The organism is Abditibacteriota bacterium (assembly GCA_017552965.1).
GTDB lineage: Bacteria > Armatimonadota > UBA5829 > UBA5829 > UBA5829 > RGIG7931.
Genome location: JAFZNQ010000099.1, coordinates 1 through 57,671, shown reverse-complemented (window position 1 = coordinate 57,671; position 57,671 = coordinate 1). Strand labels below are relative to the sequence as shown.

The 57,671-nt window shown below is 57.1% G+C and carries 52 protein-coding genes and 1 pseudogene (1 of these 53 running past the window's edge); 11 read left to right on the top strand and 42 right to left on the bottom strand.

Annotation, left to right across the window (positions count from 1 at the left end; all coding sequences use genetic code 11):
- From IK083_08255 to IK083_08220, 8 genes are all read right to left on the bottom strand, one after another.
- Positions 1–931, bottom strand: partial view of a beta-glucuronidase gene (locus tag IK083_08255; protein ID MBR4749545.1) — the 5' portion only. The gene continues 857 nt to the left of window position 1, outside the view; 931 of the gene's 1,788 nt are visible here — the first part of the coding sequence; its start codon is at positions 929–931; its stop codon lies off the left edge, out of view.
- Positions 931–1,671 (bottom strand): ABC transporter ATP-binding protein, encoded by a 741-nt coding sequence (locus IK083_08250; GenBank protein MBR4749544.1) that lies wholly within the window; start codon positions 1,669–1,671, stop codon positions 931–933. Before IK083_08250 ends, IK083_08255 begins: the two co-directional genes overlap by 1 nt.
- A gap of 78 nt (positions 1,672–1,749) precedes the next feature.
- On the bottom strand, positions 1,750–2,370 hold the full coding sequence (locus IK083_08245; GenBank protein MBR4749543.1) for an FtsX-like permease family protein: 621 nt from the start codon (positions 2,368–2,370) through the stop codon (positions 1,750–1,752).
- 673 nt (positions 2,371–3,043) lie between these two features.
- Complete coding sequence (locus tag IK083_08240) at positions 3,044–3,427, bottom strand: PqqD family protein (protein MBR4749542.1); 384 nt, start codon at positions 3,425–3,427, stop codon at positions 3,044–3,046.
- Positions 3,420–4,334 carry a hypothetical protein gene (locus IK083_08235; protein MBR4749541.1) on the bottom strand — a complete coding sequence of 305 codons (915 nt, stop codon included), beginning with the start codon at positions 4,332–4,334 and terminating at the stop codon, positions 3,420–3,422. The genes IK083_08240 and IK083_08235 overlap by 8 nt, the downstream gene beginning before the upstream one ends.
- A 3-nt stretch (positions 4,335–4,337) precedes the next feature.
- Positions 4,338–6,344, bottom strand: a complete 2,007-nt coding sequence (locus IK083_08230; protein MBR4749540.1) for a peptide transporter — start codon at positions 6,342–6,344, stop codon at positions 4,338–4,340.
- Positions 6,345–6,362: 18 nt separating this feature from the next.
- Positions 6,363–11,324 carry a M28 family peptidase gene (locus IK083_08225; GenBank protein ID MBR4749539.1) on the bottom strand — a complete coding sequence of 1,654 codons (4,962 nt, stop codon included), beginning with the start codon at positions 11,322–11,324 and terminating at the stop codon, positions 6,363–6,365.
- Positions 11,325–11,597: 273 nt separating this feature from the next.
- Positions 11,598–12,341, bottom strand: a complete 744-nt coding sequence (locus tag IK083_08220; protein MBR4749538.1) for a hypothetical protein — start codon at positions 12,339–12,341, stop codon at positions 11,598–11,600.
- Between the two features lie 303 nt (positions 12,342–12,644).
- Between IK083_08220 and IK083_08215 the strand changes: the two genes are divergently transcribed.
- The 6 genes from IK083_08215 (at position 12,645) to lptC (ending at position 20,044) form a co-directional block, all read left to right on the top strand.
- Positions 12,645–14,549: a hypothetical protein gene (locus tag IK083_08215; protein ID MBR4749537.1), complete on the top strand. Its 1,905-nt coding sequence runs from the start codon at positions 12,645–12,647 to the stop codon at positions 14,547–14,549.
- A 73-nt stretch (positions 14,550–14,622) separates the two neighbouring features.
- Positions 14,623–15,945 carry an argininosuccinate lyase gene (gene argH / locus IK083_08210; protein ID MBR4749536.1) on the top strand — a complete coding sequence of 441 codons (1,323 nt, stop codon included), beginning with the start codon at positions 14,623–14,625 and terminating at the stop codon, positions 15,943–15,945.
- Between the two features lie 12 nt (positions 15,946–15,957).
- On the top strand, positions 15,958–17,823 hold the full coding sequence (locus IK083_08205; GenBank protein ID MBR4749535.1) for a hypothetical protein: 1,866 nt from the start codon (positions 15,958–15,960) through the stop codon (positions 17,821–17,823).
- 1 nt (position 17,824) lies between these two features.
- Positions 17,825–18,814: a polysaccharide pyruvyl transferase CsaB gene (gene csaB / locus IK083_08200; protein MBR4749534.1), complete on the top strand. Its 990-nt coding sequence runs from the start codon at positions 17,825–17,827 to the stop codon at positions 18,812–18,814.
- Positions 18,811–19,332, top strand: coding sequence for a hypothetical protein (locus IK083_08195; protein ID MBR4749533.1), 522 nt, complete (start codon positions 18,811–18,813; stop codon positions 19,330–19,332). Before csaB ends, IK083_08195 begins: the two co-directional genes overlap by 4 nt.
- A gap of 1 nt (position 19,333) precedes the next feature.
- A complete protein-coding gene (gene lptC / locus IK083_08190; protein ID MBR4749532.1) occupies positions 19,334–20,044 on the top strand; it encodes an LPS export ABC transporter periplasmic protein LptC in 711 nt (236 codons plus the stop codon).
- A 51-nt stretch (positions 20,045–20,095) separates the two neighbouring features.
- Here the strand turns inward: lptC and IK083_08185 are convergent, their stop codons facing one another.
- The 8 genes from IK083_08185 to IK083_08150 all read right to left on the bottom strand — a co-directional run bounded on the left by IK083_08185 (position 20,096) and on the right by IK083_08150 (position 24,489).
- Complete coding sequence (locus IK083_08185; protein ID MBR4749531.1) at positions 20,096–20,239, bottom strand: hypothetical protein; 144 nt, start codon at positions 20,237–20,239, stop codon at positions 20,096–20,098.
- Between the two features lie 121 nt (positions 20,240–20,360).
- Entirely contained in the window at positions 20,361–20,624 is a 264-nt protein-coding gene (locus tag IK083_08180) for a 30S ribosomal protein S18 (protein MBR4749530.1), read from the bottom strand.
- A gap of 17 nt (positions 20,625–20,641) precedes the next feature.
- Positions 20,642–21,106, bottom strand: a complete 465-nt coding sequence (locus IK083_08175; GenBank protein MBR4749529.1) for a single-stranded DNA-binding protein — start codon at positions 21,104–21,106, stop codon at positions 20,642–20,644.
- A 15-nt stretch (positions 21,107–21,121) separates the two neighbouring features.
- Positions 21,122–21,667 carry a 30S ribosomal protein S6 gene (rpsF, locus tag IK083_08170; GenBank protein ID MBR4749528.1) on the bottom strand — a complete coding sequence of 182 codons (546 nt, stop codon included), beginning with the start codon at positions 21,665–21,667 and terminating at the stop codon, positions 21,122–21,124.
- A 147-nt stretch (positions 21,668–21,814) separates the two neighbouring features.
- The gene (locus IK083_08165; protein MBR4749527.1) at positions 21,815–22,039 is read right to left on the bottom strand and encodes a hypothetical protein; all 225 of its coding nucleotides are present in this window, start codon (positions 22,037–22,039) and stop codon (positions 21,815–21,817) included.
- A 79-nt stretch (positions 22,040–22,118) separates the two neighbouring features.
- Entirely contained in the window at positions 22,119–23,066 is a 948-nt protein-coding gene (locus IK083_08160) for a G5 domain-containing protein (GenBank protein ID MBR4749526.1), read from the bottom strand.
- On the bottom strand, positions 23,063–23,455 hold the full coding sequence (locus tag IK083_08155) for a DUF1844 domain-containing protein (protein ID MBR4749525.1): 393 nt from the start codon (positions 23,453–23,455) through the stop codon (positions 23,063–23,065). The genes IK083_08160 and IK083_08155 overlap by 4 nt, the downstream gene beginning before the upstream one ends.
- A gap of 2 nt (positions 23,456–23,457) precedes the next feature.
- A complete protein-coding gene (locus IK083_08150) occupies positions 23,458–24,489 on the bottom strand; it encodes a hypothetical protein (GenBank protein MBR4749524.1) in 1,032 nt (343 codons plus the stop codon).
- A gap of 157 nt (positions 24,490–24,646) precedes the next feature.
- Here IK083_08150 and IK083_08145 point away from each other — a divergent pair, with 157 nt between their 5' ends.
- Together IK083_08145 and IK083_08140 are read left to right on the top strand one after the other, a co-directional pair.
- A complete protein-coding gene (locus IK083_08145; protein ID MBR4749523.1) occupies positions 24,647–25,477 on the top strand; it encodes an Mrp/NBP35 family ATP-binding protein in 831 nt (276 codons plus the stop codon).
- Complete coding sequence (locus tag IK083_08140) at positions 25,474–25,923, top strand: C_GCAxxG_C_C family protein (GenBank protein MBR4749522.1); 450 nt, start codon at positions 25,474–25,476, stop codon at positions 25,921–25,923. Before IK083_08145 ends, IK083_08140 begins: the two co-directional genes overlap by 4 nt.
- Before the next feature lie 174 nt (positions 25,924–26,097).
- On the opposite strand, the gene IK083_08135 is transcribed toward IK083_08140, so the two are convergent.
- From IK083_08135 to IK083_08080, 12 genes are all read right to left on the bottom strand, one after another.
- On the bottom strand, positions 26,098–28,800 hold the full coding sequence (locus IK083_08135; GenBank protein ID MBR4749521.1) for a hypothetical protein: 2,703 nt from the start codon (positions 28,798–28,800) through the stop codon (positions 26,098–26,100).
- A gap of 76 nt (positions 28,801–28,876) precedes the next feature.
- A complete protein-coding gene (gene hypE, locus IK083_08130) occupies positions 28,877–29,863 on the bottom strand; it encodes a hydrogenase expression/formation protein HypE (protein MBR4749520.1) in 987 nt (328 codons plus the stop codon).
- Complete coding sequence (gene hypD, locus IK083_08125; GenBank protein ID MBR4749519.1) at positions 29,860–30,882, bottom strand: hydrogenase formation protein HypD; 1,023 nt, start codon at positions 30,880–30,882, stop codon at positions 29,860–29,862. Before hypD ends, hypE begins: the two co-directional genes overlap by 4 nt.
- The gene (locus IK083_08120; protein ID MBR4749518.1) at positions 30,875–31,099 is read right to left on the bottom strand and encodes a HypC/HybG/HupF family hydrogenase formation chaperone; all 225 of its coding nucleotides are present in this window, start codon (positions 31,097–31,099) and stop codon (positions 30,875–30,877) included. The genes hypD and IK083_08120 overlap by 8 nt, the downstream gene beginning before the upstream one ends.
- 3 nt (positions 31,100–31,102) lie before the next feature.
- A complete protein-coding gene (hypF, locus tag IK083_08115; GenBank protein MBR4749517.1) occupies positions 31,103–33,307 on the bottom strand; it encodes a carbamoyltransferase HypF in 2,205 nt (734 codons plus the stop codon).
- On the bottom strand, positions 33,289–33,945 hold the full coding sequence (gene hypB / locus IK083_08110) for a hydrogenase nickel incorporation protein HypB (GenBank protein ID MBR4749516.1): 657 nt from the start codon (positions 33,943–33,945) through the stop codon (positions 33,289–33,291). The genes hypF and hypB overlap by 19 nt, the downstream gene beginning before the upstream one ends.
- Positions 33,929–34,279, bottom strand: a complete 351-nt coding sequence (locus tag IK083_08105) for a hydrogenase maturation nickel metallochaperone HypA (protein ID MBR4749515.1) — start codon at positions 34,277–34,279, stop codon at positions 33,929–33,931. Before IK083_08105 ends, hypB begins: the two co-directional genes overlap by 17 nt.
- A 5-nt stretch (positions 34,280–34,284) precedes the next feature.
- Complete coding sequence (locus IK083_08100) at positions 34,285–34,659, bottom strand: YtxH domain-containing protein (protein MBR4749514.1); 375 nt, start codon at positions 34,657–34,659, stop codon at positions 34,285–34,287.
- Complete coding sequence (locus IK083_08095; protein ID MBR4749513.1) at positions 34,652–35,062, bottom strand: hypothetical protein; 411 nt, start codon at positions 35,060–35,062, stop codon at positions 34,652–34,654. The genes IK083_08100 and IK083_08095 overlap by 8 nt, the downstream gene beginning before the upstream one ends.
- A 39-nt stretch (positions 35,063–35,101) precedes the next feature.
- Positions 35,102–35,809 carry an esterase family protein gene (locus tag IK083_08090; protein ID MBR4749512.1) on the bottom strand — a complete coding sequence of 236 codons (708 nt, stop codon included), beginning with the start codon at positions 35,807–35,809 and terminating at the stop codon, positions 35,102–35,104.
- A 20-nt stretch (positions 35,810–35,829) separates the two neighbouring features.
- Complete coding sequence (locus IK083_08085; GenBank protein ID MBR4749511.1) at positions 35,830–36,594, bottom strand: HAD family hydrolase; 765 nt, start codon at positions 36,592–36,594, stop codon at positions 35,830–35,832.
- Positions 36,595–36,668: 74 nt separating this feature from the next.
- A complete protein-coding gene (locus tag IK083_08080; protein MBR4749510.1) occupies positions 36,669–36,971 on the bottom strand; it encodes a hypothetical protein in 303 nt (100 codons plus the stop codon).
- A 152-nt stretch (positions 36,972–37,123) separates the two neighbouring features.
- Here IK083_08080 and IK083_08075 point away from each other — a divergent pair, with 152 nt between their 5' ends.
- Complete coding sequence (locus IK083_08075; protein MBR4749509.1) at positions 37,124–37,864, top strand: hypothetical protein; 741 nt, start codon at positions 37,124–37,126, stop codon at positions 37,862–37,864.
- 61 nt (positions 37,865–37,925) lie between these two features.
- Entirely contained in the window at positions 37,926–38,921 is a 996-nt protein-coding gene (locus tag IK083_08070; GenBank protein MBR4749508.1) for a thioredoxin fold domain-containing protein, read from the top strand.
- Positions 38,922–38,982: 61 nt separating this feature from the next.
- On the opposite strand, the gene IK083_08065 is transcribed toward IK083_08070, so the two are convergent.
- From IK083_08065 to IK083_08000, 14 genes and pseudogenes are all read right to left on the bottom strand, one after another.
- A complete protein-coding gene (locus IK083_08065) occupies positions 38,983–40,179 on the bottom strand; it encodes an MFS transporter (GenBank protein MBR4749507.1) in 1,197 nt (398 codons plus the stop codon).
- Between the two features lie 36 nt (positions 40,180–40,215).
- Positions 40,216–41,199 carry a hypothetical protein gene (locus IK083_08060; GenBank protein ID MBR4749506.1) on the bottom strand — a complete coding sequence of 328 codons (984 nt, stop codon included), beginning with the start codon at positions 41,197–41,199 and terminating at the stop codon, positions 40,216–40,218.
- Entirely contained in the window at positions 41,196–42,071 is an 876-nt protein-coding gene (gene truB, locus IK083_08055) for a tRNA pseudouridine(55) synthase TruB (protein MBR4749505.1), read from the bottom strand. Before truB ends, IK083_08060 begins: the two co-directional genes overlap by 4 nt.
- The gene (locus tag IK083_08050; GenBank protein MBR4749504.1) at positions 42,050–43,027 is read right to left on the bottom strand and encodes a bifunctional oligoribonuclease/PAP phosphatase NrnA; all 978 of its coding nucleotides are present in this window, start codon (positions 43,025–43,027) and stop codon (positions 42,050–42,052) included. Before IK083_08050 ends, truB begins: the two co-directional genes overlap by 22 nt.
- The gene (gene rbfA, locus IK083_08045; protein MBR4749503.1) at positions 43,017–43,397 is read right to left on the bottom strand and encodes a 30S ribosome-binding factor RbfA; all 381 of its coding nucleotides are present in this window, start codon (positions 43,395–43,397) and stop codon (positions 43,017–43,019) included. Before rbfA ends, IK083_08050 begins: the two co-directional genes overlap by 11 nt.
- Positions 43,398–43,402: 5 nt before the next feature.
- Complete coding sequence (gene infB / locus IK083_08040; GenBank protein ID MBR4749502.1) at positions 43,403–45,334, bottom strand: translation initiation factor IF-2; 1,932 nt, start codon at positions 45,332–45,334, stop codon at positions 43,403–43,405.
- 106 nt (positions 45,335–45,440) lie between these two features.
- Positions 45,441–45,701 (bottom strand): YlxR family protein, encoded by a 261-nt coding sequence (locus IK083_08035; protein MBR4749501.1) that lies wholly within the window; start codon positions 45,699–45,701, stop codon positions 45,441–45,443.
- The gene (gene nusA, locus IK083_08030) at positions 45,698–46,777 is read right to left on the bottom strand and encodes a transcription termination/antitermination protein NusA (GenBank protein MBR4749500.1); all 1,080 of its coding nucleotides are present in this window, start codon (positions 46,775–46,777) and stop codon (positions 45,698–45,700) included. The genes IK083_08035 and nusA overlap by 4 nt, the downstream gene beginning before the upstream one ends.
- Before the next feature lie 170 nt (positions 46,778–46,947).
- Positions 46,948–49,425: a dehydrogenase gene (locus IK083_08025; protein ID MBR4749499.1), complete on the bottom strand. Its 2,478-nt coding sequence runs from the start codon at positions 49,423–49,425 to the stop codon at positions 46,948–46,950.
- A gap of 66 nt (positions 49,426–49,491) precedes the next feature.
- Entirely contained in the window at positions 49,492–50,856 is a 1,365-nt protein-coding gene (gene lpdA / locus IK083_08020) for a dihydrolipoyl dehydrogenase (protein ID MBR4749498.1), read from the bottom strand.
- A 16-nt stretch (positions 50,857–50,872) separates the two neighbouring features.
- Positions 50,873–52,198 carry a 2-oxo acid dehydrogenase subunit E2 gene (locus IK083_08015; GenBank protein ID MBR4749497.1) on the bottom strand — a complete coding sequence of 442 codons (1,326 nt, stop codon included), beginning with the start codon at positions 52,196–52,198 and terminating at the stop codon, positions 50,873–50,875.
- A gap of 87 nt (positions 52,199–52,285) precedes the next feature.
- Positions 52,286–52,585 (bottom strand): annotated as a pseudogene (locus IK083_08010) (lipoyl domain-containing protein).
- A 28-nt stretch (positions 52,586–52,613) separates the two neighbouring features.
- Entirely contained in the window at positions 52,614–53,642 is a 1,029-nt protein-coding gene (locus tag IK083_08005; GenBank protein ID MBR4749496.1) for an SDR family NAD(P)-dependent oxidoreductase, read from the bottom strand.
- A gap of 42 nt (positions 53,643–53,684) precedes the next feature.
- On the bottom strand, positions 53,685–54,944 hold the full coding sequence (locus IK083_08000; protein ID MBR4749495.1) for a zinc-binding dehydrogenase: 1,260 nt from the start codon (positions 54,942–54,944) through the stop codon (positions 53,685–53,687).
- Positions 54,945–55,180: 236 nt separating this feature from the next.
- Here IK083_08000 and IK083_07995 point away from each other — a divergent pair, with 236 nt between their 5' ends.
- Complete coding sequence (locus IK083_07995) at positions 55,181–57,523, top strand: hypothetical protein (protein MBR4749494.1); 2,343 nt, start codon at positions 55,181–55,183, stop codon at positions 57,521–57,523.
- Positions 57,524–57,671: the final 148 nt, after the last annotated feature.

Sequence of the window (57,671 nt, the reverse complement as noted above, 5' to 3'; positions counted from 1 at the left end):
TCTCCCGATTGTTCAGGAAGAACCTGTTGCCCTCTATGTGTATCTTTCTGAAGCCGAAATAGCTCTTCACCGAGTCGATCACATTGCCGTCGGCGTCCAGCAGCGCAAAAGCCGTGTCATACAAAAAAGGAGCTTCCGGGCACCACAGCGCCGGGTCCTCCATAGGCACGGTCACCGGCGAACCCGAAGCCGGGTATCTGCCGCAAAAGATCTCGCTGCCGTCCCGGGAGACGGAGACCTCGAAGAGCATGCCTCTTTCGGCGTCCCTGAACACGGGAGAAAAGGTCACCTGAGAGTTGTCAACGTCAGTGTCGGTCCTGACCCTTTCGATGTAGGCAGAGCCCCTGGCCTCCAGCCACACGGTCTGCCATATGCCGGTGGTCCTGGTGTAGATACAGCCGTAGGAAGCGTATCTGGTGCTCTGCTTGCCCATGGGCTGATAGCCGCCCCTGGAGTCGTCCCTGGCGCAGACGGTCACGGTGTTCCGCTTTTTGAGCAAATGGGTGATCTCAAAGCCAAAGGATGCGGCTCCGCCCACGTGGGTCCCGGCCAAAGCTCCGTTGATATACACCGAGCATTCGTAGTCCACGGCGCCGAAATTGATGAATATCCGTTTGCCCTGCCATTCCTCCGGCACGGTAAAGGTGCGGGAATACCATATGGCGGGGATAAAGTCCTTGTATTCCACTCCCGAGAGAGCGCTCTCGGGACAAAACGGCACGTTGATGGTGCCCTTCATGGCGGAGGTGTCCCGGGCCCAGCCCTGCTCTTCGCCGGAAAGCCCGAAGTCGAAGGCGTACTTCCATTTGCCGTTCAGATTCAGCCAGGTGTCTCTTTCAAACTGAGGTTTTGGGTGCTCTTTTCTTAGCATCTGTGTCTCCCGTAATAAAAAGGGGCTGCCACCAGCGGCGGCGCCCCTGATACAATGCATTATTCGTGCTGCATCTCGCCGACTTTGATGTCGATATCCGATCTGTTTTCGATCTTTTCCACGGCGCCGTCGCGTATCCAGACGATACGGTCGGAGATGTTGAGCATCTTCAGGTCGTGGGTAGCGGATATGATGGTGACTCCCTGCTCCTTGTTCATGGTCTTCAGGAGGTCGATGATCTCGGTACCTGTCTTGAGGTCCAGGTTGCCGGTAGGCTCGTCGGCCAGGATGATGGAAGGATTGTTGGCCAGGCTGCGGGCGATGGCAACTCTTTGCTGCTGACCGCCGGAAAGCTCCGTGGGTCTGTGGTGCAGTCTGTGGCCGAGGCCCACCTTGTTCAGGAGCTCGATGGCTCTCTCGATGCCTTCGTCCCTGGACATACCCGAAAAGATGGTGGGCAGGGTCACGTTTTCGAGAGCGGTCATCACGGGCAGCAGATTGAAGCTCTGGAATATGTAGCCGATGGTGCGGCATCTCAGATAAGCCAGCTCCTGAGCGTCGAGCTGAGCCATATCCACGTCATTGATGAACACGGTCCCGGTAGTAGGCTTGTCAAGGCCTCCCACCATGTTGAAAAACGTGGATTTGCCGGAGCCGGAAGGGCCCATGATCGAAATGTATTCGCCGGCGTATATATCCAGATCGATACCCTTAAGGGCCTGGAGCACGGTGTCTCCGGTGACGAATTCCTTGGTAACCCCGCGGGTCCTTACAACATAATCTCTTTGATTATCAGACATTTAAAAACCTCCACACGATTTGCCTGACAGTACAATCCTGTATATGAACAACGGATAGCTATCTACAACTTGATAATACTATATTTCACTTCTGAGGGCGATGGCGGCAGGCATGGTAGCTGCCTTTCTGGCCGGCGGAATGGATGCAAAGAAGGTCAGCACCAGACCGGCGGCTATAGCAAGCCCGAATATCTTGAGCACGTCTATGGGATTCATGGCAAAGACATAGTTCCAGCCTTTGTCGGCAGCGTTGGAGCATACGGAAATGATGAAGCCCAGCACAAAGCCTATGAAGGAGGCGGCTATACCCATGACGGCAGACTCGAGCACGAATATGGTCACGATAAAGCTGTCCAGAGCGCCAAGGCATTTCATGGTGCCTATCTCCTTAAAGCGCTCCGTGACGCTCATGAGCATACTGTTGGTGATACCCACGGCGCAGACCAGCAGCGACATGATGGCGAGCCAGATGTTTCTGTAGGTGGCGGTGATATCGGAGATCACTATGTAGTCGCCGGTCTCCACCAGCTTGTTGCCGTTGTAATTCCTCTTGTCTCTCTGGTCAACGTTCACAGAGTCGCGCTTGTTCTTGCCGCCCACCTCCAGGAGCTTGACTATCTTGATGTCGCGCTTGTCGGCGGTAGCCTCGTCCAGGCCGGAGGCTTCTTCGATGATGCCTTCCACGGTCTTGGCGTTCATCTCGCAGAACTCGGTGAGCTTTGCCTTGTCGATGTCTTTGTATATGGAGTATTTTACTCTCTGCCGTTCCCAAAACTTGATCTTAAGAGGCGTATTCTGGATCTCGGCGGCAAGCTGACTGGCCTTGAAGGATTTGGAGCCTTTTGGCAGGAGTATCTTGATTATTCCCTCGGGCACGCCGTTCTTCTGAGCGGTGCGCTTGTTGATGCTCACGTCCACCTCGGAGGTGTCATAAAACTTCTTGTCTATCTTCTCCAGGCCCTTCAACTCCTCGGTACGCATGTTGATCATATCCTTGGAATGATCGTACATGTATCTGCCGTTGTAGAGCTTGGTCAGGTCTATGTATCCCGATTCGTTGGTACAGTCCTTGATGACCTTTTCGGGAATGAGGCCGCTGTTTTGGACCATTTCCAGAGGAACGTCCTTGTAGGCTCCGTAAAAGCCGTTCTTGTTGATCTGGCCGTCGATCCTGACGTAGCCGTCCTCTATCCTGATGGGCTTGGGCCAATCCATGAGGGAATTGATAAACACCATAGTCAAAAATGCTATGCCCAGGGTCACGCCCGCAGCGGTGATCATAGACCGCCAGAAGCGCGTCTTCATGCCGCTCATGGTAATATCAAAGGCAGTCTTCAGGGGAAGCTTCGTCTGTCTTTGAATGGTAGGTTTGTCACTTGCCACTTTTTTTGTTGCCTCCGGAATATGTTAATATTATCAGTTTCTTTTTGGACAAGGTCTGCAAAAACAGAGTCGTCGAGGTCTCCGACTGTCTCCTCTGCAGCTTGAATTTGCTGGCTATACGGCTGATGATGGCATTGATATTGTTTTTGCCGTCGCAGGCCAGCCATACGTCTGACGCCACTTCGTCGTCCAGCACCACGGTCCTGGTGTCGGGGATGTGGCGTATGAGCTTTTTCAAAAGCCTGGTATAAAAGTCCTGCCTGATGGGCACGCACAGCTCGATGAGCCCGTCTTCCCGGGTGGTCCAGGTGATATTCGGATTGCGCTCCGGCACCACCTTCAGGACCTCTTTTTTGTCTAATCTTTTACTCAAGGGCCGCCTCTGTCATACTGTCGCGCACCGTGTCCAGGAGCGCGGTTTCTTTGTTCTGCATGCAGCGGATCGTAAATACTGTGTTGCGATCCCTGTCATGCCACACGAGACCTCTGACATAGCGCGGCGTCCTCCAGAATGCCAGGGTCCGCATCAACAGCCCCAGGAGTCCCGAGGGCCTGCCTTCCACGGACAGGGCTTCCCATTCGCCCACGGAGCAGGGCTGATACCTCAGCCTGTAGGCCTTCAGGTCGGGAGCCACGTCCACCCTGTACCACTCCTCCAGACTGTGCTGCTTCAGCAGGCTCGCAGCCAGATTGCGCGCTTCCACCACCACAGTCTCCATGCCTTTGGTGAACACCAGAGAGATGTAGGCGGACATGAGCACGGGCTTTTTGTATCTGTAGCCGGGAGGCAGTCTGAAGTCCAGGCCGTACAGGCTGTAGCGGACCAGACCGTCCTCCGTGTGGTCTCTCACCGAATCAAAGATATGATTGATAGTCTGACTCTTGACCTCTGATCTGGAAAAGTAGAGGTGCAGCAGGACTACCCTGCCGCAGTCGGGACATACCCTGATCCTGCCTCTGCCGTGTTTGTCGCCCATATTCCAGGCAAAATCCACGGCGCCGTCCCTCTCGGGCTTCACGTCTCTTTCGAAATTGAGACGCTTGTTCTTTTTGACAAGAGGCTTTTTGATCTTGTCTATGAAATCATGGACTATCTTCGTCAGATCGCCGTGCTTTTTTCCCGAGGGAGACCACTTCATCTCCAGCACCGACTCGATGGGACTGTCCACTCTCAGGTAGCCGCCCTTACGCTCGGAATAAAAGCCCACCACGCTCCATTTGGACGGGATCTCTACCGTGACTCCGTCCCAGCCGGTGACGACAAACTTTTCCTCTGCCATGCGTTAGTAAGGCAGATAGTTTACCGTCTTTGCGATCATAGCGAGAGCGATACCTGCCATACCGGCAAGACCCACTCCGCAGCCGAAGCCGGCTGCCAGGATGGGAGCGTAAGAGCTCCACTGCACCAGACCGAAGCGCTTGGCAAAGTAGAACTTGCCGAAGAGAGCGCCTATGAACTGAGGCACTATGCCTACGGGGCTGGCTCCGATACCTCCCACAAATCCGTAGAAGAACAGCAGAGGCACCTTGAAGAAGGAGCTGACGCCCCACAGAGCCAGAGTACCGATGCCGGACCACACGATGATGGCAGGCTTCAGGGCTCTCAGGAGCCAGTTGTCCGCCATAGAGCCGGAGTTGGCCGTCCACCATATGGAAGTCATGGTCGCCTGGACAGGCCAGATCCTCTGAGCGTAGGGATACTGGCTGGAAGGGATAGCGCCGGACTTCCAGAAGAAGCTCCAGAAGCAGAAGCTGGAAATCAGCAGTATGATGAGCATGGCGATCTCAGCCTTGATGATGCTCCTGAAGGAAGTGCCTGTCAGCTCCACCTCTCTGAACTTCTGGGCGTGTCCGCCCAGGTCGATCATGGGGATACCGGCAAACCAGATGTCCGCTCCCTTGTAGCCGGAGCAGATGATGGTAGCTTCACGCAGATACGGGAGACCGACGCCCATACCCGTCAGACCGATCATACGGCCGGAGACGTAGGTGATCACCGGAGTATAGATGAGTCCGTAGAAGAGCAGGATCCACACAGGGAAGTCGGGCACCAGCCACTTGGTGATGGATATCTGGACCAGCACGCCGAAGAGCCACGCAAAGAAGGACACCCACAGGTTCCAGTCTCCGCGTCCTGCAGGGAGAGTCCTCTTCATGGTAGGACGCTGCAGGTCCTTTCTCATCTTCATGGCGGTAAAGAACACGGTCACCAAACCTATGACGCCGATACCCAGAGCAGTACCGATACCCACGGACATCCAGAAGTCGATGTTGGTGGCGAGCTCTGTCTGCAGATACGGAGTTCCTTCGGTCCAGCTGGGCAGAAGGCCGTGATTGTATAATACGGGGTTGATAAATATCTTACATATGATACAGCTGACGAATTGGCCGAATAAGATGTTGAAGGGAATGACGAACCCTACCAGAATGTTGGATATATCGCCGCTGATAGCCATCCACGCCGCGGGAAGGAAGGTCTCGGTGGACTGGGTCAGATCGATAAACGGAATAGGTATTATCTGCACCGGCTTGGGCAGCATGACGCCTGTGACCACGGGGACCGTGACGTATATGGCTCCGAAGAACAGACCGATCACGGATCCGATGGAAAACACCTTCCATCTCCAGGACTCTTCCTTGGTGCCGGATTCCGCCAGAGCGGTGGAACCTGCAGCCGCGATGGGAGCCATGGGGAAAGGCAGTCTTTCCACGTCACTGGTCATCCTGAAGCAGAGATAACCGCCGCCGATCCATATCATTCTGCCCACTACTTCGTTGACCACTATGAGCATGATAGGTATAGCCCAGGCCTGAGACAGGAAGGTACGGGCCACCAGACAGGGGTCGTTTGCCTTGGGGGCGACCCAGGTAGGTATGAGCTCTGCCAGCTCGCCCACCTGAGGGCTCTGGACCAGATACTGGTTCCATATGAGACCGGCAAAGGGTCCGCCCGAGAGGCCCAGGTGCAGGAGACCGGAGCCAGCCAGACCGCCGGTGATATAAAAGAGCACGTAGAGCTCCTGCTTCTTCAAGGGCTGGAAGGATCTTCTCGCTATTTCCGAGAAGAGCACTATGGTGACCCACTGGGCGGCAGAGCCCAGGCCCTGTCCCGCGACAAGGCCCAGATACATGGCGCCGGGCATCATGATCAGACCTACAAACAACGCACCAATCAGGGTACGAAGAGTAAAGCCGTCTTCAAATTTTTCCTGAGATTCTTCATCCTTTGACATGGACTCCAATTGGAGACGCGCGTCATTGATCTCGTCAACTTTTTTCAATTCAGCCATTTATAACCCCTTCAAATATTAAGCGCCGTTCAACGATCCGGCAGACGTAACCACCTTTTCGGCTTCAGCCATGTACTTTTCTCTGTCCTCTGCCTTGATAGTCCTCCAGATGAGGAACTGCTTGCGGCAGGCATGGAGAAAACGCCTGTTGACTCTGATCCAGTTGCTGGCGTCGCCGCTGACGCGGTCAAACTCAATCCGCACCTCATAGGTACCCTCCAGCTCCGTGGGCACTATCTTGATCAGGGTATCCTGACTTACGCCCAGGTCAAAGGGAGCGATCCAGGAGCGGAACTTGATGCAATAGACCATCTCGCCGTTTTCTTCATAATTACTCAGCTGAACGTTCTTGGTAACGAAGTCGCCCAGGGAATACTCTTCGTGAGAATTGATCCATTCTCCGATAAAGTAGGTGATACCCATGGTCTGCTTGCCGGTAATGGCAAAGGGCAGCTTGACCACCCAGTGATCTCCCTCGGGCTCTTCGAGCTTCCAGATCCTGTCCACGGCGGGAGTCGCCACCCGGGAGGCCATTCTGGAAGGATATATGGTAGAAAGTATCACCACGCCGCTGACGACCAGTGTGGCTATTACGGCCGACATGGACGAGAAGTTCAGATATAGGCCGGGCATGATGTTGGTCACCATGATGATCTTGGACAATATCTGACCTATGACGTAGCCCGATACGGCGCCCAGGATGGCGTATACCAGCGACTCCGCCATAAACAGCATGGCGATATGCTGAGGCGACAGACCGATGGACGAATAGATGCCTATCTCCTTGGTCCTTTCATACACGGAGCTCATCATGGTGTTGAGCACGATGAGAGCGGCTATGATGATAGGGATGATCAGGCTCGTCATACCCTGAGAGGACTTGCCCGACAGGGAGGAAAATCTGTATATGCGGCCGTCGATACCTGCGTACAGGTTCAGGTTGATCCTCTTCATGAGGGAGGCCAGGCTGTCTTCCACGTCGCCGGACCCCAGCTTCACCGCGATGCTCTTGATCTCGCCGCCCAGCACTATGCTGGTCTCGTAGGGGATATAGAACACTGCCGAAGGATCTATGTGGGTAAATTCCACAAAGCCCGCGTCCTCTTCGGCCTCGCCGCCGCCCTGAGACACCTTGGTGGCGCCCATGAGCAGCAGGTCGGCAGGAGTGATGATCTCGTTATCCAGATCCCTGTGGGCCTTGATGGCTGCGGGGTTGACCACGCCCACCACCTTGTATACACTGCCGGCGAACTCTATCTTCTTGTCCTTGTAGTTGTCCTTGGTGATCTCCAGAGATTCTGCTATGGTGTCGGGGATGATCAGGCTGTGGGGATCCACGTTGCCCGTGTAGACGCCGTTTTCATAGCCGAACCAGTCGCCGTATTTCAGTATCTTGCTGTTGCTGTTGTATATGCCCATGATACCGGCTTCGTCCGGCGACAGACCTACCAGCGCTCTGGCAGAATAGAGCTTGTCGCCGTTGATAAGAGGCTGCAGGTTGAATTCCATGGGGCTGATGCCGTAGAACCAAGCTCTCGGAGCTACCAGGTTGCCGACCTTCTTGTCACGCTTGTATTCGTCATACAGGACCTTGTAGGACACTTCCTGCAGGCTCTGCCAGTTGGGCATGCGCACCAGAATACCGTTGTAGATCTTGATACCGGGCTTGGCCTTGACAGGTATCTTGTTCATCCTGATGACGCTGGTCACGGAGGTGAAGGACAGCACTATGAAGGTGAGCAGGATCAGGGTCACGCAGGTCAGCACCGTTCTGGTCTTTCTCCTTCTCATGTTGGAGACGCCCAGGGAGAATGCGGCGCCGGCCACGGCCACCTTGCCGCCTTCGGAGCCCTTGGACCCCATGGATGCGGCTGCCAGCTCCTTGAGCTGCTCTTCAAACTTGCCTATGACTATAAATATCACCACGCCCGACAGAGACAGCATGATAAATGCGATGAGCACTATCAGGGGGTTGCCCGCGATGTCAAACGCGGGATGCACGAATCTGAATATAAAGAATATGGCTATGAATATGCCGAAAAAGCCTACAAGCTGCCATTTGATCTCCGGAAAAGCGAAGAAGAGCCTTTCGCAGAAATAGGCAAACGGGATCAGCAGGAACAGGTAGAATATCACGCCGTTCACCACGTCCTGGCTGGTGGCCGCTATATCGGGATATGCTCTCGACGCGAAGCCCCAGGCGGTCCTGGAGTAGGAGTCGAATATGCTGTAGCGGTCCGTATTCTTGGCATGCTCGGCGGCCAGAAGGTTCTCGCCGGCCATATCGTTGAGCTCCTGAAGAGCCTGATTCTTGATACCCTTGCTGGACAGAGAGTCCAGTCTGAACTTGTTGAGGGCGTACATATCCTTGGCCGCTCTGTAGGCGGTCTCGTCCAGTACTCCGCCCCTGGAAAAGTCATAGCCTTCTCCCTCGGGCTTTTCGTCGCTGGAGTTGACCAGGAGGAGCCTGTTGGCCCTGGGGCCGGCGTTCATGATGATCTTGATGGGCACCTTGGCCAGACCCTTTTTGGACTCGGGAGTCTCTTCGGCGAAGATGACCGCTGTATCCTCCACCAGAGGGCTGTCGGGGTTGGACACGTCTCTGTAGTACTGCTTGGGGTTGCCGTCGGTGATACCGTCATACACGGAGATACCGGTCAGAGACCTGAGTCCCTGGGTGTCCAGCAGCTCATACACGGAAGTGGCCGTACAGTCAAATACGATGATAGGCACTTCCTTGTAGGCAGTGGTGATCTTGAAGGTCTTGGGATAATATTCGCCGTAGTTGCCTATATCCGGCGCGGAGATGATATCGCCGTTTTCCCTGCTGGTCCTGAAGGCGGATATGAATACCTGCTTGTTGAAATAGGTCATGGTGGTATTCACTACGCCGGGCAGAGTATAGTGGGCAGTCTTTTTGTTCTCGCCTTCGCCCACCACCTCGGTGCGCTCTATGTAGGCGGCCCGGACGCCGGTCAGGGATTTGTACCAGCTCTTGAGGACCACCAGACTGTCCTCAACTTCCAGGTTGGGGACGAAGCTCTTTTTGGGGTCGTATTTGACCACGTCGCCGGACAGGGTGGAAAAGCCGCCTCTGATGGTCAGCCTGGAAAACTCCTGAGGCTTGCTGACGCCCAGACGGGATATCTTTTCCTGGCGGATGTATATAGTGTCGCCCTTGTTGAAGCCGTTGGGAAGAGGCTTTTTCAGCTTGAACTCACAGTTCGAGTTGACCTTGGGCAGGTATCTGGTCTCGGAATGTCTGAAGAAGTTCTCACCCTTGCCGCTCTTCTTGACGAAGACGCCGATGAGATACCCCATATCCTTCTCGTCCTTGTATTTGACGGTGTTCCGGTCCACCACCTCGGCCTCGATGACCTCTTCCGCGGACACCACGGCAGGATCCCGGAACCAGTGGTCGGTGATACACATGATCATCTCCATCTGAGTCTTGATGTTGCCATAGTTGACTCTGTCGGGAGTGTCAAAGGGGGTGTCCACCAGGCGGCGGTTGTCGTTGACCGTGGCAAAGGTCAGACCTCTCTGGCTGGCGCCGGTGATGACCTCCTGGTCAAAGGCAAAACGGCTGGGGATCAGACCGCGCCAGGTCTTGCCGCCGACAGGGTTGATAGCGTCGGCGTAATGCTCGGAGAAGTTGGTCTTGTAATCGTAGATATTGGCCAGCCTTTCGGCAGTCTCACGGGCGGTGGTGCCTATAGGCGAAACGAATTTCTGGATGTCTTCCTTGTTGTCATAAAAATAGGCTTTGTAAAAGAGGCCCACGCCCGGAGTCTGGCTGTTGAGGTCCAGGCCGGCCCACATGTAGAACTTGGGAGGATCGTTCAGCTCGCCCTTCTTGAGGCCGATCTTGTGCAGCGCCCTTTCGGCCATGGAGGGCCTGACGTAGGAGTCGATCTGCTGATGGATAAAGTTCCTCATGCCGGAGAGGGTCTCGAAGTGACCGGACAGAGCCACGAACATGATGCTTCTTTTGGGAGCGAATTCGGGCTGTGAGAAGATCCTGACCATTTCGAGCATGGCGGCGATGCCGGTGGAGCTCTCGGCAGAAGGGGCGATGCCGGGCACGACGGATATGCCGTCGTAATAGGCGTTGATGACTACCCACTCGTCTTTCAGCTCGGGGTCGGTGCCGGGGATGACTCCCACGATATTCTTGCCTTCCACCTTGTCCCAAGACATATCGCAATAGATCCTGGCCTTGTCATTGCCCTGGGCCATGAGCTGATCCACTCTCTCTGCGCTTTCCTTGGGCAGCCAGAAACGAGGGATGTTGATGGGGATGTTGCTGAACTTGGCTTCGGCTTCACCGCGGGATATCTGCCCGTCGGGCTCCCGGAACAATATGGCTTTGGAGCCGAGTCTGGAAGCGTTCAGCCAGTTGGTGCCTATGTTGAAGTTGAGTACCGTGGCGGAATCCTTGACCTTCTTCCCGTCAAAGCTGACAGCCAGGCTGTTGCCGCCGTCTATAAGATGGACGTCGATGCCGTTTTTGTCAACCTGTGATGTGCGGGCAAGATTGGGCCAAAGGGCATAGATCTTGATGGTCTCATCACCTACAACGAGCTTGGATTCGTGTTCTATGGGGACGGTGACCTTGAAAGGATGCACCTCGACTTCGTCGGACGTAAAGCCCTTGAGCCCCGCGTCCTTGAAGGCCTTGATGATATAGTCGGCAGCCATATCGCAGCCGGGATAGCCGGTGACTCTCGAGGATGAAAAGCCGGACATGTCCGTCACGGTCTTCTGCAGATTGTCTGTGCTGACTGCGCCGATGAGGTCCGCGTACCTTTGGGTCAGCCATTCCGGAGTCGGTCTTACCGACACGGCATTGGGGTCAAACTCAAGTTTTTTCTTGGCCAAGCTTGAATCGGTCCACGGATATACGAACAGGAAAAAGAGGGCTACCAGAAAGATGATAGCATAAACGATGTTGATGATAAAGCCTTTGTTTATTTTCATGCCACGATCCAAAAATCATTTATAATTGTTATTTATATTATAGCATATTCCCGAGGCACATTTCAATTTCACTGAACTTTTTTCGGGAGTTTACGCTTTTTTTTACGGGCTCTCCGAAGGCGCGGCCAGCCCTCGGACGCCCTGCCGCACAAGGGCCGGCCACAGGGGACCGGACCCGGGGAACAGGGCTGATATATAGTATGTATTATAAATACCGCGCCGAAGGGCGCTCTCTCACCGAAGCCCCCGAAGACCCGTTTCCGGGGGCCGGCGCTATCTTTTGACGTCCGGATAATAAGTCTCATACAGCCCGGCAATGAGCCGTTTGCACTCCTCGCAGGCTAAGTCGAGGGTCTCCCTCAAGCGCTTTCCCCTGCGCCGTTCAAAGAAGCTGCGCACAAATTCCCGGTCCCGCCCGGACAGCCCCGCGGGGTCCTCCGGGGACGCCTGCTCCAAAAAGGCGCGCGCCCTGCAATAGAGCTCCCTTTCGAAATCTGCCGGCGCCGCGGGGAGCCCTTCCCTTTCCATGTCGCCTGCCAGCTGCCGCAGCATCCCTGTCAGAACGGCTCCCGCATGGCTTGTGTTGGGCCCTGCTTCATATATGGCGAGGCACAGGGCCGGCGGCTTCGGCGCCTTTCTCACGCGCTCCTCTTCGTCTGCATGGCCCCGGGACCCGGTCTTTTTCTTTGGCGCAGCCCTTTTCTTTCTCGGCTCGGCAGCCCCTTCCTTATCTTGGGCTCTCTTTTTCTCGGCAGCCAGCTGCCTTCTGTTTTCCCTGATGGCCCGCTGGGTAAACTCTGCCACCTCCGGGATGGAGTACCAGTCATAGGGCAAGGCCCGCTCCTTCAGGACCTCCAGCCAGCGGGACGGGCGCTCCGTGTACAGGATCTCATACATCCTGATAGCCGTCACGGCCATGATCCCGTCTGTGCTCCCCTTCGCCATCTCGTTCAGGCCCTTGTCGTCGGTCCCGGAAGCCGCCTGGTATTCGTACCAGTGGTATATCTCGTCTGTCAACACGGCGGGGCACCTCCTTTTGGCATATGCCGGGCTCCTTTGGCCCGGCCTTTTCATGTCAGGCGTTTTCCGCAAGTCCTGCGCCTGCCGTATCCATTATATCCTCCCCCGCCCGCAAAGTCCAGCGAGGGGAGCAGGCCTTTTTTACTGTATTATATATATATCTATTTATGTTTCGGGGCTCCGTTTGGTATAATATATATGAGTGCGGGAGGCGTCAGACCATGCGCGGCATACGGGGCGCAGGTCTCTCTTTCCTGCCGAAGAGCGGGTCCGGCGGGGCCCCTTACGTGTCATAATACTATGAAAAAAGCGGTCACCCTGCGCGCGGCAGTTTTGTCGTTCCTGCTGATACCGATCCATATCTGGTGGATACACAGGACAGAGGCAGTGCTCTACTCTGCCAGTCCCACGGCCTTGTCCGTCTTTTTTACGTCCGTATTCATATTGCTGGTGCTTATAGGCGTCAACGGGATAGTCGGACGCTTCCGGCCGGACAGAGTCCTGCGCCGGGGAGAGCTCGCGGTCATATATATAGCCCTCAACGTATCCGGCGCGGTGATAGGCCATGACTATCTGCACGTGTTTCTCTCCAACATGTGCCATCCTCTCCGATACGCCACTGCCGAAAACAACTGGTACAACCTGTTCATCAACAGGATACCCGACTGGTCCATAGTCAAGGACAAGGCCGCCGCCGACGCTTTTTACACCGGCGGAGAGAGCTTTTTTCAGTGGAAATATCTGAGACACTGGCTGAAGCCCCTGTGCCTGTGGGGCGTCTTTATGATCATCATGTTCTACACCATGCTGTGTATGAACGCCATTCTCAGACACAGGTGGACCGAGAGCGAAAAGCTGTCCTTTCCCCTGGTCAATATACCTGCGGAGATGACCCGGGAGGACGGAGGCTTTTTTACCAACAAAGCCATGTATCTCGGCGCCGCCATAGGCATACTGTTTACGGTGGTCCAGGGGCTGAACGGACTGTTTCCATCCTTCCCGGTGGTGAACTTCAAGAATCTGGATCTTTTGCAGTATTGCACCCAGCCGCCCTGGAACGCCATAGGCTGGACGCCCATACGCCTGTATCCTCTGGCCATAGGCATTTTCTTTATGGTCCCGGCGGATCTGTCTTTTTCGTACTGGTTTTTCTATATACTGACCAAGCTGCAGCTCATATTCGGAGCAGCGACAGGCATCTCGGGCATGCAGAGGTTTCCCTTTATCCCGGAGCAGTGCTTCGGCTTCATACTGGGTATATTCGTCATAGCCCTGTATGCCGGCCGCAGCGAATTCAGAGAAATATTCGCATCCCTGTATTCCGGCAGCAGGGACGCCGGCAAGGACGAGCCCATGGATCACAGGCACGCCGTCTGGGGCATGCTGCTGGGGCTTTGCGCCATGATGCTGTATGCCAGAGCCATCGGCTGCTCCGGCCTTGTGGCCGTCGCCGCCATAGCGGGATATTTCGTGATCAGCATAGCGGTCACCAGGACCAGAGCGGAGCTGGGGGCGCCCTGTCACGAGATCAATCATTCCAGCATCACCTATATACTGCTGGAAAATGCGGGCTCCGCCACCCTGGGCGCCGCAAACGTCATAGGCTTGCAGCAATTCTATTTTTTCAATCGTTGCTACAGGACCAATATGATGCCGGTCCAGATGGAAAGCCTGAAGCTGGCGGACACTGCCGGCGTCAACAAACGGCCCATAGCCCTGCTGCTGATACTGTTTGCCGCCTTTTCCATAGTCTGCGGCTTCGCAGTGGCTCTCAACAACTATTACAGGCTGGGCGCCGCTTCCAACATGAACAGCATCACCATCCTGCTGGGCAGCGAGACCTACGCCATCATGGAGAGCTCGCTGAAAAACGGCACCATACCCGACCCAAGCGGCATATGCGCCATCGCCGGCGGGTTTGTGAGCTGCATCCTGCTCAGCATAGCCAAGCTCCGGATACCGGGGTTCCCCCTGAATCCGGTGGCTTACGCCATGATGAGCTCGGTCCAGACCAATTCGCTGTGGGTCTCGGCCTTTGCCGCCTGGCTGTGCAAGGTGGTCATCCTCAAATACGGAGGGCTTCGGGTATTTACCAGGGCTCTGCCGTTTTTCCTGGGGCTTATTATCGGCGACGCTCTGGCTGGTACATTTTGGAGTATAATCAGTATGGTGTACGGAATGCCCGTATATTCCGTGTTCCCATAATAAGGAGATAACATTGCAGGAACAAAACACAAAACTCTGGGCCGGACGCTTTGCCAAAAAGACGGCCAGGCTGATGGAAAGCTTTTCCGAATCCATATCCTATGACCGCCGGCTCGCCGAGGCAGACATCACAGGCAGCATAGCCCACGCCCGCATGCTGGGCAAATGCGGCATCATATCCGCCTCCGACGCCGACAGCATCATAGAGGGTCTCAAGTCCCTGCTGGAGGACTACCGGAACGACAAGCTGACGTTTGACGAGAGCGCCGAAGATATACATATGAATATAGAGCAGCTTCTGAAGCAGCGCATAGGCGAAGCCGCCGGCAGACTGCACACAGCCAGGAGCCGCAACGACCAGATAGCCACTGACATACGCCTCTTTCTGAAACAGGCCGCCGGCGAGACCCTGGACAACATCAGGGCGCTCCAGAGCGAGATCATACGCCTGGCCGAGGAAAACATGGACGTCATCATGCCGGGCTTTACCCACACCCAGCACGCTCAGCCCGTCCTCCTGAGCCACGAGCTCATGGCCTATTTCTGGATGCTCCAGCGAGACAGAGGGCGCTTCGGCGACTGCGTGAAACGCTTTGACTTGCTGCCTCTGGGCTCCGGGGCTCTGGCCGGGACCACCTTCCCCATCGACCGGGAGATGGTAGCCCGGGAGCTGGGCTTTGCGGGCATCACGGAGAACAGCATAGACTCCGTCAGCGACAGGGATTTCATAGCCGAGTTCCTGTCCTGCGCAGCCATACTCATGACCCACCTGTCCAGATTTGCCGAAGAGATAATATACTGGAACTCCACCGAGTTCGGCTGGATAGCTCTGGACGACGAGGTGACCACGGGCTCCTCCATCATGCCTCAGAAGAAGAATCCGGACGCCGCGGAGCTGGTCCGGGGCAAGACCGCCAGAGTCTATGGCTCCCTCATCAGCCTGCTGACCCTCCAGAAGGGCCTCATCCTCTCCTACAACAGAGACCTGCAGGAAGACAAGGAGCCCCTGTTTGACGCCATAGACACCATCAACATGTGTCTCAGGATATTTGCGTTGATGCTGCAGGGAGCAGCCTTCAACGCAGACAGGATGTCTGCCGCCGCCGCTACCGGCTATTCCACCGCCACGGACCTGGCGGATTATCTGGTCCGCAAGGGCCTGCCCTTCAGAGAAGCCCATGCCCAGACCGGCAGGCTGGTGGCCTATTGCGCCGACCGGGGAAAAGAGCTCACGGACCTGACCTTCGAAGAGATATCCTCCCACATGCCCCTGGCCGAGCGGGACATCCTGGAGTGTCTGTCCGCCATGGCCTCCATAAACGCCAGAAAGGCTCCCGGCGGCACCGCCCCCTCTTCGGTGAGGGCTCAGATAGCAGCCGGCAAAGGATCGTTGTAAGGAGATAGATATATGCTAAGGTATTCCGCGGCCGTTTTTGTCCTGATGGCAGCCCTTTTGGCTGCATGCATCATCACCACGCAGAAGATCAGCGCCGAATCCCACAACAGGGCGGTCGAGATATGCATGGACTACAACGAGGTCAAGGCTATTGCCGCCGTCACAGACAACTCCGTGGAGGAGGTCCTGAAGCGGATGAAAAAGTCCGGCGTCACCACCGTAGCCATCGAGATGGACACCATTGCGTCCGCGGCGGCCAAGGGCCACGTGATACAGAGGACCCCGGGTGAATACGAGCTGTCCGGCTATTCCAATCTGACCTTTATCCCCCGCCTTTTTGATCTGGTGTTCGGAGACAGGATCAGCATAGTGCTCTACGGCTCCACCATCCTGCTCAGATTTGACAACACAGTCATCAACAAGGACCTCATAGAACGGCTGCCTATCGGCTTTTATGACCGGGAGCTGGAGGACGCCAAGAGTGCCAATATGCTGATCTGCGGCAGGATACCCGCCTACGACGGAGCCGACGAAGCCTCCATCGCCTGCATATTGGATTATCTGCAGCTGCTGGAGATAGACCGGATCATATTCAACGGCGACACCATCCTGGGCTACAGGAGCTGTCTCGAGTATCTGGGCCGGGAAATGGACCGGCGCAATATATACTTTGGCAGGATAGAGTTTGCCCGTCAAAAGGGAGAAACCACTCTGGCCGAGGAAAACCTGAAGCACCTCATCGGGGTCCATTCCATCTCTCAGGCGGAAATGGCCTCCATGGCTCAGGACACCGCCATCGAACGCTACGTAAAGGCTGCCCGGGAACGAAACGTCCGGCTGCTCTACGTGAGGCCCTTTGACAAGACCGGCGCCGACCCCTTGAAGGAGTGCTGTCTCTACACGCGCTCTCTTGCGGAGAGGCTTGCCCGGGCAGGCTGCGCAGTGAAGCCCGTTCACCCCACCCTGCAGCTGCAGGAGAACCGGCTGCTGAAGGCCATAGCAGCCGCCGGCGCCGCCATGGCCATCCTGGTCCTGGTGTGCCTGATCTTCAACATCAGCCCCACTCTGCAGCTGGTCTGCGCTGTCCCGGCCATAGGACTCTTTTCCTTTATGGGATGGCAGGGCGGCATGTGTATCAAGATAGTCACGCTGCTCCTGGGCATCACGGTCCCCGTGCTGGCCACAGCCTGCGCAGTCAAAAACATCTCGGACGGGAGCCTCAAAAAGGGCAACCTTCTGACGGCCGGGGCTGCGGTGCTCATCGCCTTTGGCGTGACCCTGGGGGGAGCCATCCTCAATCTCGCTCTGCTGTCGGACACCTCCTACGTGATGCGCAATCAGGTGTACGCAGGCGTGAAGCTGGTCCACTTTGCTCCCCTTCTCATAGTATCTCTGCTGTGCGTCACGGGAGCCCTCTATCGTAAAATGTCCCTCCGGGATATGACGGAGGCTCTCAAAAGCTGCATGTCAAAGCCCGCCAACATAGGTCTCATCATCATCGGAGCCTGTCTGCTGGCGGTGGTGGCCCTGATGCTGGCCCGCAGCGGCAATGACGCAGGCATCGGCGTTTCCGCAGCGGAGCTGAAGCTGAGAAGCATCCTGGACAGGATAGTGTACGTCCGTCCCAGGAGCAAAGAGTTTTTGATAGGCTACCCTTCCCTGCTGCTGGGCTTTTTCCTGCTGTTCCGCAACAACAGAGCCTGGGGCGGCTTCTTTGCGGTCATCGGGACCATAGCGCTCATCAGCCTGTTCAATACTTTTTGTCACATACACACCCCGGTGATCATCAGCCTTATCAGAGCGGCCAACGGACTGTGGTGCGGCCTCCTGGCGGGCGCCGTCGTCTATATCGCAGCCCGCAAGCCTCTGCGCAAATAATATGAAAAAGCTCCTTATATCCGGCTTTTACGGCTACGGCAACGGCGGAGACGAGGCGGTCCTGTCCGGCATCATAGCCTCCCTGCGGGAAGCGGGTCTCCACCGGATCACCGTTCTGTCCGCCGACAGAGCCTACACCGAAGCTTTGCACGGGGTGCCGGCGGCCCCCCGGATGTCTCCCGCCACCCTGAAGGCCATTGCCGACTGCGACGTCTTCATCAGCGGAGGAGGCTCTCTCTTCCAGAACGCCACCAGCAGCCGCTCGCTGTATTATTATCTCGCCCTGCTGCTCGCAGCCATGCTGCTGGGCAAAAAGACCGTGGTCTTCGCCCAGGGCATAGGACCTCTGTCGGGCCAACAACACATATCCAGGACCATGAGCCTTTTGCGGAAGGTGAGCCTGGTGTCCGTGAGAGACGCAGACTCCGCCTCTTTTCTCGCCAAATACGGCATTGACGCCCGGGTGGTACCTGACCCCGCCTTTCTCTGCTCCTCCAAAGACCCGGAGCAGGTCCTTGCGGCAGCGGGGATCACAGGCGATTATTTTACGGTGTGCCCCAGGCCCTGGAAGGACAACTCCTATCTGGAGCCTCTGACTGCCGCCATAGAGCAATACGCCCGGAGCACCGGACTTCAGCCCCTGTGTCTGCCCATGTTCTTCGCAGAAGACAGGCTGATAGCAGGCGTCGCCTCTGTGGACGGGCCTCTGGACTTCGCCATGATGCGGGGCGTCATAGCCCGGTCTCGTGTGATCGTAGGCGTCAGGCTCCACTCTCTCATACTGGCAGCCGCGGAACAGGTGCCCTTTGTGGCCATATCCTATGACCCCAAAATCGACGCCTTTTCCCGGGCCTGCGGTCAGGAGCCGCTGGAGATAGACAGCCTGACCCGGGAGGCCCTCCTCGCCCGGCTGGCGGAGCCCGGCCTCTCCCCTGCTCCGCCGGACAAGGATTCGCTCATGTCCTTTGCGGACTCAATTGCCCGGCTATGAAGAAGCTCTTTGCCGTATTGTCCGTCCCTGCCTGCATCCTGCTGGCGGTCCTCAGCTGGTACAGCTTCACCAGGGCCAACGCCCCGGAGCTCATACCCGCCGGCAGAGACATCAGGGCCGAAAACGCCCGGTGCATCCTGTATCATAAGGGCAAGCCGGCCGTAGAGTTCCATACGGCGGTGGCTTTTATGTCCGAAAGGAACGGGACCGTCAGGACCCAAAAGGCGGAGGGCAGCTTTGCCCTGCAGGACGTCCGTTTTTCCTGCGGCGGCATCAGATACAACGCCAATGAGCGGGGCGTGACTGCGGCAGGGCCGGTGACCATCACGGCAGGAGACGCCCGGATCACCGCCAAGACCTGCAGATACCTGATGGACAACGACATCATCACCGCCCCCGGCGGCCTTGTGATCAGCACCCGGGACGCCACGGCTAAGGCTTCCGGCGGCAAGGTGGATATCCGGGAGGGCCGCATCAGGCTCACCGATACGGAAATGACTATACATACGGGGAAATAATATGAAAAAAACAGCAGCTCTCATCATCATCCTTGTGGTCCTTTTCGGAGGGATACTCTATTCGGAGACCGACAAAAAGGAGATCAGGGTATTTGCGGATATGACGGACATACCCTACGGCAACAAGGACAAGAACGTGGCTCTCAAGGGCAACGTCAGGATACTCCACGACGACGTCACCATAAAGAGCGACTACGTGGAATACAATTCCTCCGCCAAAACGGCGGTCTCTCCCGGCCGGGTGACCCTGTCCTCCCCGGAAGCCGACATCATATCCGACAAGGGCTCGGGCAACTTCAGGACCAGGATCGTGACCGCAGAGAGCAACGTATCCGCCAGGATACACAGGCGCTTCACCGAGAAGATCTCCGACCCGGAAAAAAGAGCGGACGTGGAAAAGGAGATCACCGAGGACATCATAGTCAAGGCGGACGGCGGCCAATACAACTACAAGGACAAGCTGCTGACTTGCAGGGGCAATATCACCATCACCGAAAAGGACAGAGTCATCCTGGCAGACAGCCTCACATACAACGTCAGGGACGAAGTGTTTACCCTGGAGGGCAACGTAAAGGGCACCGACTCCGAAGGTCAGACCTTTGCTTCGCCGGGCCCGGTCACCGTCTCGGTGAAGGACGGCAACGAATACATCAAGGCTCCGAATGCAGGCATCAGCTTTTTCGTGGACGACGAAGAGGACGGGGAAGAATAAAAAAAATGCTTGGCTGTAACAGCTCAAGCACTCATAAAATTGGATGTTGTTTTATTTGGCCTTGCCAATTCTGAACATCTTGGTCCCGCAGTCAGGGCACTTACCGGTCACGGCAGGCTTGCCGTTCTTCATGGTAACTTCCTTGGGGTTCTTGATCTCTTTCTTGGCCTTGCACTTTACGCAATATGCTTCCATATCATGTCTCCTGTAGTTCTGCCACTCAAGTGGCTTATATCATAATTATACATTATGTCAAGATGAAAAGTAAATAGGTTTTTTTGAAAAAATTAAGGTTTTTCAAAAAATTCCTGATTTTTTAGTCGGCAACAAAGGGCAGCAGAGCGATCTCTCTCGCCTTTTTGATGGCGGCGCTGAGCATTCTCTGGTGAGAAGCGCAGGTACCGGTCACTCTCTTGGGGAGTATCTTGCCGCTGTCGGTGGTGTATCTCTTCAGCTTGCCGACGTTCTTATAATCTATATATTCTACCTTGTCCACACAGAACTGGCAGACTTTTCTTCTGGGTCTCCACTTCCCATTGCCCTTGGCAACGGGACGTACGGGTTTCTGAAAACCGGGCATATTATCTGACTCCTTGTCTAATCTTCCGCAAACGGATCGTAATCGGGATTCTTCTTGTCTATGGTGTTATCGTTCGAAAAAGGGGCGTAGCCTGAGCTGTCCTGGCTGTCGGCAAAGGGATCGGGAGGAGCGACCTGCTGAGCAGCGCCCTGTCCGTCTCTGGGTCTGGGACTGAGGTTGGTGACGTCATCTATCACTACCTCAAAGGCCTTTCTGGAGTTCCCGTCCTGAGTGGTGAAGGACCTGACGGAAATACTGCCTCTTACGACCAGCATATTGCCCTTTTTCACGTAATTGGCAATATACTCCGCGTTGTTGCGCCAGGCGACGCAGTCGATAAAGTCGGTGTCCTGTCCTTCGCTGTTGCGTTGTCTGTAGGGTCTGTCCACAGCAAGGGTAAAGCTGACGAGAGACACGTCGGACTGGGTCTTTCTGAGCTGGGGATCGGCAACTATCCTGCCGGTAAGCACTACGTTATTCATCCTGCCGCCCTCTTTTTATTCTTCGGCAGCCGCTTCTTCCGCGGGCTCTGTTGCTGCTTCGGGAGCTTCCTCTGCGGGCTCCTGAGCTGCTTCGGGAGCATCCTCTGCCTCTGCAGGGGCTTCCTCGGACTCGGCTTCCACAGACTCTTCGACAGCCTGCATCTCTTCATCGGAAGGGATCACGGGCTCGGCATCGGGTACGATGCTGTCGGCTTCCTTTTCTTCTTCGGGAGCGTTGCCGGGGGCCTTGATCTCGGAGGTATCCACGTATCTCTTGTCGATAAGAGTGATCATACCTCTGATAACATCATCATTGATGCGGAAAGCGCGGGTCACCAGCGCCGGAACGGTGCTTTCGGCTTCAAAATACATCAGACAATAAATACCGTCTTTCTGACGGTTGATCTCGTAGGCAAGGGGTCTCTTGTCCCATATACCCTTGGACAGAACCGTTCCGCCGTTCTGTTCTACTATCCCGGCGATCATGTCGATGAACTCATTGACTTCATCTTCGATGAACTCGGGATTGAGGATATATATAGCCTCATAGGTTCGAATCATGACTTTTCACCTCCCTGTGGTCTGATTTGGCTTTGGTTTTACAAAGCAGGAAAGTCAAAACATTCTATATAATTATATCACATTCCGCGGCCCATTGCAAGAGCGCGCAAAAAAAGGCGGCCATAGGCCGCCCAAATAGCATGTTTTTTAGTTTCCTGCAGGAGGAGGCGTGGGCAATGTGGGTGCCGCCGTAGGACCATCGGTATTGGCTGCAGGAGGAACGTAATTGCCGTCTGTAGGCATAGGCAGAGCAGGGATCTCGGGCGCAGGACCACCGCTGTTTCTTCCGAGCAGCAGATAGACTCCAGCCACTATCACGACCACTACCACTATTACAGCGATAACTACGGGCATAGGTAAATCTTTTTTCATATCAAGCTCCTTGGCTAAGTAATTACTCACTTATATTATAGACCTTATTTTTTTTTGTGTCAACACTTTTTTGTTTTTTTTAGGGAATTGCGGCTTTGATCCCCACGGCGATCTGACGATTCACGGGCATAGTCAGATATTCCTCGCTGACTATTTCCCTGGAGACCAGCCTCCCGTTGTGATAACACAATGCGTATCTGGTCTTTTTCTTTCCGGGCTTTCCCGGATTCAGCACCCGGGTCTTGCCGTAGGGCAGCACTTCGCTGGACACCTTCACCGTCTTGGGCTTGACGCTCTCCGTGACGGTCTGCTCCTGCCGGACCTCCACGGTGAGGCACACGGGTGCCTCCCCGGCGGATATGTTCAGCACGTCGCCCGGCTTCAGCCGGTTCAGATTGTAGCCGGGGTTGGCCGCTGCCAGCTGCTTCAGCTTCATGCCGTGTCTCACTGCGATGGCAGAGGCGGTATCGCCCTTTTTGACCTTGTACTGCTTGCCCCCCGCCGGCTTTTTGTTGAGAAACACACCGTCAAAGGCCTCCTCTGCCGAATCGTAGATGATCGCCGGGTCTATGACGGTGCTGTCTATCAGCACCTTTTCCCTGAATTCCGGCTCTTCGTATTCGCCGGAGGAAGGAGCAAACCTTTCCTTGGCATACACCAAAAAGCGTCCCGCTTCATCCCTGGACAAAAAGCCGCACACCACGGCTCCGTCCGCTATGACGGCATAACACTCGGCTCCGGGGGTAAGGCGCTTTGAGAGCACAGCCTTTGCTTCCTCCGGGGCTTTTTCCGGAGCTTTCCTGCCCCTCTTCAGGAGCACCTTTTCCACGATGGACACCTGCTTGCCGTATTTGGCGGCATAACCCACGGTGATATCGTTCAGCACGCTTTCAGCAGAGGCCCGGTCCGACAGACAGACGCAGGGCTCGCCGTTCACGTATATGGTGCAGTGCTGTCTGTATCTGACCCAAAAGACTGTGCCGGCTGCCAGCAGCAGCACCAGCGCTATGACAACGGATCTTTTCACTTGCTCTGGGACTTGTTCACATAGTTGATCTGCAGCTGCGCGATCAGATTGTCCACCATTTTCTGCTCATCGGGAGAGACAGTGTCCTTCAGCTTGCCTGAAATAAACTCCATGGTGTCTATGGCGATCCTGGCAGACTCCAGATCCATGTGCTCTTCTTTTTTGCCGAAGGGCAGCTTCAGCCCCAGGTTCTCCCAGGCCTTCTCGCCCAGTATGCCGAACATCACGCCCAGCACCTGCCTGGTCTCCATGCCGGCAAATATCATGGCCAGCAGCTCCTCCGGAGAGGGCATCTTTTCCTGCCCCGCTGTCCTGTCGCCGGACTGTTCTTCGGTCCGGGCCCCGGTCTCTTCGCCGGTCCCCTCGGTCATTTCTTTTTCGTCGTTCATCATTACTCCTTTCCCGAAGTGTATTTTATGGCTTCGTCAATGACGTAAAAATAGTTTTGTACAGGCATATAATCCGTGAGGGAATTGCCCGTACCGCAGGTCCAGAAGCCGTCATACCAGCATTCGTCTATGTTTTTGCGGGTGTAGCTTCGGATCTCCTCCTCGCTGCCTCTGCATATAAAGTCCACGTCCAATCCTCCGAGAGGCGTCACCCTGTCGCCGTAGCGCTTCTTGAAGTCGCTCACAGGCAGGATGGTGTCCTCAAAGGAATGCTTCGCGTCTATGCCCACGTCGTCTATAAGGTCGTCATACACCTCCTGCAGATTGCCGCAGGAATGAAGCACGAAAGCCTTGTTCCTTTTGTGAGCCTCCATGACCATCTTTTTGTAGGTGGGAAAGACCCAGCGTCTCAGCTGCTCGGGCCGGAGGAAGGTGGAGCTTTTGAAGCCCAGGTCGTCCCCCTGCCTCAGAGCGCCCACAAAAGGCATATCCGCCAGACGGGACACGGCCGCGGGATACAGCTCGCCGAATTTGCCGAACATGGCGTCCACCAGCTCCGGCTGGTCCACAATAGCGTAGGAAAGGCCGATGGTCCCCATCAGGGTGGACACCCATTCGTAGGGTCCGGCGCACACCCCGCAGGTGAGCTTGGCGCCTTCGGGCAGATACGCGGCGTATTTTTCGTATTCTTCAAAGGGCAGGCATTTGTCCGGCTCCGGCCAGGGATACCTCTCAAAATCCTCCATGCTGCGGATGCACACCAGCGCCTCGCTGCCCTCGGACAGGGCGTTGTGACCTTCGGGACGGGGGCAGTTGAAGGATATCTCCAGAGGCACCGTGTCAAAGCCGCAGCCGAGCCAAAAATCCACGTAGGCCTTGTAGCCGTTGGACATATCTATCCCCATGAGCCTTTGAGCCTCTGCCATGAACCCCGGGGAAGCCAGATGCTCATAAAAGCATATATGGTCCGGTCTCCCGGTCCGCTTCAAAGTCTTTTCAAATTCTTCGAAACAGGGCGTTCTTTCTATCTTCATCGCCGGTACCTCGCATATATATAATATAGTGGAGCCGCAGGGGCTCTCTATTTTCATTATAAACGAGCCGGCCCGTTTTTTCAATAGACGGCCCGGGTTTGACAGAGACGGCAAATAATAGTATCATAAGAAATAGCACTCAAAAGGAGATCATCTCATGGCATGCAATCACAACTGTGACACCTGTTCCGAAAAATGCGGCAAACAGGACTTCATAAAGCAGCCCCACGCAAAATCAAAGGTCCGCCGGATCATCGGCGTAGCCAGCGGCAAGGGAGGAGTAGGCAAATCCCTGGTCTGCAGCCTGCTGGCCCTGCAGGCGGCCGCCAGCGGCAAGAGAGTGGCCATAATGGATGCGGACATCACAGGCCCCTCAATCCCGAGAATGTTCGGCCTGACCGAGAAGGCCATGGGCAGCGAGGACGGCATCCTGCCCGTGTATTCCCGCATCAGGAATATACAGATCATGAGCCTCAACCTGCTGCTCCCGGACGACAGCCAGCCCGTAGTATGGCGGGGTCCGGTCATCGGCGGCGCCGTGACTCAGTTCTGGACCGACGTCATCTGGGACGACGTGGACTTTATGTTCATAGACATGCCTCCCGGCACGGGAGACGTGCCTCTCACAGTGTTTCAGTCCATACCCATAGACGGGATAGTCGTAGTCTCCTCTCCTCAGGAGCTGGTGGGCATGATAGTGGAAAAAGCCGTGAAGATGGCGGATATGATGCAGATACCGGTGCTGGGACTGGTGGAAAACATGAGCTACGTCCGCTGCCCCGATTGCGGCAAAGAGATCAGCGTCTTCGGAGAGAGCCGCATAGAAGAAGCGGCCGCCCGGCGGGGCATTCCGGTGCTGGCCAGGCTCCCCATAGATCCGGAGATAGCCTCCCTGTGCGACAAGGGACTGGTGGAAGAGGTATCCGGCGAGTATCTGGACACTGCAGGCTATATGCTGCAGCAGGTATGGGAAGGCCGGGCCAAATGACCAGAGGCCAAAAAGCGGCCGCTCTGTTCAGGGAGGGCTACAACTGCAGCCAGTGTATCACCGGCGCCTTTGCCGACCTTCTGGGACCTGAATCCGAGGCGGCTCTCAAAGCCTCCGCCCCCTTTGGCGGCGGTATGGGACGCCTGAGAGAAGTGTGCGGCGCCATGAGCGGCATGCTGATAGTGCTGGGATTGGTGGAGAACGCCCGGGACGTGTCGGACAGAGAGACCAAAAAGGCCCTTTACGAAAAGGTGCAGCTGCTGGCGGAACGCTTCAGAGAGGCAAACGGCTCCATCATCTGCCAGGACCTTCTGGCGCTGCGGACAGGCAAACAAAGCCCGGAGCCGGAAGAAAGGACCCCGGAGTATTACCGGGGCCGCCCCTGCCCCGGCATAATCGAAAGCGCAGCGGATATCCTGGAAGCCTTTCTTGCGGAAAGAGCATAACAACGCGGCGGCCCCCACAGAGCGGCCGCCGCATTTTTTGCGCCCGCGTATCAGGCTTGTCCGGGACGCGGTCCTGTGACCACAGCGGCTGTGTTTTCCCGCATCATGCCGTCCCTGTAAAAAAAGCCGGAAGGAAGACCTTCCGGCATCAGCGCCGCCCTCCGGCGGGGCTCTTTACCAATATTTGCACATGGGCTCCGTGACTTCCGCCTTGCCCTCTGCAGCTTCTATCTTCAAGTATACCTTGTCCGAATCATATACCCCGTACAGTGTGCACCTTTCCAGAAATGCGGTGTCCGGATATTTGGCCAAAGGGTTGACGTATTCTTTCTTGTCCAGACAGGTCACCCGCATATACACGCTGTCCTTGCCCAAATAGGGATCCAGATCCACCAGCCTCAGCCATCCGCCGGCCACGTTTTCCTTGCCGGAGGCATAATAGTTGGAGTCGGCGGCCCTGTCCCAGCTTACGCCGTCCCGGGACAGCTCTATCACGTAGTTGTTGCCGCATATCAATTCTGCAAAGGCAGAGACCAGCCCCGCCACAGGCAGTCTGTACACCATCTCGCCGCCGGGGGATACGAATCTATAGCGGTTGTCTGTCCGGGTCCCCTTTTCTCTCACAGGCTTTTTGTCACCGTAAAATCTGTCTGTCTTCAGATACATGTCCCTGCTCCCCACAAAGGCCGAGAGGTCCACGGCAGTCTTGTAGCCGTCGGTGTTCCGGGTGTCGTCCAGGGTCAGCCACTTTTTGCCGTCCGGGGAAGCGGACACGATGTAGGCCTCCCCCTTCACGTCTGCTGAGAAGCACATGCCGTTGCGGGCGTTCTTGGCGTCCAGCTCATAGACGCCCTTTTTGTCCGGCTCCGGCTCCAGAGAATAGACGGGCTTTTCCTTCGGCAGGCCCTCCGGCAGGAACTCATAGCCGGCGCTGCCGGGGCGGAAGAAGGGATTTTCCACCAGCTGCTCGTTCTTCAGGGTCAGATCGCCCTTGTCATCATAGCTGGCAAAGCTGCCTACGGGGACGCACACCTTGCCGGTGTAGGGCATGGGGATCCCTGCCAGACAGTAGCCCACGAATTCGGGGTTGGCGTCGTCCTGAGCCCAGGGGCCCGCTCCCGCGTCGTTCCACAGGTCCTTAACGAGGGGCTTGTCGTTATTTTCGTTGGCCGGCACGGCCAGATGCATATAGGTCTCGCACATATCCCGCCAGCCGGCGGCGCCCCAGGCTCCCATGGGCATGGCGCCGAAATAGGTGTTGAAGTCCCCCGGGCTTTTCTTGATCTGTCCGTTGACGTACATGCCTGTCTCGTCCACCGTCACCTGCTCCAGGGACTTCTGCCACTTGTCATAGTATTCTTCCCTGCCCGTGGCCGTCCAGGCCATAAAGAGGGCCCGGACGCAGTTCCAGTGGTCCCAGGTGCCGTTCCAGCCCCCGTATTCCGGATGGTAGCCGTAGACCCACAGCTTCTCCATGGCCGTCTCCAGATAGGCGGTGTATTTGGCCTCCATCTCCGGGTCCTTTTTCTCTTTGGCGGCCATGATCATCCAGGCGCAGGCCCGCACCGGGAAAAAGGCTCTCACGAAATGCTTGTCCGGGAAGCCCTTCATGACGGAGTCCACCGCCCTTTCGGCATGGGGCAGCAGGGTGTAGGCGTAGGGGTCCTTCCATCTGAGCATCATATAAGCGGCGGCCGCAAGGCCGGTGTAATCGGCGTTGTTGTTCTCGGGCAGAGGTATATCCTGGGGCAGATAAGCGCCGGTCTTCAGGAAGGAGTCCGCGTTGCGGAACAGCCAGCCCATTTCGTCGGGATCCATCCACTTGCTATAGCTTATCCAGCTCTTTTTGCCGGGGGCGTTGGTGAGCCTGATCTGTCCATAGCCGTCCTCTGCCAGCAGCTCCAGCTTCTCCGCCTTTCCTTCCCAGATTATGACCACCGCCTGACCGTAGCCCCTGTTGGCCCAGCCGGGAGTCTTGGTCAGGATGATATAGTTGAAGTCAGGCTTGTCGATGACCACGTCTCCGTCCTTGTCGGAGGCATACACGGTCTTTCTGTCCGGCAGATGGACCCGGGCAGGTCCGGTGACAGAGGAAAAGATCTTCATACCCCCCTTCCCTTTGCCGAACAGGGTGACCACCTTGTCAAAGGCGCTCGTGTTCCAGTTTATCTCCATAGGCATATATTCGTCGGACATCCAGGACGTAAAGCCGGCCTTCACGGTCCCTGCGGGAGCCTTGTAATCCCGTCTCCACACGTATCGGGTCTCGTTCCAGTATTCCGAGGACCTGGCTCTGCCCATGGAGCCGTTCCTGTCTTCGGGGTCCGACCAGGTAAAGTCGCCTATGGGATACGTGGCGCCGCCCTTTATTGCCTCAAAGCCTATGGACACTCCCGGCTCCATGGAATCTCCCAGATAGCACAGGCTGGCCCAGCCGTCTCCTTCCGTGTCCAGCAGCAGGTTGGTCTTTCCGCCGTAGCGGACCCGGAAGCCGTAGAGGCCCGTAGTCCCGCGAACGTGAGTGGCCACTATGCCCTTGGCTATGCGTCTGGCCAGCTCCAGCCGCACCACCGGTGAATGGTCGGCCTCCAGAGCCAGTCCCTCCAGAAATCTGGCTGCGTCGTCGGGAAACTGCAGATGCCAGGCGTCGGCAGCGTTGGAGTTGAAGTTGAGATGGCTATAGGAGGTGATATTGCTCCGCCCGTCCAGCAGGTTTTCCATATAGTTGATGCCTATGGAGTTCTGCTTCAGCAGGTCATAGGGCAGGTTGGTCTGACGCAGAGTATCCTTGTCACCCAAAAGCTCGGTGCCCTGATAGGCGGCAAAGGCCCTGCCGCAAAGGAAGGCAGCGAGCATCAGTATGAATATATATTTCATAGCGGCTCCTTAACAGGTGTATTCAATATTACTATAACACAAAGCCCGGCCAAGCGGACGCTTTCTCCGTATTTTTTCAGCAGATCCGGGGCACCTGCTCCATGGAGGGCATGGGCAGCAGCCTGGCAGCCACCTCTGTCTTCAGGACCACCCGGGGCATGGGGCTCCTGTCCGTCACAGCGCCTATGACCGCCGCATTTTCTCCTCCCGGGTGGCTGCGCAGCCATTCCAATGCGGCGCCGGCGGACCCGGGACTGACAAATATGAGCATCTTGCCCTCGTTGGCCAGACAAGTGACGTCCAGCCCCATAGCTCCGCAAAAGGCCTTCACCCGGGGGCTTACCGGCAGAGAGGGGCCGTCTATCTCTATGCCGCAGCCGCTTTGCAGAGCCATCTCGTTGAGGGCGGCGGCTATGCCTCCTCTGGTGGGATCCCGCATAGCCTTTATGCCGGGCACGGCGTCGGCAAAGGGCGCAAGGAGCGGCGCAAGTCCTGCGCAGTCCGAAGCGATGGGCTCAGCGCCCAGACGGTGGCGGCATATCATGAGAGCGCATTCGTGCTCTCCCAGACAGCCGGTGACTATGACCGCGTCTCCGGGCTCTATGCGCCGGGGGGAAAAGGCTTCCCTCCCGAGAGTCCCGATGCAGGCGGTATTGATAAACATCTTGTCGCACTGTCCCCGGGGGACCACCTTGGTGTCTCCCGACACCACCGTCACTCCGTTTCTGTCCGCCTCCCTGCGCAGATCCTTCAGCGCGGATATCAGGGTCTCCGTGGGGAGGCCTTCTTCTATGATGAGGCCGCAGGTCAGGTATTTGGGCCGGGCGCCGGTGGTCAGCACGTCGTTGACGCTCCCGGCTGCGGCCAGAGTCCCGATGCTCCCCCCCGGGAAAAACAAGGGGGATATCACGTAGGAATCAGTGCTGACGGCAGCGCGGCCCGGGTCTATCACGGCGGCGTCATAGCCGTTGACGCCCTTGCCCAGTATGGGAAACAGCACCTCCTCCGCCAGCTGCTGGGACACTCTGCCGCCTGCTCCCGCAGACAGTGTGATCTCGGTCATACAGGTCTCCTTTCACCATAATCGTAATAGGCCGCGCAGGTCCCTTCCGAGGATATCATGCAGGGCCCCTTGGGCTCCTCCGGCCGGCACCGGATGCCGAAGAGAGGGCACTCTTCGGGAGTGATCCTGCCGCATATCACGTCTCCGCAGCGGCATCCTGCCGTTTCTGCCGACCCGCCTCCGGCCATACGGTATATCCGGGCCGCATCATAGTCTGCATATTTGTCCCTGAGCCTGAGTCCCGCTCCGGGTATGGGCCCCAGCCCCCTCACCACGGCGGCGCAGGGCTCAAACACCTCTTCCACCGCAGCCATGGCCCGGGGACTGCCTTCCCTTTTTACGTATGAATAGCCGTTGTAAAAGCTCTCGCTGCCCAGGAGCAGGACGTACAGAGCGCCCAGTATCTGCTCCGGGTCAAAGCCTGCCACGCAGCCCTTCACCCTGTACTTACGGCAAAACTCTTCATAAAAGCCGGTGCCGCTCACGGCGCACACGTGGCCCGGCAGCAAATATCCGTCGATGCCGGCGTCTCCTGCGGCCAGATGCTCCAGTATGGGAGGCATGCGCTTGTTGCAGACCAGCAGGGAAAAATTGGTGAGGCCCAGAGCCTTTGCCTTCAGCACGGACAGGGCGCAGACCGGATTGGTGGTTTCAAAGCCCACGCTCAGAAAGACTATCCTTTCATCGGGATGACAGGCAGCCTCCTCCACGGCCGCAAGAGGTGACAGGACCGTCTCCACCGGGGCGTCGGGGCAACACAGCCTCACCGACCGGGCCATATCCCCAAAGGACATGAGCCTGGCCTCCCCGGCCAGACCGGCTGCGGAGCGCAGATACGCTTCGTCGGCAGCGCACACGGGACAGCCGGGGCCGCTGATGAGCCGGACCGAGTCTGGCAATATGCTTCTGATGCCGTATCTCATGACGGCGGCCGTATGGCTGCCGCAGACCTCCATCAGCCTGACCGGCCGGCCCCGGTAGCCGGAAATCCCGTCTCTCAGAAGAGCGAGGTCAATCATCCAGAGCCTCCCGCAGCTCCCGGAAGAGGAGCAGAGTCCTTTCGGCTTCCTCAGGGTCCAGCCTTTCGATGGCGCAACCGGCGTGGACCAGCACGTAATCGCCGGGCCTGAGCTCGGGACAAAAGTCACAGGCAAATTCAAATCTCAGCCCGCCTGCTTCCCCCACTCCTTTGTTGCCGTCTGTCTCCAGCACCTTCAGAGGATATGCTACGCACATGGTCTATTCTCCCCTCATCTGCCCTATCAGAGCCTGCCCAAGAGACAGGCCTCCGTCGTTCACGGGCACCCTGTTGCCCGTATATACCTCAAAGCCGCCGTCCCTCAACAGTGACAGGCACTGTCCCAGCAGCAGGGCGTTCTGAAACACTCCCCCGCTCAGGCACACTCTGTCGTAGCCCGTTTGCCTGCGTATATCGCAGCAGGCCGCCAGAACGAGGCGGGCTATGGTCCTGTGAAACACCGAGGCGGCCCTGTGAGGGTCCATGCCGTCTCCGATGGCCTTTTCCAGCCGCGGGATGAGGTCTGCCACCCTCAGGACGCCCTCCGACATCTCCACCTCCAGATACTCCTCCGTGGGCTCCGACATATTTTCCAGCAGGATGCTGTTTCTGGCCTCGTAGTCCGGCTCGCTCCTGATGCCGCAGACCCAGGCGGCCGCGTCAAACAAACGGCCGCAGCTGGAGCTCCGGCAGGTATTGACGCCCCGGTCCAGGGCTTCCCGCAGCAGGGGAAAGCCTGGTGTGTCTTCCCCGCAATAGTGCATATAGGACACGTAGCTTCTCACAGGCTCCCGGATGGCGGCGTCGCCTCCCTGAAGAGGGATATATTCGAAGTGCCAGGGCCTCTCAAAGCGGTCCGGAGTCCCCGCCAAAAACTCTCCGCCCCATATGGCTCCGTCCGAGCCGTAGCCGGTGCCGTCAAACACCACCCCTATCACCGGGCCGGTCAGCCCGTGCTCCGCCACCACCGCCGCCGCGTGGGCCGCGTGATGCTGGACCCGCAGGGGCTCCGGGGATATCTCGGCGGCGTAACGGGAGGACAGATAGTCCGGATGCATATCGCAGCACACCAGAGAGGGCCGGCGGGAAAAAAGGGCCTTCATATCCTCCGCAGTCCTGCAAAACAGGTCAAAGACCGCCTTGTGCTCCAGGTCGCCTATATGCTGGCTGAGTATGTATTTGCTGCCCGCCTTCAGACACAGGGTGTTTTTCAGGTCGGAGCCCATGGCCAGGATGTCCGCCGGCTTTTTGCCCCGGACAAAATGCTCCACGCTCCCGGGGGCATAGCCTCTGGACCTGCGGAGCATCAGCATATCTCCTTCTCCCCGGCGGACCACACTGTCGTCTGCCGGTCTGACTATGGGTCTGTCGTGGGTGAGCAGCGCGTCTGCCACGGGCAGCAGCCGCTCCTCCGCTTCCCGGTCACTGCAGCACACCGGCTCTCCGGACAGGTTGCCGCTGGTGGCCACAAACACGTCGCCGGGACGGAGCAGCATATGGTGCAGAGGAGTATAGGGCACCATCGCGCCTATACGGTCGTTGTCCGGCGACACGGACCCGGCCAGAGGATAGTCCGGGCTTTTTTTCAGCAGCACAATGGGAGCGGCGGCAGATTCCAGCAGCTCCGCTTCTTCCGCGCTCACCAGGGCAAAGCGCCTGATGTCATCCGGGTGAGCCATCACCGCAAAAGGCTTGTCCCTGCGGCCCTTGACCTGCCTCAGCCTCTCCACTGCCGCCGGGTCCCCGGCGTCGCAGAAGAAATGAAAGCCGCCTATGCCCTTGACCACCGCTATGCCGCCCTGAAGGATGATGCTTCTGGTCTGCTCTATGGCCTCATAGCCCGTCAGCTCCGTGCCGGCCAGCCTGACCACCGGCCCGCAATCGTGGCAGGCCACGGGCTGGGCGTGATACCTTCTGTCCGAGGGGCTTTCGTATTCGGAGGCGCAGCGGGGACACATCTCAAAATCCTTCATGGAGGTATTCGTTCGGTCGTAGGGGATGGACAACGCTATGGAAAATCTGGGGCCGCAGGCGGTGCAGCTTATAAAGGGGTGCCTGTACCGGCGGTCCGAGGGATCGGACATCTCCCTTCTGCAGTCCCGGCACAGGGCGAGATCCGGAGAGAGACCGGTGCCGGTCCCCTCTTCTCCCCGCCGGGATTTGATGATGCAAAAGGAGGCCTCGTCTTTGGGGGGCAGATCGTATCGGGTGACGTTTTCTATGCGTGAATTGACCGGGGCTTCGGCTATCATTCTGGCTCCGAAGGTCTCCAGAGCTGCCGGGTCTCCCTGGACCTCGCACAGCAGCTCGGCCCCTCTGTTGCACACAAAGCCTGTCAGGCCCATGCCGGAGGCCAGCCGCCAGACAAAGGGGCGGAAGCCTACCCCCTGGACTATGCCCGACAGGATTATTCTTTTTCTCTGCATGCGTTTCGGATCAGGAGCAGCCTTTCGGCCAGAGGCTCCGCCGACCGGAGGTCAATGCCGGTCCTGTACAGCTCGCAGTCGGGAGCGACGGCTCTCAGACCCCGCTGAAAGTATTCCGCGTCAAAGCCGCAATAGTCCATCATATCGCATTTGGTCAGCACCGCCATATGGGCCGACCGGAACATGGTGATGTATTTGTAGGGCTTGTCGGCGCCCTCCGTGACTCCCGTCACGGCTATCCGGCAGGCCTCCCCCAGATCAAAGGAGGCAGGACAGACCAGATTGCCTATGTTTTCCACGAACACTATGCCGCCGGAGACGCCCAGGTCGCGGACGCCCCTGTAGACCTGCATGGCTGTCAGGTGGCAGGCGCCCATGGTGTTGATCTGCACGGCCTTTATGCCCTTTGCCAGCAGGGCTTCCGTGTCTATCTCCGAAGCTATATCTCCCTCTATCACGCCTGTGGGGACCCGGTCCTTCAGCAGCTCGCACAGAGCGGCAATGAGAGTGGTCTTGCCGGCGCCGGGACCGCCGCACACGTTGACGACACACAGCTCCTCCCCGCGGAAAAAGGACCGGTTTTCATCGGCGCGCAGGGAGTTCTCGCCCAATATGTCCGTCTTAAGCCTGATGGTCATCATACAGCTCCACAGCTTCGATATACTGCATATCCGTCCTGTCTGTCAGGCGCCCTTCCCCGCCGCATTCCGGGCACAGAAGGGACCTGTTTGTTCTGAGTGGGAACACCTTGCCGCAATCCAGGCATTTCAGGTCGGCGTATACGTATCTGACGTCCAGAGAGGCGCCGCTGCAGCAGGTATTCTCGGAAACGAGCTCCCAGCAGAGACGCAGGCTCTCGTCGTCTATCCCCGCCAGCTCCCCCAGCACTATGCTCACAGCCTTTACTGGTCTGCCCTCCGACGCAAGTTCAGCCGCAGACAATATGCCTGCGGCTATAGACATTTCGTGCATTGAGGCTATGCCTCGGCTTCAGCCTCGTCCATCTCCTCGTTTATTGCAGACACGGGCTCGGCGCCCTCTTCGTCGGCAGACTTCATGCCGGCTCTGGCGTTTGCAATAAAATTTTTGCCGGACGCGATGGCCTCCTGGCTCTTTTCCTTGGCTATCACAGCGTATTCTTCGGCTATGGAAGCGTATTCCTGAGCCTTCTCGGCAGCCGCCGCGGCCAGCTCCTGGGCCTTGTCTCTGGACTGCTCCGCAAAGGATATCAGATCCTCTCTGGTCTCCTTTCCGCTCTGGGGAGCGGTGAGCAAAGCTACGGCAGCGCCCAGCAGAGCGCCGAGGCCTATGCCGGCAAGGAACACGAGACCGGTATCTTTTTCGTTACTCATTTTTATTTTTTCCTCCGTTTGAAAAAATCTTAAACATATTCAGACCGCTTAAGAGTCCGTTCCAAAGCCCTCTGCCCTTTACGGGCACCAGGCCCGTGATGAACCGCGCGGCGGCGGCGGCAGATGAGACAGAAGACAATATTTTGTCTGCCTTGACCGACAGGTCGTTGATCTTCAGGGTAGTCTTGCGCACCTCGTCAAGAGTCTTGCGCGAATCCTCCAGCACGGGATACAGCTGGGTCCTGAGGTCCTCGGTGACGCGCTCTATCCTGCGAAAGACCACCATAGCCTCCTGCAGGAACCTGACCAGATACATAATGCCGATAAACACGCATATTACCGATATCAGCCACAGGGACGCTATGACCCACAGAGCGATGGTTTGTGATAATGCATAGTTCATGTCGTTCTCCTCGCGTAGCGCCGCCGGTCCGGACGGCGTTTACAGACCAAAGTTCTTCATGTGAAAAGCGATGGCGGTCCCCACGTGGGCGCGCCAATAATCCCAATTGTGGGTGCCGGGATGCTCTTCATATATGTGAGGTATCTCTTTTTCCTTGAGAAAGGCGGCAAAGGCCCTGTTTTCGGGCAGGAGCCCGTCCTCCGTCCCGCAGTCAAAACGGAAATTGATCCGGGAGCCGTTTTTCAGAGCCAGGCTCCTCAGAGAGTCCTCCGGCTTGAAGTCGGCAAAGATGTTGTCCCAGAAAGGAGTGCCTCTGCGCTCCTCGGGCACTATGACCGACGAATGAGCTGCCGCAGAGGAAAACACGTCCGGATGCTTCAGGGCCAGCTTCAGGGTGCCGTAGCCGCCCATGCTCAGACCGCCGATGCCTCTCTGCGCTCTGTCCTTTATGGTGTTGAAGGTGTTGTCTATGAACTCCACGGTCTCCAGGATGTGATCCTCGTATCTGTCTCCGGTGGCCGCGTTGGTGTAGTAGCCCCTGCCCCCGTCGGGCAGCACGATCATTATCTGATTGTCAACGGCGTATTGCTCCAGTATGGTAAACCGCGCCCACTGAGTATAGTCGTCCGAATGTCCGTGGAGCTGATACACCACGGGAAAAGGACTGCGGTCGTCCGGCTTGAACACCAGCATCTGGGATGACTTGCCCAAAGCTTTGGAAAAAAAGGTAATGTTAAAACAGCTCATTGTTCACCTCTCGCGTCTTGCTATATGTCCAGCTCCGTCACACTGTTCACTATGATGTCGGGGCGGAAAGGATACTTTTCCACGTCCTTCTTGTCCATGAGCCCCGAGAGCACCAGCACAGTGCGCATGCCTGCCTCCAGACCCGCCTTGATATCCGTCTCCATCTGATCGCCTATCATGGCGGTCTCCTCGGAGTGAGCGTTGATGTATCTGAGCACCGACCGCATCATGAGAGGGTTCGGCTTGCCTATGAAATAGGGCTCGACTCCGGTGGTCTTGGATATCAGCGCGGCCATGGAGCCTGCTGCCGGGACCACTCCCCCTTCCACGGGCCCCACCGTGTCCGGATTGGTGCATATGAATCTGGCTCCCTTTTCGATCAGGGTGCAGGCCGTGGATATGTTCTGAAAGCTCAGATTCGTGGTCTCGCCCAGCACCACGTAGTCGGGATTGTACTGGGTGATGGCGTAGCCCACGTTGTGGATAGCGGTGGTCAGGCCGGACTCGCCTATGACGTAGGCAGACCCGCCGGGTCGCTGACTGTCCAGAAACGCAGCCGTCGCCATGGCGGAGGTGTAGATCCGGCGCTCCGGCACATCCAGACCCACGTGAGCCAGTCTGAACTGCAGATCCTTGGGCGTATAAAACGGATTGTTGGTCAGGATGGCAAAGTTGGTCTCATCGTCCACCATACGCCGGATCAGCTCCGTGACGCCGGCTATGGGCGTGGAGCCCAATACCAGCACGCCGTCCATATCAAAGATATAATTCTTTATTCCGTCCATATTTCGCCTCGCTGTCTGTATCCACTACTATTATACCACAATTCCAAAAATAATGTGCCCTCTGCCCCGAAGGCTCACAGAGGATACTGCGCGGATATGCCGATGATATCCTCAAAGGCTATATCCCGGCTGCAGACCCTCAGGCGTCTTGCCCGGCGGGACAGAGCCTCCACGGGGCCTGTGACGGAGGCGTATTCGCCCCTCCAGGAATACACCACGGTCACCGTGGTCCCGCAGGCTATACTCCTCAGGACGCCGGATATATCCTTTTCCTCCGCGGAGCCTCTCGGCAGCAGGCGTCTTTCTCTCTCTCTCAGCACGGTCCCGAGACCCCTGAGGGCGTCAAAGGGAGCGTATTCATCTGTGTTTTTTCTCATGCAGACCTCCTTTGTTGATGCGTCAACACCATGATTATATCAGTCCGGGACACGCAAATCAACCCCTTCTGCGGATTTTATTTGACAAAAGCGGCCGACATAATATATACTAATATTAGACATATAAAGGCAAACTATCACCGGAGCAATATATGCTGAAAAATCAAAAACCCTTATGGATAAAAACCGTCAAGCTGCTCTCCACCGACCTGGCCGGAGACTTCTGCGACGAGCTGGAATGCGAGGACGTCTATATCCGGGAGATCACCGGGCCCATCAGGCGCGTGATGTCCAAAAACATGGACCCCGGGGATTATGACCTGTGGAACACGGGTCTGGAAGCCTCCGTCCCCTCCGGGCTTTTGGATATCATCGAGGAAGAGACGGACGAGGACACGGCCTGCGAGCTGGAGGATTATTTCCTGAAGATGGAAAAGAGGCTGATACTCGTGCCCGTGTTTGAGTATTGGCAGGCTGTCTTCACCGAAGCCAGGGACAACGGCACTCCCCCGGAGATCGAGGCTGCCGACGAAAAGACCATGGAGGAGCTGAACAGGCTGGCAGACAACTATCTGACCTATCTGGAGGAGTTTTACGAGACTCTGAGAAAGGCGGAGCCGGTCAGCGAGTGGGACCAGCGCCTCAACAGCATGGGAGCCATATACATGGACGACAGCGAGGATGCCGTTGAGATAGACACAGTCCGCCAGCTGACGGCAGAGTTTTCCTTTGCCAACATCTCCTACGATTTCTGGACCGGACTGACAGAGCTCCTGGGCGACGACACGGATCAGCTCAAGGCCTGGGCCGGCAGCGTGCTGGGCGAGGAGACCCTGCCCGCGATCCCCATCATCACGGACGATGAGGACGAGTACGAAGAGTACGACGAATAAAGTGAAACAAAACAGACCCAAACAGCGTATTATAAATAGAACTATCACAGGAGGCCAAATCATGAAAAAGGTATCCTTATGGTGCATCTGCATCCTGTTCATCCTTATGGCTGCCCCTTCTTTTTGCGGTGAGCTGAAGGTGATCAAATATTCCGACGCCGCTCTCACGAGAGCCCTCTCGGACAATATGCCCATAGCTCTCTGGTTTACCGACGACGACAACTACGACTGCCGCCTGATGGAGCAGAACATGCTGGACAACGGCCAGTTTGTGGCCGCCGTGGAAGACCTGATCTGGATGAAAATAGATCTCACCGGCCCTGCCAACAGAGCCAGATATCGCGATCTGTGCACGGAGTACAACGTCACAAAGCTTCCCTCCATCATATATCTGAATGCTGACGGCAGGGAATACAAGAACACGCGTACCTCCGGCTACACCAATAGTGACGACATCCTGGCTGCCCTGATAGCAGGAGCTGTGATCGGCTGGCTCATCAACGACAACTGGTATGACGATTATTATTACAACAATCGCATAGTATATCGCAACAACGACTGGTGGAGATATTCGGACAGATGGATATGGTTTGACGACCGCTATTATTACAACGACCGTTACAGACATTACAGACATCCGGACTACATATTCCCTTCCAGGATACCGGATTTCCCCGGTGAGGTCAGAAGGCCGCCGCTCCCGCCCGCCATGGATGGCCGCAGGCCCGGCCCCGGATCGCATCATCCTCTGCCCGACGTCATGCAGCCCCGGCCCAATATCGCCGAGCCCAGACCGAACATAGCCGAGCCCCGGCCCAATATTGCCGAGCCCAGACCAAATATCGCCCGGCCCAGGCCGATCATCGGCCGTCCCGGCGACAACAGACCGGAGAGACCCGATGTCAGGAGGCCCGAAAGACCTTCCAGGCCCGACGTCTCTGAGAGGCCCTCTTTCCCCGCCTCCAGACCTTCGGTGACACGGCAGGAGAGCAAGCCCGTCACCAAGCCCTCGGCTCCTCCCAGGGAAAGGCCAAGGACGGACAAGCGTTCAAAATAGCCCGACAGACATATCGGCAGATCCACACAGTGATCTGCCGATATTTTTTTGCGCCGGAAAATTATTTTGCCGGGGAGTTGGCGAGGTCGTTTTTGAGGACCACCCAGAAGAGGATGCCGACCACCAGAGTCAGGATACCCACTGCCGAAAACGAAAAGGCCGTGCCCCGGGCCTGTATGATGATGCCGGCGGTGACGGGAGTCGTGACGGCGCCCAGGGTCTGAAAGGTGGATTGGATAGACAGGGCCCTGCCCCTGAAATCCTCTTCTATGCTGCTCACGGTCTTGGCCGTCAGATTGGTGGTGATGCCGGAGTTCATCAGGCCGAATAGAAACATAAATATGCCAAAGAGGACCAGGCTCCTGACGTTGGCCAGCAGCACTATGGCCGCCCCGGAGCCTATGAAGCCGATGATTATCATGAGATACTGGCTCATGGTCTTGCCCAGCCGGCTCCAGCGCTGAGCGGTGAATATCATGGCCACCGCCGGCAGCGAATACAGGATGCCGCTGACAAAATCGGAGACCTGTCCGTCCATGTGTATGATGATAAAGGGCATGACTCCCTGAACGCATATGCCCTGAAAGAAGTTCATGACCACCAGATTTTTGATGACCGGGTTCCGAAAGGAGATGGCGATATCCTGCCACAGGGTGGTCCGGTGCCCCGGGTCGGGTCTGGGCATATTGATCTCTTTGACAAAGGCCAGCACCATTATGGTGCTGACAAACACGGCCGAGGCCCCCACCAGCACGCTGGACTGAAAGCCCCACAATGCGCCCAGAAAGCCTCCTACCGCCGGGCCGGCTATGGTCCCGGAGGCGGACACGGTCTGCATTGCCGCCACGTAAGGGAGCACCCTGTCCTCGGGAGTATTGGTGGACACCAGGGTGATGGAAGCGGGGATAAAGCCGGTAAAGAAGCCGTTGACTATACGCACCACCAGCAGCTGATAGGGGTCCCGGCAGAAAAACATGGCAAAATAGGATATGCTGATCACCGTCCCCGCCCTCAGGATCATCTTTTTGCGGCCGTAGGTATCCCCCACCTTGCCCCACAGAGGAGCCGCGATCATGAAGGCCGCCGACTGACAGGAAAAGATCAGGCCGGTCCAATAGCTGATGTTCTGCTCTTCCACTCCCAGGTCCGCCAGGAGCCTGGGAAAGAAGGGCATGATGATCTGATAGCTGACGGCGCACAGGAAAATGCATATACCGAGAACTATAATGTTTTTTTGATAATAGGGTAGTTGTTTCATATTATAAGCGCGCTTCGGCGCCGTAGCCCGGCTGAACTAAGATTCGGTGATACGCGCCAGCTCGTCGCGCAGGATCTCCGGCCAGGGCGAGCCGTCGGAAAAACGGCTCCTGCCGCAGCCCTTCACCGCTCTGCCTATGGCCGACGCTTCATAGCCCTGCCCTCTCAGCGCGTCAAGAAGGGGGTCTGCATCCGCGCCGTCCACCACAACAAGGAGGCTGCCGCTGCCTATGAGCCCGAGTATTTCTATTCCCAGCAGGCGGCATATCTCACAGGCGGCGGGGTCTGTCAGTATGGAAGCCCGGTCTATCACGAAGTCACAGCCGGAAGAGAGGGCCATCTCGGACAACGCGCCGCATATGCCTCCTTCGGTGACGTCATGCATCACCCGGATATCATGCTCCAGACACAGAGCCGCAGGAGCCGCGATGCACAGGCCGTATCTGTCCCCGAGGCCTGCGGCAGCGTCTATGAGCTCCCGCCCGGCTCCGCAGGCTGTCAGCCTTTCTCTGTGGCACCCGGCCAGAATGACAGCCCCTTCCACAGCCACGGGATTGATCTGTATTATGACGTCTCCAGGGCGCGCTGCCGTGGGAAAGTCCTTCTTCAGGGACACCCCCAGCATGGTCCCGCTGACCACCGGCCTTGTGACCGCGTCGGTGATCTCCGTATGTCCGCCTATAAGCGATATATTGTATTTGGAGGCAGCCTCTTTCACTCCCTCAAACAGCCGGACCACGCCGCTCTCGTCCATATAAGGGGGCAGCAGGATGACGCACAGCAGATAGAGAGGCCAGCCCCCCATGACCGCTATATCGTTGGCGTTGATGGCTGCGAGATGCTCCCCCACCCGGTCCGTCTCAAAGGTGACCGGGTCGCTGACTGCTATCAGGTCGCATTCGGACAGGGCCACCACGGCGCCGTCCACCCCTGTCCGGGGACCCACCAATACAGAAGGGTCCGTGTTGTCCGTCCGGATAAGACGCTCCAGCAGAGTGTTTGGCAGCTTGCCTGTTTTCATGGATCTATAAACACCTTTCCGGGATAAAACATGCCTTCCTCGACGCGGCCCAGAGCGGCCACCTCGCCGCCGGCAAGAGCCACGATGGCGTCCGTATCCGGGACCCGGGCAGAGACCGACAGACCGCAGGAGAGCCTGCGGGCTTCCCCGGTGGAAAAGCTGGGCAAAAAACGGCATACTGTGTCCATGGGCAGCATGGCGCCTGCTATCTCCTCGGGGGTCATCTCCTCCAGCTCGGCAAGAGGGATCGCCTCACTGTCCTCAAAGCCTGCGTTCCTGCTGCGGTGCAGGCTGCACACGCAGGCCGGGACCCCCAGCCTGCGGCCTATATCCCTCACAAGGGCTCTGACGTAGGTCCCCTTTGAGCACTCCACAGTGAGCAGCGCCGAAGGATGGACCGGATCCGCGCAAAAGTCCTGCAGCTCCAGAGACTCCACCCTCACCCGTCTGGGCTCCGGGACCACCATCTCACCCTGACGGGCCAGCCTGTATAGAGGCACGCCGTCCTTTTTGATGGCCGACACTGACGGCGGCGTCTGCAGCTGCTCTCCCAAAAAGCAGGGGAGCGCTGCCGCCAGGTGCTCCGGTCCTATATGTCCCGCCGGCGCCTCCGCGGTCACCACGCCCTCCGTGTCCAGAGTGTCGGTGCCCTTCCCCAGCAGCATCCTGCACAGGTACCTTTTTTCTCCCGCCTGTATATAGTCGGCAAGTCTGGTGGCTTTGCCCACACACAAAACAAGAACCCCGGTCGCAAGAGGATCCAGGGTGCCCGTATGACCTATCTTTTTGGTGCGCAGCAAACGCCTTGCCCGGCTGACCACGTCATGGCTGGTCATGCCCGAAGGCTTGTTTATACAAAGGAAGCCTTCCAATTGGCGACCTCTTTCATGATATCCTCCACAGCCTCTTCGGAGGAAGCCCTCCGCAGGGTACAGCCTGCGGCGTTCTTGTGTCCTCCGCCGTCGAAGACCGCGGCCAGCCGGCTGCAGTCCACGTAGCCGTCGCTTCGGAGAGAGCAGCGGAAGGAGCCCTTTTCTTCCTCTCTCAGGAGCACGGACAGCCTGAGGTCCCTGATGCTGTTTATCTCCGTGTTGATGCCCTCCAGGTCCGTCTTGTTTATGCCGTCAAAATCCTCGTTCAGGATCACGGCCACAGCCACCTTGTTGTCATAATAAAACCGCAGGCCGTGGAGGACCTTGCCCAGGAGCCTCACTACCCTGATGGGTCTGGAGAGAAAATATTCCTTGATGATCTCATGGAGCCGGGCGCCTCTTTCGGTGAGATCCGCCACCACGGACAGGACCTCGGAGGTGGTGTTCGAAAAGCGAAAGGCTCCCGTATCGCCGGCGATGCCTGTGAGTATCGCCTCGGAGGTGCAGATATCGGGCTGGCTGTTGGCTGCCAGGATCAGCTTGTAGACCAGTATGGAAGCGGAGCAGGCGTCCGGGTCCACCAGGCCAAAGCTGCACTCCGGCTCTCCGTGACATACGTGATGGTCCAGCACCGCCTTGTTTTTGATGCCGTCGAGAGCCGCCTCGCAGCCGGTCCTCTTCACGTCGGAGCAGTCCGTCAGGAGCAGCAGCTCGCAGCCCAGAGCCTCCTCGTCCAGTTCTCCGGAGATGCTGTCGGAGCCCTCCAGGAACGAGCAGGTGTCGGGGCAGCCGTCCTTGACAAACAGGCTGACCTGCTTGCCCTTGGAGGACAAAAACCGGCCCAGAGCCAGGAGAGAGCCGATGGCGTCTGCATCGGGGCTCACGTGACCAGCGATGAGTATCCGGTTGTAGCACATGAGCTTCGAAAGGAAGACCGAGATATCCTTAGTCATCATGTTCCTCATCCCCTCCTTCGCCATAGCTGTGGGCTATCCTGTCCTTTTCCATGACCTCCAGCAGATGCTGAGTCTCGTCAATGGAGGTGTCTATCCTGAAGTCCAGAGCGGGGACCTGCCGCATGCGGACGCGCTTGGATATGCAGACCCTTATGAAGTCCGCAGCGTTCTTCAGGAGCAGCAGATTGTCCTCCCTGGCCTTGTCGTCTCCCAGCACGGTGACAAACACCTTGCAATAGCTGATATCGGCGCTGACCTCGCAGCGGGTCACGGTCACAAAGCCCAGATGGGGATTCTTGATATCCCGCATGACGGAGATGCTGACCTCCTGCCTCATGAGCTCGTTGACCTTTTTCTGTTTCTGTGTCATGATTCTTAGCTGATGGCTCTCGCGATCTGCTTCTTGGAGTAGGATTCGATGATGTCTCCCTCTTCGTACTCGTTGAAGCCCTTGATCATGATGCCGCACTCAAAGCCCTGGGCTATCTCGCTCTTTTCATCCTTGAAATGCCTCAGCGAATCCAGCCGGCCCTCAAAGACCACCTGCTTGCCCCGCTTTATCCGGATAAAATCGTTGCGGATCACGTTGCCCTCGGTGACGTAGCAGCCGGCCACGATGCCCTGATTGGGTATCCTGAAGGTGCTTCTCACCTCGGCAAGACCGTTCACCGTCTCTTCAAAGACGGGCTCCAGCAGACCTGCCATAGCGGCCTTGACGTCTCTCATCAGGTCGTATATGACGCTGTAGGTGCGGATCTCCACCCGGTCGGCCTCGGGCATCCTGCTGACGTTGTTCTCGATGCCCGTATTGAAGCCCACTATGATGGCCTCGGAGGCTATGGCAAAGTTGACGTCGTTTTCCGTGACGTCGCCGATGCCCGAGTGGATGATGTCCACTGTGACTTCTTCGTGCTCTATCTTTCTCAGTGAATCGCTGACGGCCTCCAGAGTCCCCTGGACGTCTGCCTTCAGCACCAGAGGCAGCTTTTTGATGCCGTTTTCCCTGATCTTGTCATATATGCTGTCCAGAGTGATGGCGTTCTTGCGGGCCAGACGGTCTTCCTTTTCCTTGGCTATCCTGGCCTCGGCGATGGAGCGGGCCTCTTTTTCCGTCTTGACGGACTGGAGCACGTCTCCGGCCAGAGGAGCGGAGTTCAGACCCACCAGCTCGATGGGAGTGGACGGCCCCGCCTTGTACAGCTTGTCTCCCTTGTCGGAAAACATGGCCTTCACCTTGCCGTAGGCCTCGCCGGCCACGATGGGAGTCCCTATCTTCAGAGTCCCCTTTTGCACCAGGACCGTGGCTACGTTGCCCTTTCCGGCCTCCACGTGGGCCTCTATCACGGCGCCGGATACTTTGGAAGCGGACACCTCCGCCTTCAGCTCCTCCATATCCGCCACCAGAAGGACCATTTCCAGCAGCTCGTCTATATTGGTGTTGAACTTGGCGGATATCTCCACCATAATGGTCTTGCCGCCCCATTCCTCGGGCATGAGGCCGTGGTCCATGAGCTGGGTCTTGCAGCGCTCCACGTTGGCCTCGGGCAGGTCTATCTTGTTGATGGCCACTATGATGGGGACGTTGGCCTGCTGGGCGTGGTGGATGGCTTCTACGGTCTGGGGCATGACGGCGTCATTGGCTGCCACCACCAGAATGACTATATCGGTGATGGCGGCGCCTCTGGCGCGCATAGCGGTAAAGGCGGCGTGTCCGGGAGTGTCGATAAAGGTGATCTTGCGGCCCTTCAGCTCCACCTGATACGCGCCTATATGCTGAGTGATGCCTCCGGACTCCTGGTCCGTGACGTGAGTTTTTCTGAGAGTATCGAGGAGGGTGGTCTTGCCGTGGTCCACGTGACCCAGCACGGTCACCACGGGAGGCCTGGAGGCCAGCTTCGTGTTGGTCTTGGCCGCAGGCGCCTTGGCCGACGCAGGCTTTTTGGCGCGGACAGCCTCCGACTTGACTATTTCCAGTGTGATATGCCACTTGTCGGCCACCTTCTGAGCCACGTCGGCTCCCACCGACTGGTTGACAGTGGCCAGAATACCCAGCTCTACGAGGGATTTCTGCAGCTCGCTGACCGGCTTGCCCAGCTTTTCTGCCAGATCTCTTACGGTGACAGCCTGAGGTATCTGGACCTTGACTGACTTCTGATCCTTTATCAGATCCTTGATAAAGGCCACCGTTTCTGCATCAAGAGCTTCGTCTGATCTGGCCGACACACCCAATTCCTTCAGGTATCCGTTCAGCTCCTTCTCGGTTATTTTCAGCTCCTTTGCAAAAGAAGCGACAGTTTTTGCACTCATATATTCACCTCGTAAAACATAGGGGAAATGCAATCAACAGGATCATCCTATCATAACATTCCGCCTCATAAGTATTCTGTTCATAAGACTATTCCGGCCGGGCTCATCATGGCTCGGGGGTCTCGGTCAACTCCCGGAGCAGTGAGGACAGAAGCTGCTGCTCTGCCTCCTCGTCGGGCTTTGTTCTGAGAAACATGGCGAGACGCGGCTTTTGCATGGCTTTGGTTATACAGCTGCGGCTGCGGCATATGTAGGCGCCGCGTCCTCCGGAGCCGGTCTGCAGGGAGCCGTCGGCCTTTTTGCCTATACGGAAAAAGGACTGCTGGGGCCCCTTGGTCTTGCAGACTATACAGGTGCGTTCCCTCACTCCGTGGTCCCCTGTATCTTCACATTCCAGCCGGTCAGCTTGGCCGACAGCTTGGCGTTCACGCCTTTTTTTCCTATGGCCAGAGACAGCTCCTTGTCGGGCACTCTGACCACGGCGGTCCGGGTCTCCGTGTCGCAATCCACCGACACCACGTGAGCAGGAGCCACAGCGTCGATGATATACTTCACCGGGTCTTCGTCATATTTGACTATATCCAGCTTTTCGCCCCTCAGTTCCCTGAGTATGGCCTTGAGTCTGGAAGCGTTGGAGCCCAGACAGGCTCCCACGGGATCTATATTGCGATCGGCGGAGGTGACGGCTATCTTGGTGCGGATGCCCGGCTCTCTGGCAATGGACACTATCTGCACCTTGCCGGAGGCTATCTCCTCCACCTCGTTTTCAACCAGACGCCTGACCAGGGAGGGATGGGTCCTGGAGACCACCAGCTGATAACGGCTGCGTCCTCCGGGATTTTCCCGCAGCTCCAGCACGTAGACCTTCAGCATCTCTCTGACCCTGAATCTCTCGCTGCGGATCTGCTCCTCCGGCGGGAGCAGGGCCTCTATATGCTCCGCATAGTCCTGCTGTCCGTCCGGGTCCACGAATACCAGCTTGCCTTCAAAACGGGACACGTGAGTATTGATGATATCCCCCACCCTGGACTGAAACTGCTTGATATCCCGCTCGCGCTCATAATCCTTGATCTTGGATTCCAGGACGAACCGGGCCGTGTGAGCGGCCATCCTGCCGAAATTGGAAGGAGTGACCTCCTCTTCCACGTAGTCGCCGGTTTTGGCGCCGGGGTCTATCTTCAATGCATTGGAAAGGGCTATCTCCGTATTCGGGTCGTCCACGAACATGACCACCTTTTTCAGGCAGTAGATGTGGACGTCCTTCTCGCCGACCTCCGCTCTTATTTGAGGCTGCTCGCCCTTTGCGGAGGCTTCTATGTTGCGCTTGTACATACGAGTCAGCGCATTTTCAAGCAAGAGCAAAAGCTCATCAAAAGGAATATTCTTCTCTTTTGATATGCTTCGTAAAGCTTCTCTGTATTCTATGCTCACTTCACACCCCAATAATTAAAACATAAGAGTGAGAAACCCCACTCTTATAAGCAATGCCGGTATATCTATTTTACGATTATATTATACCACATCACCCCGGTCTTTGGCAAGAGCCGGCCCCGGCGCCCTTTCCGGGCACAAAAATGCGCCCGCGAACGGGCGCATGTTGTGCAGATCAGAATTTACACGCCTGCCTTCTCGCGGCGCATCCTCTCCACGGGAGTAAAGTTGTTCGTGGGGGTGTGGCCGGGTATAGGCATGATCTTCTCGTGAATGGCGTCTATCATCCACTCGGGCTGAGGGAAGAAGTCGTTGTCCAGCTCGAAGCAGGGGGTGATCCAGTTGCGGGCGCCCACTACTACGGGAGGTGCATCCAGCTCGTCAAAGGCCAGCTCGGAAATGGTCTGAGCCATGGTGTTGATAAAGGAGCCCTTTTCGCAGGCGTCGGAGGTCAGCAATATCTTGCCGGTCTTCTTGACGGACTCCAGCACCTTGTCATAGTTGAAGGGCACCAGAGTTCTGGCGTCGATGACCTCGGCGGATATGCCGTATTTCTCCTGCAGCATGTCGGCAGCCTTGATGGCTCTGTACAGAGTGGCGCCAAAGGTGAGGATGGTCACGTCGGAGCCTTCTCTCTTCACGTCGGGCTCGCCGATGGGGATCTCGTAGCTCTCCACGGGAACGCCGCCCTTGTGGAACTGCTCGCCCACGTCGTAGATCCTCTGAGACTCGAAGCAGATCACGGGATCGGTGCCGTTGAGGGCGGAAGCCATCAGACCCTTTGCGTCATAGGGAGTGGCGGGGAATATCACCTTGATACCGGGGATATGGGCCACCAGGGAGCTCCAGTCCTGAGAGTGCTGAGCGCCGTATTTGGAGCCTACGGAGACTCTGATCACGAGAGGCATCTTGATGACGCCCGCGCTCATAGCCTGCCACTTGGGGATCTGGTTGAAGACCTCGTCACCGGCTCTGCCCAGGAAGTCGCAGTACATCAGCTCGGCTATCACTCTTCCGCCGCTCATGGCGTAGCCGCAGGCAGAGCCCGCGATGGCCGCTTCGGAAATGGGAGAGTTGAACAGTCTGTGATAAGGTATGACCTCGGTGAGACCTCTGTACACTGCAAAGGCGCCGCCCCAGTCTCTCACGTCTTCGCCGTAGCTGATGAGAGTGGGATCCTCATAATACTTGTCGATGATGGCCTCAAACAGGCCGTCTCTGAGCTGGAAGGCCTTGTTCTTGGAGAAGAGCTTGCCGTCCTTGTCAAAGCCATAGCGCTCCTTCTTGGCGATAGCCTGGACTCTGGGGGACTCTTCCTTGGGCTTGAGGGTCACCACTTCGTCGTCGGACATCTTGGGCATTTTGGTGTTGGAGAACATCAGATCCTCGATGACTCTCGGATTGGCCTTGACGTCCATTCTGGGGGAGATCTTCTCGTCCACTGCCATAGCGCAGATCTGGGTGATGGTCTCCACCACGTGCTTTTCGATAGCGTCTATCTCGGCCTTGGTAGCCACCTTGGCCTTGATCAGCTTGTCGGCGTAAGCGGGGATAGCATCCTGAGCTTCCCAGGCAGCGATCTCTTCCTTGGTCCTGTAGGAGGAAGAGTCCGAAGGGGAATGGCCGGCATAGCGGTAGGTGACCACGTCCAGCAGCACGGGGCCGCCCTCGCCGGTGAGGATCTCCTTCTTCCGCTTCATGGCGTCGATGACTGCCAGAGGATTGTAGCCGTCCACTCTCTCGGCGTGCATCTGCTCGGGGTTCACGCCTGCGCCGGCCCGGGCCAGGAAGTCATAGCCCATGGTCTCGCCGCGGGTCTGGCCGCCCATGCCGTACTGGTTGTTGAAGAAGTTGAAGAGGATGGGCAGACCCTTGTTGTAGCCCTTGTCCCACAGCTGCTTGACCTGATCCATGGCGGACATCATGATGGCTTCCCACACGGGGCCGCAGCCCATGGAGCCGTCGCCGATGTTACAGATCACGATGCCGTCCTTCTTGTTGCAGCGCTTATACAGAGCAGCGCCCAGAGCCACGGTGGCGGAGCCGCCGACTATAGCGTTGTTGGGATAAATGCCAAAGGGAGTAAAGAAGGCGTGCATGGAGCCGCCCAGGCCTCTGTGGAAGCCGGTCTCTCTGGCGAATATCTCGGAAAGAGCGCCGTAAATAAGGAACTTGACTGCCTTTTCCTTGACGGTGAGGGTCTCGTCGCCGATGCCCTTTTCCAGAGCCTTCAGCACCTTGCCGTCAAAAAAGCCTTCCATCACGTCGGTCAGCTCTTTGTCGGACAGCTTTTCGATGGCGGAAAGACCCTTGGCCAGGATCTCGCCGTGAGAGCGGTGGGAACCGAAGGAATAGTCGTTGATATTCAATATGTACGCCTGTCCCACAGCCGCAGCCTCCTGACCGGTGGAAAGGTGGGCGGGGCCGGGGTTGGAATACTGGACACCGTTGTACTCGCTCTGAGTCTTGATGAGATAGAGCATGCTTTCAAACTCGCGTATGAACCGCATGTCTCTGTATATCCGCAGAAAATCTGCCTTGGAGAAGTTCTTCTTTTCGTCTCTGATGGTTTTATTGTATTGATTGACGGGTATCTGATCAAATTCTATAAAACCGGGCTTTCTGATAAAATCAGGATCTACAAATTGACTTTTTGGCATAGCCTTTGCTCCATATATATATTACTTAAGATTTGTTTCAGTCTGATTCCGGCAAGCCGGATACCTCTATAAGGTCCAGATGACCTCGCGCAGGATCTCGCACACGGTGGGATGAGGGAACACCAGCTCCTTGGCGTCGGAGACGCGCATCTCGGTCTCGATGACCGGGACCATGCCCCAGATGAACTCGGAGGCGTAGGGGCTGATGCACTGGCAGCCTATGATGGAGTCGTACTTCTTGTTGACGACTATCTTGGCCACGCACTCCCTGTTGCCGCCCTCGGCTACAAAGCGTCCGCTGTACATCAGAGGCAGCTTGCCTACCTTGACGTCGATGCCCTTGGCCTTGGCAGAGGCTTCGGTCTCACCCACAGAGCCTATCTCGGGATTGGTGTATATGACACTGGGTATGCAGTTGTATCTGACTATATCCTTCTTGCCCAGCAGAGTGTTGAGGGCCACCTCTCCTTCTCTGTAGGCAGTATGGGCCAGCATGATCTTGCCGTTGACGTCGCCTATGGCGAACACGTTGGGCTGATTGGTGCGGCACTGCAGATCGGTCTTGATGGCCCTGCGGTCCATCTCGATGCCTATGTTCTCCAGTCCTATGCCCTTGGTGTTGGGGGTCCTGCCCACGCTCATGAGGATCTTGTCGGCAGGGGCAAAGCACTCCTTGCCGTTCTCCTCGTAGGTGACGCCTGTATTGGATATCCCGGTCACCTTGCAGCCCAGCTTGAAGACGATGCCCTTGGCAGCGTACAGCTTCTGCAGGATACCGGCTATCTCACCGTCAGTGTTGCCGGCTATATGGTCCAGCATCTCGATGACCGTCACCTTGCTTCCCACGGAGGCAAAGTAGGCTGCCATTTCCAGACCTATCACGCCGCCGCCTATGACCGCCAGCTCCTTGGGGATCTCGGTGATCTGCAGCAGCTCTCTGTTGGTGACCATCACTCCGGCGTCAAAGGCTTCCTTTGCTCCGGGGATGGGAGGCATGGCGGACTCGGAACCGGTGGCTATAAAGAGAGCCTTGCCGCTGTATTCCTTGCCGCCGGCTTCGACTATGTACTCATTGCCGGACTTGCCCTTGATCACGGCGTTTTCCTTTACCACCGTGACCTTGGCGGCCTTCATCTGGCCCTCGATACCGCTGACCAGGGTCTTCACCACCTTGTCCTTGCGGGTCACCACCGCGGCATGATCGTAGGCTACGTCCTTGACGGACACGCCGTAATCGGAGCCGTGGAGGGCATACCCGTACACCTTGGAAGAGTAAAGCAGGGTCTTGGTGGGCACGCAGCCTTCGTTGAGGCACACGCCGCCCAGGGCCTTCTTTTCTATCAGCAGAGTGCTGAGACCGGCGTGACCGGCTTTTTCGGCGGCGTTGTATCCGCCGGGGCCTCCGCCCAATACTATCAAATCGTAACTCATATCAGCTCCAGATATATTATTTAGCCATTAAAACCGTAATGTTTTCCAGATTGGTCACCAGCTCCTTCAGGAAGCGGGCGGCGGGAGCGCCGTCCAGAGCCCTGTGGTCAAAGGTGAGAGACAGACCCATGGCGGGATAAGTGGTGAGCTGTCCGTTGACCTCTTTGACTCTCTGGACTATGGTGTTGACGCCCAGTATGCAGGTCTGGGGAGGATTGATCACCGGAGTAAAGCTTTCTACTCCAAAGGTGCCCAGATTGGTCACGGTAAAGGATGCGCCCTTCAGCAGATCGGGGCTGATGGTGCCGCCCTGGGCTGCCGCAGCAAGGGTCTTGCTCTCGGCGGCGATCTCGTTGAGGCTCATCTTGTTGGCGTTGAATATGGTGGGCACCAGCAGACCTCTGGGAGTATCCACGGCCAGACCCACGTGAGCGTTGTTGAAGAAACGCATCTTGTCATCCAGCATGTTGGCGTTGACGAACTTGTGGTTCAGCAGAGTCCTGCTGACGGCATAGAGGATAATGTCCGTCACGGTGATCTTGCCCAGACCCAGGGCCTCGGCGTTGTCCTTGATCTTCTTGCGGAAGGCCATTATCTCGGTGGCGTCAAAGGAGCTGTTGAGGGTGAGCTGAGCCATACCCTGCAGCGATCCCATCATAGCCTTGGAGATCACCTTTCTCATGTTGCTGACAGGCTCGTCCACATAATCGGCTTCGGGGGCGGCGGCAGCGGCTGCTGCGGGAGCCTTGGCGGCGGGAGCGGAGGCAGCGCCCTCGATATCGGCGGTGGAAATGCGTCCGCCCAGACCGGTGCCGGTCATGCCTGCCTTGGCTTCTGCCGCAGCGGCAAAGGTGGCGTAGTCCTTGTTGCCAATGAGTCCGATGATATCTCTCTCGATGATCCTGCCGTCAGGACCGGAGCCTGCCGCAAAGGCGGGGTTGACGCCTGCCTTGGCGGCGGCGTTCCTGGCTCTGGGGGATATCTTCAGCTTTTCGCCCTCGGCTCTGACTACGGCTGCGGGAGCAGCAGCGGGAGCTGCGGCAGCGGCAGCGGGAGCGGCCGATACGGCAGCGGCAGGGGCTGCGGCGCCCTTTTTGGGGTCATACTCATCGCAGCTGCCGCCGGCAGGGCCTATGACGCATATGGTGGTCAGGCACTCCACGTCGTCGCCTTCGTCAAAGAAAACGCCCAGCAGGGTGCCATCGTATTTGGACTCCTCTTCAAAAGAGGCTTTGTCTGTTTCGTAGGAGAAAAGAACGTCGCCGACCTTGACAGTGTCGCCCGGCTTCTTTTTCCACTCGGTAATGATGCAGCTTTCCACGCTCTGGCCCTGCTTGGGCATCAGGACGGGATAGTAGCCTTCCTTGCGGACGGGAGCAGCGGCGGCTGAGGCAGGCGCTTCCTGCTGAGGAGCGGGAGCGGGAGCTGCGGCGGGAGCGGCTTCTTCTGCAGCGGCGGCGCCTTTGGGAGCAAAGGCGGAATAGTCTTCGCCGGGATCACCTATAACGCATACATTGGTGAGACATTCAACGTCGTCACCCTCTTCAAAAAAATGCACAAGCATGGTCCCGCTTGTCTTTGCCTCTTCTTCAAAAGAGGATTTGTCTGTCTCATAGGAAAAGATCACTTCTCCTACGGCTACCGCATCGCCCACCTGTTTGTTCCACTTGGTGATGATGCAGCTCTCCACAGACTGACCTTGTTTTGGCATAAGTACTGGTACAGCCATTCCATTCTCCTTGTATGGTTTTAGTAGTTTAGTTTAACATTACCTGTCCGCCGGTGACCGGTATCGCCTGGCCGGTTTCGTAGGTCTGCTCAATAGCGTAAAATATAGCCTTGGACACGTCTTCGGGGAGACAGCCCCGGTTCATGGGCACCTTGGCCTCGTAGAACCTGCGGACGTCCTCCACGGTCTTTGCGCCGGGCACCTTGCCGGCGTTGAGATACTGCACGAACAGTCCCTTTTCCGGGTCGCTCCACAGAGGACCGTCCAGGAAATTGCCCGGGCAGATGGAATTTACCTTGATGTTATAGGGGGCCAGCTCCAGAGCAAAGCTCTGGGTCAGACCTATGGTGCCGAACTTGGTGCCGGCATAGGCAAAGTTCTTGTTGCTGCCCACCAGCCCCGATTTGGAATTGATCTGGATGATGTCGCAAAAGAGCCCCGGGTTGCAAGCGTGGGCCAGCTTCATCACCGCCGCGGCGTATTTGGCGCAGAGAAAATAAGCGGTGTAGTTGACCTTTGTCACCAGATCCATATTTGCGAGGGTCATGTCCTCCAGGCTGCCGGCCCGCACTATGCCCGCATTGTTTACCAGCAGGTCTATGCCTCCGAAAGCCCTGACAGCGGCGCTCATGAGCTGCCGCACCGACTCTTCGTCAGTGACGTCGGCCTTCACTGCCACGGCCCGGCTTTCGCCGGCTATGGCGTCCAGCTCGGCAGCCGCCTTTTGGGCGAGAGGCTCGTTGACGTCGGCAATGACTACGCAGGCGCCTTCAGCCACCAGTGACTTGGCGATACCGAAGCCGAAGCCCTGGGCGCCGCCGGTCACGATGGCGGTCTTGCCGGCTATACGGCCCTTGCCGCAGGCGGGCCGGACGTCAAAATACACGTCCTCCACCCTGAAAGCGGCGGGAAGAGCCGGAGCGAAAGAATCGGGATCAAATTCTCCGCAGGGCCCCTTTACGGGCTCGTCGGAACAGGAAACGATGCAGCCGAGGCCGCGCTTTACGTAGCTCTGTCTGATGGCGACGGCTGTTTCCAAAAGCTTTTGTTCGTTCATAGCGTATAAAAGAGACTCTCCTCGCAAGGAGAGCCTGCACAATTATCCGAGTGTCTCCAGCAGATACTTCTCAGCCTCTGCGCACCACAGTCCGTTGGCCGCCTTGGTGATCTCTGCCAGCTTGGCAAACATGGGGTCGGTCTTGCCCTTCTCTTCAAAATCGCTGATAGCTGTCAGAGGCATGGATATCCCCGTGTAGATCAGCTTTTTTCCGCCCTTGATGTTGGGCAGGTTGAGAGTGGTGTCGATCACGGCATCCAGACCGCCCACGTGGGTGATCATGGCCGCAGGATTGATAAGACCCTTCTCCATGAGAGCGAGAGACTCTATCATGTCGCTGGTATTGCCGCCGGAGGTCCCCGCTATATGGGTGGAATTGTAGTGGACGTTGTAGAAGTTGTATTCGGCGGTAAAGGCCTTGTTGGTGGGGCCGGCAAAGAAATTCAGACAGCCGTCATAGGCGCAGATCCTGTCGCCCATCTCCACCACCGGCTTGACGGGAGCGTATACGAACACGTCGTTGTAGCCCTTTCCGCCGGTAAGACCTATCAGGTATTCGTCGGGATTGTCATACTTGGAGGTGTTCACGTAATGCAGGTCCACGCCGTTCTCCTTGGCGTCCTCCACGGTGAGAAGAGAAGCCGCTCTCTGAAGGCGGGCGTCGTCTATATCGGTGACCACTACCAGGCGGGGCTTTCTTTCGGGGTTGTGCAGAGCGTAGTCGATGCAGCCCATGCCCATGGGGCCGGCGCCGGCCAGTATCGCCATGCAGCCGTCCTCTTCTATGCCCATCTTGTGCTCATAGGAGCCGTAGGTCTTGTGGTAATTGCCGTGGTATGCGCCGACTATGCAGCTCATGGGCTCTGCCAGAGAACCGTAGAAATAGGCGTCTCCCTTGTATTCCAGCAGGCAGTTCATTTCCATGACCTCGTTGGGGATCACTATGTAGGTAGCGTCGCCGCCGATGTAGTTGTAGGAATAGCCGGGAGCATCAAGGCTGCCCTTGTAGCCCAGAGCAGGCTGGATGGAAAACTTGCTGCCGGCAGTAAACTTGCTCTGCCACTTCTTGCCCACTTCCACTATCACGCCGCAGAACTCGTGGCCGATGATGGTGGGATTCTCCGCTACGTTGTCGGGGACCCGCTTGTGGTCCGCGCCCTGGATAGCGGCCTTGTAGCTGGACATACAAATAGAGTCCGAGACTACCTTTGCCAATATTTCGTCATCCTTGATGGCCGGAAGCTCAAACTCTTCGAGTCTCAAATCATTTTTACCGTATATTCTTACTGCCTTTGTCTTCATAGCTTGCTCCTTGCTGAGACGGAAAGACCGTCTGAAAATAAGTATTGATTTACTCACGCATACATTATTATTATACTACCCTTCAGTCACAAATAGCAAGCCCGGCCGGGAGTAATTCGGCCAAATGACTTTTTCTTTCTTTTCCCCGGAAGTCCCGGCAAAATCTTTGGTCCCGCAGGCCATCCGGCCCTCCGTTTGTGATATAATAAAAAGGAATAAATCATCGAGGAGCCCTCATGAAGATCAGTATCTTTTTTGCATTAGTCCTTCTCATCGGCGCCATCCCTGCCTTTGCCGCCGATCTGGACGTCTATGAGCTGTTCAGAGAGTACGACCATCTGAACGGCACCAAGGCAGGCGTGTACAACACCTGGGACCGGCTTCATACCGCAGCCTGTCTGCAGGGTCTGGCCAACAGACAGGAGCCCCGCATCTACTACATCCATCTGGACAGCGGACAGTATCTGCCCAAGGGCTCCATAGACCTCTACTGGCTGGACAAGATGACCGCTCCCGGCAGCTTTCTCCACGGCACCCACCGCATATTCCACGATTCCCTGGACGAGCTGCTGGTCAAATACCGCTCCTGCTACAAGGGTCTGGCGGTCTATGACGGCAACGTGGCCGCCACCTCCAACGCAGCCACCACGGCTGCCGGCGCTGAGGACCTCATAGCGGTGCGCTGGGACCCCGACCCCGACAGCTGGTACACCCATCTCACCCGGGACCTGAAGATACCCGTAAAGAGATGGCTCGTGAACAGGGACGGCTCCAGCATGTTTACGGGCAAGGGCATCATCCCCGGCACCAAAAGGGAGTCCACCGGCAGCGCCAAGTGCGACGTGTATATCTGGGCCAAGGAAAAGTATCTGGACAAGGGCAAGTGCTCAAAGAAGATACTGGGCTACTACATAGATTTTTACTATGCCCAAAAAGCCTCACCCGACGCCAAATGGCTGCGGAACGCCACTCTGGTCAATCTGGATTATATGGTGGCCAACAAGGGCTTCGTGGTGGACCTGAACATCTGGGAAGACGAGACTCCGGTGGACGACCGGGGCCAGAAGCCGGGCACTGACCTGGAGACCTTCAAAGAGGTGCTCCGCTCCGCCTATACTCAGGCCGGCGGCGAATTCATCCAGGTGTCGGGCTTCGTGCCCTGGGGCCACAAATACGTGACCTACGGCAACTCCGGCGGCACTCACGAGGGCGTAGCCTCCGAATGGAGACACGCGGAGCTGCTTTCGAACTTCAACTGCTGCAAGGACGCGGACGCCATAGACTTTTCGGATATGACCAACGCCTCCGTGTTCAGCAAGGCTCCCATGAAAAAGGAGTACAGGCAGCAGAAGCCCGGCCTGGAAGAGCTGAGATCAAGAGGACTCATCGACGAGAACGGCAAGGTCAAAGAATGTGTGTACGTGTCCACCTACGTGGGCGACTACGACGCGGCTGCCTGGCTCTACAGCCGCATGCCGGAGATATGGGAAAACCCCTCCCGGGGCAAGGTGGAGCTGGGCTGGGCCTTCAACCCCAATCTGGCTCAGAGATTCGCCTTTGGTTTTGACTACTTCCGCAGGACCGCGGCTCCCGGAGACACCTTCGTGGCGGGAGACTCGGGCGCAGGGTACGTGACCCCCGGCAGCCTGCAGGAGCCCCGCAAATTCTCCGGCCTGCCCGACGGCAAGGATGCCTGGGAAAGGCACTGCCGCTACTGGTTCGACAAGTTTGACATTTCCGTGGAGGGCTTTATCCTCAACGGCTTCGCACCCGCTCTGGACGACGATCTGCGGGACCTCTATACCCGCATCGCCCCCGACGGCATAGCGGGACAGATGAATCTGGAGCATGACGGAGTATATAAGGGAGTGCCCTACATCAACCTGCAGGCCGACGTTTACAGGCCCGTGGAGGACGCCGTGAACCACGCGAGATATATGGGCTACACCCTGCCGGAGTTTTATATGTTCCGCAACATCCTGTGGACCCCGGAAAGTCAGATCACCTTCCAGAAGACCATGAAGGAAAACGTGGACGCTGATGTGGTGTTTCTGGAGCCCTACGGCTTCTTTGCCCTGATGAAGTATTTCTACGAGTCCGGACAGGAAAAGCGCTACGACCCTTTTAACTACCACAACCTGACCCTGATAGACGGCTCGGATATTGGCGGCAAGTCCGACTGGCGGGACCTTTTCGGCGGCGCCTTTGCCGAAGTGGAAAAGGGCATGCTGCTATTTGAGGACGGCAAGCCCGAGGGCTACGTGCACTCCCTGACCTTTGAGTCCCGGGAACCCCTGGAGATAAAGAGGGTGAACTTGATCCTCCAGAAGGACCATACCGGCGCCTCCAGAATGACAAACAAAGCCGTGTTGCTGGGCAAGCTGAACGAAGAAGACCCCTGGGAGACCATATATGAGGAAGAGCTGACCGAAGACGATTTTTATCCGGAATACTATTCCAGATACAATCTCGACAAGCCGGTCAGAGCCCGTATATTCCGTCTGGAGCTCACCCAGTCCCCTGCTGGAGAAGACGGGGTGACCAGAGCCCCCAGAGCAGTGGAGCTGACCATCAACTGACAGCCGACGACAAAAAAAACAGCCCCTTCGGGGGCTGCTTTTTTTGTGAACAGGCGTCAGAATATCAGCTGGTTGTCCCTGAGCACTATAGTCTTTTCGCCCTTGGCCTCGTTCTTCAGCCACTTCCCTTCCGACAGATTGGCAAAGT

Bases quoted from the DNA above. Each gene is read 5' to 3' on its own strand.
- IK083_08075 (MBR4749509.1), top strand. From the start codon at position 37,124: ATGCTGAAAAATCAAAAACCCTTATGGATAAAAACCGTCAAGCTGCTC.
- IK083_08100 (MBR4749514.1), bottom strand. From the start codon at position 34,659: ATGAGTAACGAAAAAGATACCGGTCTCGTGTTCCTTGCCGGCATAGGC.
- lpdA (MBR4749498.1), bottom strand. From the start codon at position 50,856: ATGAGTTACGATTTGATAGTATTGGGCGGAGGCCCCGGCGGATACAAC.
- IK083_08250 (MBR4749544.1), bottom strand. From the start codon at position 1,671: ATGTCTGATAATCAAAGAGATTATGTTGTAAGGACCCGCGGGGTTACC.
- IK083_08140 (MBR4749522.1), top strand. From the start codon at position 25,474: ATGACCAGAGGCCAAAAAGCGGCCGCTCTGTTCAGGGAGGGCTACAAC.
- IK083_08000 (MBR4749495.1), bottom strand. From the start codon at position 54,944: ATGAAGACAAAGGCAGTAAGAATATACGGTAAAAATGATTTGAGACTC.
- IK083_08175 (MBR4749529.1), bottom strand. From the start codon at position 21,106: ATGAATAACGTAGTGCTTACCGGCAGGATAGTTGCCGATCCCCAGCTC.
- IK083_08225 (MBR4749539.1), bottom strand. From the start codon at position 11,324: ATGAAAATAAACAAAGGCTTTATCATCAACATCGTTTATGCTATCATC.
- hypF (MBR4749517.1), bottom strand. From the start codon at position 33,307: ATGCAGAGAAAAAGAATAATCCTGTCGGGCATAGTCCAGGGGGTAGGC.
- lptC (MBR4749532.1), top strand. From the start codon at position 19,334: ATGAAAAAAACAGCAGCTCTCATCATCATCCTTGTGGTCCTTTTCGGA.
- IK083_07995 (MBR4749494.1), top strand. From the start codon at position 55,181: ATGAAGATCAGTATCTTTTTTGCATTAGTCCTTCTCATCGGCGCCATC.
- IK083_08065 (MBR4749507.1), bottom strand. From the start codon at position 40,179: ATGAAACAACTACCCTATTATCAAAAAAACATTATAGTTCTCGGTATA.
- IK083_08120 (MBR4749518.1), bottom strand. From the start codon at position 31,099: ATGTGCGTAGCATATCCTCTGAAGGTGCTGGAGACAGACGGCAACAAA.
- IK083_08080 (MBR4749510.1), bottom strand. From the start codon at position 36,971: ATGAGAAAAAACACAGATGAATACGCTCCCTTTGACGCCCTCAGGGGT.
- IK083_08235 (MBR4749541.1), bottom strand. From the start codon at position 4,334: ATGGCAGAGGAAAAGTTTGTCGTCACCGGCTGGGACGGAGTCACGGTA.
- IK083_08090 (MBR4749512.1), bottom strand. From the start codon at position 35,809: ATGAGCTGTTTTAACATTACCTTTTTTTCCAAAGCTTTGGGCAAGTCA.
- csaB (MBR4749534.1), top strand. From the start codon at position 17,825: ATGAAAAAGCTCCTTATATCCGGCTTTTACGGCTACGGCAACGGCGGA.
- IK083_08015 (MBR4749497.1), bottom strand. From the start codon at position 52,198: ATGCCCAAGCAGGGCCAGAGCGTGGAAAGCTGCATCATTACCGAGTGG.
- infB (MBR4749502.1), bottom strand. From the start codon at position 45,334: ATGAGTGCAAAAACTGTCGCTTCTTTTGCAAAGGAGCTGAAAATAACC.
- rbfA (MBR4749503.1), bottom strand. From the start codon at position 43,397: ATGACACAGAAACAGAAAAAGGTCAACGAGCTCATGAGGCAGGAGGTC.
- IK083_08180 (MBR4749530.1), bottom strand. From the start codon at position 20,624: ATGCCCGGTTTTCAGAAACCCGTACGTCCCGTTGCCAAGGGCAATGGG.
- IK083_08165 (MBR4749527.1), bottom strand. From the start codon at position 22,039: ATGAAAAAAGATTTACCTATGCCCGTAGTTATCGCTGTAATAGTGGTA.
- IK083_08085 (MBR4749511.1), bottom strand. From the start codon at position 36,594: ATGGACGGAATAAAGAATTATATCTTTGATATGGACGGCGTGCTGGTA.
- hypD (MBR4749519.1), bottom strand. From the start codon at position 30,882: ATGATTGACCTCGCTCTTCTGAGAGACGGGATTTCCGGCTACCGGGGC.
- IK083_08105 (MBR4749515.1), bottom strand. From the start codon at position 34,279: ATGCACGAAATGTCTATAGCCGCAGGCATATTGTCTGCGGCTGAACTT.
- IK083_08150 (MBR4749524.1), bottom strand. From the start codon at position 24,489: ATGAAGATAGAAAGAACGCCCTGTTTCGAAGAATTTGAAAAGACTTTG.
- IK083_08215 (MBR4749537.1), top strand. From the start codon at position 12,645: ATGAAAAAAGCGGTCACCCTGCGCGCGGCAGTTTTGTCGTTCCTGCTG.
- argH (MBR4749536.1), top strand. From the start codon at position 14,623: ATGGAAAGCTTTTCCGAATCCATATCCTATGACCGCCGGCTCGCCGAG.
- hypE (MBR4749520.1), bottom strand. From the start codon at position 29,863: ATGACCGAGATCACACTGTCTGCGGGAGCAGGCGGCAGAGTGTCCCAG.
- IK083_08060 (MBR4749506.1), bottom strand. From the start codon at position 41,199: ATGAAAACAGGCAAGCTGCCAAACACTCTGCTGGAGCGTCTTATCCGG.
- IK083_08195 (MBR4749533.1), top strand. From the start codon at position 18,811: ATGAAGAAGCTCTTTGCCGTATTGTCCGTCCCTGCCTGCATCCTGCTG.
- IK083_08185 (MBR4749531.1), bottom strand. From the start codon at position 20,239: ATGGAAGCATATTGCGTAAAGTGCAAGGCCAAGAAAGAGATCAAGAAC.
- IK083_08135 (MBR4749521.1), bottom strand. From the start codon at position 28,800: ATGAAATATATATTCATACTGATGCTCGCTGCCTTCCTTTGCGGCAGG.
- rpsF (MBR4749528.1), bottom strand. From the start codon at position 21,667: ATGATTCGAACCTATGAGGCTATATATATCCTCAATCCCGAGTTCATC.
- IK083_08205 (MBR4749535.1), top strand. From the start codon at position 15,958: ATGCTAAGGTATTCCGCGGCCGTTTTTGTCCTGATGGCAGCCCTTTTG.
- IK083_08070 (MBR4749508.1), top strand. From the start codon at position 37,926: ATGAAAAAGGTATCCTTATGGTGCATCTGCATCCTGTTCATCCTTATG.
- IK083_08095 (MBR4749513.1), bottom strand. From the start codon at position 35,062: ATGAACTATGCATTATCACAAACCATCGCTCTGTGGGTCATAGCGTCC.
- IK083_08025 (MBR4749499.1), bottom strand. From the start codon at position 49,425: ATGCCAAAAAGTCAATTTGTAGATCCTGATTTTATCAGAAAGCCCGGT.
- hypB (MBR4749516.1), bottom strand. From the start codon at position 33,945: ATGACCATCAGGCTTAAGACGGACATATTGGGCGAGAACTCCCTGCGC.
- IK083_08245 (MBR4749543.1), bottom strand. From the start codon at position 2,370: ATGAACGCCAAGACCGTGGAAGGCATCATCGAAGAAGCCTCCGGCCTG.
- IK083_08145 (MBR4749523.1), top strand. From the start codon at position 24,647: ATGGCATGCAATCACAACTGTGACACCTGTTCCGAAAAATGCGGCAAA.
- IK083_08050 (MBR4749504.1), bottom strand. From the start codon at position 43,027: ATGATGACTAAGGATATCTCGGTCTTCCTTTCGAAGCTCATGTGCTAC.
- IK083_08230 (MBR4749540.1), bottom strand. From the start codon at position 6,344: ATGGCTGAATTGAAAAAAGTTGACGAGATCAATGACGCGCGTCTCCAA.
- IK083_08005 (MBR4749496.1), bottom strand. From the start codon at position 53,642: ATGAACGAACAAAAGCTTTTGGAAACAGCCGTCGCCATCAGACAGAGC.
- IK083_08155 (MBR4749525.1), bottom strand. From the start codon at position 23,455: ATGAACGACGAAAAAGAAATGACCGAGGGGACCGGCGAAGAGACCGGG.